The 57671-nt window shown below is 55.8% G+C and carries 54 protein-coding genes, 1 other RNA gene and 1 pseudogene (1 of these 56 running past the window's edge); 37 read left to right on the top strand and 19 right to left on the bottom strand.

The window, feature by feature from the left end; translation table 11 throughout:
* From hemG to F1379_RS04435, 10 genes are all read left to right on the top strand, one after another.
* A protein-coding gene (gene hemG / locus F1379_RS04480; RefSeq protein WP_150266810.1) for a protoporphyrinogen oxidase crosses the window boundary here: on the top strand, nt 1-130 show its 3' portion. The gene continues 1319 nt to the left of window position 1, outside the view; the window shows 130 of its 1449 coding nt (coding positions 1320-1449); the start codon falls outside the window, past its left edge; the stop codon is at nt 128-130.
* A gap of 715 nt (nt 131-845) precedes the next feature.
* A complete protein-coding gene (locus F1379_RS04475; RefSeq protein ID WP_150266808.1) occupies nt 846-2219 on the top strand; it encodes a CapA family protein in 1374 nt (457 codons plus the stop codon).
* Nucleotides 2220-2265: 46 nt separating this feature from the next.
* Complete coding sequence (locus tag F1379_RS04470; protein ID WP_150266806.1) at nt 2266-2997, top strand: glycerophosphodiester phosphodiesterase; 732 nt, start codon at nt 2266-2268, stop codon at nt 2995-2997.
* 55 nt (nt 2998-3052) lie between these two features.
* Nucleotides 3053-3676, top strand: coding sequence for a fumarylacetoacetate hydrolase family protein (locus F1379_RS04465; protein WP_150266803.1), 624 nt, complete (start codon nt 3053-3055; stop codon nt 3674-3676).
* A 15-nt stretch (nt 3677-3691) separates the two neighbouring features.
* Entirely contained in the window at nt 3692-4492 is an 801-nt protein-coding gene (locus F1379_RS04460) for a DUF92 domain-containing protein (RefSeq protein WP_150267368.1), read from the top strand.
* A gap of 80 nt (nt 4493-4572) precedes the next feature.
* Entirely contained in the window at nt 4573-5178 is a 606-nt protein-coding gene (locus tag F1379_RS04455) for a TetR/AcrR family transcriptional regulator (RefSeq protein WP_239004552.1), read from the top strand.
* A 57-nt stretch (nt 5179-5235) separates the two neighbouring features.
* Nucleotides 5236-7173 (top strand): ABC-F family ATP-binding cassette domain-containing protein, encoded by a 1938-nt coding sequence (locus tag F1379_RS04450; protein ID WP_150266799.1) that lies wholly within the window; start codon nt 5236-5238, stop codon nt 7171-7173.
* Between the two features lie 35 nt (nt 7174-7208).
* Complete coding sequence (locus F1379_RS04445; protein ID WP_150266797.1) at nt 7209-7694, top strand: tetratricopeptide repeat protein; 486 nt, start codon at nt 7209-7211, stop codon at nt 7692-7694.
* 231 nt (nt 7695-7925) lie between these two features.
* Complete coding sequence (locus tag F1379_RS04440) at nt 7926-8522, top strand: DL-endopeptidase inhibitor IseA family protein (protein ID WP_150266795.1); 597 nt, start codon at nt 7926-7928, stop codon at nt 8520-8522.
* 214 nt (nt 8523-8736) lie between these two features.
* Complete coding sequence (locus F1379_RS04435) at nt 8737-9678, top strand: stalk domain-containing protein (protein ID WP_162551073.1); 942 nt, start codon at nt 8737-8739, stop codon at nt 9676-9678.
* 72 nt (nt 9679-9750) lie between these two features.
* Here the strand turns inward: F1379_RS04435 and F1379_RS04430 are convergent, their stop codons facing one another.
* From F1379_RS04430 to F1379_RS04410, 6 genes are all read right to left on the bottom strand, one after another.
* A complete protein-coding gene (locus F1379_RS04430; protein WP_150266790.1) occupies nt 9751-10581 on the bottom strand; it encodes a hypothetical protein in 831 nt (276 codons plus the stop codon).
* Complete coding sequence (locus F1379_RS04425) at nt 10565-11608, bottom strand: M42 family metallopeptidase (RefSeq protein ID WP_150266788.1); 1044 nt, start codon at nt 11606-11608, stop codon at nt 10565-10567. Before F1379_RS04425 ends, F1379_RS04430 begins: the two co-directional genes overlap by 17 nt.
* 54 nt (nt 11609-11662) lie before the next feature.
* A complete protein-coding gene (locus F1379_RS04420; RefSeq protein ID WP_150266786.1) occupies nt 11663-11980 on the bottom strand; it encodes a LapA family protein in 318 nt (105 codons plus the stop codon).
* Nucleotides 11981-12064: 84 nt separating this feature from the next.
* Nucleotides 12065-13855, bottom strand: coding sequence for an oligoendopeptidase F (gene pepF / locus F1379_RS04415; protein WP_150266784.1), 1791 nt, complete (start codon nt 13853-13855; stop codon nt 12065-12067).
* Nucleotides 13856-14069: 214 nt separating this feature from the next.
* Complete coding sequence (locus tag F1379_RS29975) at nt 14070-14240, bottom strand: hypothetical protein (protein WP_203457034.1); 171 nt, start codon at nt 14238-14240, stop codon at nt 14070-14072.
* Between the two features lie 5 nt (nt 14241-14245).
* On the bottom strand, nt 14246-14479 hold the full coding sequence (locus tag F1379_RS04410) for a hypothetical protein (protein WP_150266781.1): 234 nt from the start codon (nt 14477-14479) through the stop codon (nt 14246-14248).
* Between the two features lie 171 nt (nt 14480-14650).
* On the opposite strand from F1379_RS04410, the gene F1379_RS04405 reads away from it, so the two are divergent.
* Nucleotides 14651-14848: a cold shock domain-containing protein gene (locus F1379_RS04405; protein ID WP_019911834.1), complete on the top strand. Its 198-nt coding sequence runs from the start codon at nt 14651-14653 to the stop codon at nt 14846-14848.
* A 182-nt stretch (nt 14849-15030) separates the two neighbouring features.
* On the opposite strand, the gene F1379_RS04400 is transcribed toward F1379_RS04405, so the two are convergent.
* Nucleotides 15031-16344 (bottom strand): MFS transporter, encoded by a 1314-nt coding sequence (locus F1379_RS04400; protein ID WP_150266779.1) that lies wholly within the window; start codon nt 16342-16344, stop codon nt 15031-15033.
* Nucleotides 16345-16557: 213 nt separating this feature from the next.
* On the opposite strand from F1379_RS04400, the gene F1379_RS04395 reads away from it, so the two are divergent.
* The 3 genes from F1379_RS04395 to ltrA all read left to right on the top strand — a co-directional run bounded on the left by F1379_RS04395 (nt 16558) and on the right by ltrA (nt 20569).
* Nucleotides 16558-17640 (top strand): tetraprenyl-beta-curcumene synthase family protein, encoded by a 1083-nt coding sequence (locus F1379_RS04395; RefSeq protein WP_203457033.1) that lies wholly within the window; start codon nt 16558-16560, stop codon nt 17638-17640.
* 65 nt (nt 17641-17705) lie between these two features.
* Nucleotides 17706-18677 carry a 6-phosphofructokinase gene (gene pfkA, locus F1379_RS04390; protein ID WP_150266777.1) on the top strand — a complete coding sequence of 324 codons (972 nt, stop codon included), beginning with the start codon at nt 17706-17708 and terminating at the stop codon, nt 18675-18677.
* Between the two features lie 494 nt (nt 18678-19171).
* Nucleotides 19172-20569 carry a group II intron reverse transcriptase/maturase gene (ltrA, locus tag F1379_RS04385; protein WP_150266775.1) on the top strand — a complete coding sequence of 466 codons (1398 nt, stop codon included), beginning with the start codon at nt 19172-19174 and terminating at the stop codon, nt 20567-20569.
* A gap of 107 nt (nt 20570-20676) precedes the next feature.
* Here ltrA and F1379_RS04380 read toward each other — a convergent pair whose 3' ends face one another.
* The 4 genes from F1379_RS04380 to F1379_RS04365 all read right to left on the bottom strand — a co-directional run bounded on the left by F1379_RS04380 (nt 20677) and on the right by F1379_RS04365 (nt 24830).
* Nucleotides 20677-22041, bottom strand: coding sequence for an MATE family efflux transporter (locus tag F1379_RS04380; RefSeq protein WP_150266773.1), 1365 nt, complete (start codon nt 22039-22041; stop codon nt 20677-20679).
* A gap of 126 nt (nt 22042-22167) precedes the next feature.
* On the bottom strand, nt 22168-23409 hold the full coding sequence (locus tag F1379_RS04375) for a putative glycoside hydrolase (RefSeq protein WP_239004551.1): 1242 nt from the start codon (nt 23407-23409) through the stop codon (nt 22168-22170).
* A 232-nt stretch (nt 23410-23641) separates the two neighbouring features.
* Nucleotides 23642-23836 carry a hypothetical protein gene (locus F1379_RS04370; protein WP_150266771.1) on the bottom strand — a complete coding sequence of 65 codons (195 nt, stop codon included), beginning with the start codon at nt 23834-23836 and terminating at the stop codon, nt 23642-23644.
* A gap of 166 nt (nt 23837-24002) precedes the next feature.
* Entirely contained in the window at nt 24003-24830 is an 828-nt protein-coding gene (locus F1379_RS04365) for a YitT family protein (RefSeq protein WP_150266769.1), read from the bottom strand.
* 316 nt (nt 24831-25146) lie between these two features.
* On the opposite strand from F1379_RS04365, the gene cshA reads away from it, so the two are divergent.
* Complete coding sequence (gene cshA, locus F1379_RS04360) at nt 25147-26787, top strand: degradosome RNA helicase CshA (protein WP_150266767.1); 1641 nt, start codon at nt 25147-25149, stop codon at nt 26785-26787.
* A gap of 86 nt (nt 26788-26873) precedes the next feature.
* Here cshA and F1379_RS04355 read toward each other — a convergent pair whose 3' ends face one another.
* The gene (locus F1379_RS04355; RefSeq protein ID WP_150266765.1) at nt 26874-26972 is read right to left on the bottom strand and encodes a dihydroorotate dehydrogenase; all 99 of its coding nucleotides are present in this window, start codon (nt 26970-26972) and stop codon (nt 26874-26876) included.
* A gap of 180 nt (nt 26973-27152) precedes the next feature.
* Here F1379_RS04355 and F1379_RS04350 point away from each other — a divergent pair.
* The 3 genes and pseudogenes from F1379_RS04350 to F1379_RS04340 all read left to right on the top strand — a co-directional run.
* Nucleotides 27153-27938, top strand: a pseudogene (locus F1379_RS04350) (YesL family protein); the annotation flags it as partial.
* Nucleotides 27939-28235: 297 nt separating this feature from the next.
* A non-coding RNA gene (ssrS, locus tag F1379_RS04345) (6S RNA) lies at nt 28236-28427 on the top strand.
* A 186-nt stretch (nt 28428-28613) separates the two neighbouring features.
* On the top strand, nt 28614-29003 hold the full coding sequence (locus tag F1379_RS04340) for a DUF1499 domain-containing protein (protein WP_150266761.1): 390 nt from the start codon (nt 28614-28616) through the stop codon (nt 29001-29003).
* A gap of 162 nt (nt 29004-29165) precedes the next feature.
* Here F1379_RS04340 and tpx read toward each other — a convergent pair whose 3' ends face one another.
* A complete protein-coding gene (gene tpx / locus F1379_RS04335) occupies nt 29166-29684 on the bottom strand; it encodes a thiol peroxidase (protein ID WP_150266759.1) in 519 nt (172 codons plus the stop codon).
* Between the two features lie 112 nt (nt 29685-29796).
* Between tpx and F1379_RS04330 the strand changes: the two genes are divergently transcribed.
* A complete protein-coding gene (locus F1379_RS04330) occupies nt 29797-30423 on the top strand; it encodes a rhomboid family intramembrane serine protease (protein WP_150266757.1) in 627 nt (208 codons plus the stop codon).
* A gap of 14 nt (nt 30424-30437) precedes the next feature.
* The gene (gene gltC / locus F1379_RS04325; RefSeq protein ID WP_150266754.1) at nt 30438-31352 is read left to right on the top strand and encodes a glutamate biosynthesis transcriptional regulator GltC; all 915 of its coding nucleotides are present in this window, start codon (nt 30438-30440) and stop codon (nt 31350-31352) included.
* 30 nt (nt 31353-31382) lie between these two features.
* Here gltC and F1379_RS04320 read toward each other — a convergent pair whose 3' ends face one another.
* The gene (locus tag F1379_RS04320) at nt 31383-32060 is read right to left on the bottom strand and encodes a zinc metallopeptidase (RefSeq protein ID WP_420850473.1); all 678 of its coding nucleotides are present in this window, start codon (nt 32058-32060) and stop codon (nt 31383-31385) included.
* A gap of 34 nt (nt 32061-32094) precedes the next feature.
* Entirely contained in the window at nt 32095-32526 is a 432-nt protein-coding gene (locus tag F1379_RS04315; RefSeq protein WP_150266752.1) for a MerR family transcriptional regulator, read from the bottom strand.
* Between the two features lie 539 nt (nt 32527-33065).
* On the opposite strand from F1379_RS04315, the gene F1379_RS04310 reads away from it, so the two are divergent.
* The 3 genes from F1379_RS04310 to F1379_RS04300 are packed head-to-tail and all read left to right on the top strand — an operon-like array spanning nt 33066 to nt 36313.
* Nucleotides 33066-34460 carry an ammonium transporter gene (locus tag F1379_RS04310; RefSeq protein WP_150266750.1) on the top strand — a complete coding sequence of 465 codons (1395 nt, stop codon included), beginning with the start codon at nt 33066-33068 and terminating at the stop codon, nt 34458-34460.
* Between the two features lie 33 nt (nt 34461-34493).
* Nucleotides 34494-35567 carry a DUF294 nucleotidyltransferase-like domain-containing protein gene (locus F1379_RS04305; RefSeq protein ID WP_239004572.1) on the top strand — a complete coding sequence of 358 codons (1074 nt, stop codon included), beginning with the start codon at nt 34494-34496 and terminating at the stop codon, nt 35565-35567.
* Nucleotides 35564-36313: an exonuclease domain-containing protein gene (locus F1379_RS04300; RefSeq protein WP_150266746.1), complete on the top strand. Its 750-nt coding sequence runs from the start codon at nt 35564-35566 to the stop codon at nt 36311-36313. Before F1379_RS04305 ends, F1379_RS04300 begins: the two co-directional genes overlap by 4 nt.
* Here the strand turns inward: F1379_RS04300 and F1379_RS04295 are convergent.
* Nucleotides 36295-36771, bottom strand: a complete 477-nt coding sequence (locus F1379_RS04295) for a M67 family metallopeptidase (protein WP_150266744.1) — start codon at nt 36769-36771, stop codon at nt 36295-36297. The two genes, F1379_RS04300 and F1379_RS04295, sit on opposite strands and share 19 nt — an antisense overlap.
* A 131-nt stretch (nt 36772-36902) precedes the next feature.
* Between F1379_RS04295 and F1379_RS04290 the strand changes: the two genes are divergently transcribed.
* A complete protein-coding gene (locus tag F1379_RS04290; RefSeq protein ID WP_239004549.1) occupies nt 36903-37454 on the top strand; it encodes a TlpA family protein disulfide reductase in 552 nt (183 codons plus the stop codon).
* Nucleotides 37455-37575: 121 nt separating this feature from the next.
* On the opposite strand, the gene cimA is transcribed toward F1379_RS04290, so the two are convergent.
* Nucleotides 37576-39195, bottom strand: a complete 1620-nt coding sequence (cimA, locus tag F1379_RS04285; protein ID WP_150266739.1) for a citramalate synthase — start codon at nt 39193-39195, stop codon at nt 37576-37578.
* A 172-nt stretch (nt 39196-39367) separates the two neighbouring features.
* On the opposite strand from cimA, the gene F1379_RS04280 reads away from it, so the two are divergent.
* From F1379_RS04280 to F1379_RS04270, 3 genes are all read left to right on the top strand, one after another.
* Nucleotides 39368-40660: a DNA polymerase IV gene (locus F1379_RS04280; RefSeq protein ID WP_275262121.1), complete on the top strand. Its 1293-nt coding sequence runs from the start codon at nt 39368-39370 to the stop codon at nt 40658-40660.
* Nucleotides 40661-40809: 149 nt separating this feature from the next.
* Nucleotides 40810-41052 carry a ferredoxin gene (locus F1379_RS04275; RefSeq protein WP_150266735.1) on the top strand — a complete coding sequence of 81 codons (243 nt, stop codon included), beginning with the start codon at nt 40810-40812 and terminating at the stop codon, nt 41050-41052.
* A gap of 159 nt (nt 41053-41211) precedes the next feature.
* Nucleotides 41212-42642 carry a L,D-transpeptidase gene (locus tag F1379_RS04270; protein ID WP_150266733.1) on the top strand — a complete coding sequence of 477 codons (1431 nt, stop codon included), beginning with the start codon at nt 41212-41214 and terminating at the stop codon, nt 42640-42642.
* Here the strand turns inward: F1379_RS04270 and F1379_RS30515 are convergent.
* The gene (locus F1379_RS30515) at nt 42639-42773 is read right to left on the bottom strand and encodes a hypothetical protein (protein WP_275262120.1); all 135 of its coding nucleotides are present in this window, start codon (nt 42771-42773) and stop codon (nt 42639-42641) included. The genes F1379_RS04270 and F1379_RS30515 overlap by 4 nt on opposite strands.
* A gap of 207 nt (nt 42774-42980) precedes the next feature.
* On the opposite strand from F1379_RS30515, the gene F1379_RS04265 reads away from it, so the two are divergent.
* The 6 genes from F1379_RS04265 to F1379_RS04240 all read left to right on the top strand — a co-directional run bounded on the left by F1379_RS04265 (nt 42981) and on the right by F1379_RS04240 (nt 48826).
* Nucleotides 42981-44075, top strand: coding sequence for a quinone-dependent dihydroorotate dehydrogenase (locus F1379_RS04265; protein WP_150266730.1), 1095 nt, complete (start codon nt 42981-42983; stop codon nt 44073-44075).
* Between the two features lie 28 nt (nt 44076-44103).
* Complete coding sequence (gene yjbM / locus F1379_RS04260) at nt 44104-44916, top strand: GTP diphosphokinase (RefSeq protein ID WP_150266728.1); 813 nt, start codon at nt 44104-44106, stop codon at nt 44914-44916.
* Nucleotides 44906-45358 (top strand): DUF309 domain-containing protein, encoded by a 453-nt coding sequence (locus F1379_RS04255; protein WP_150266726.1) that lies wholly within the window; start codon nt 44906-44908, stop codon nt 45356-45358. Before yjbM ends, F1379_RS04255 begins: the two co-directional genes overlap by 11 nt.
* Before the next feature lie 84 nt (nt 45359-45442).
* Entirely contained in the window at nt 45443-47095 is a 1653-nt protein-coding gene (locus F1379_RS04250) for an RsmB/NOP family class I SAM-dependent RNA methyltransferase (RefSeq protein ID WP_150266724.1), read from the top strand.
* A 4-nt stretch (nt 47096-47099) separates the two neighbouring features.
* Complete coding sequence (locus F1379_RS04245) at nt 47100-47864, top strand: pseudouridine synthase (RefSeq protein WP_150266721.1); 765 nt, start codon at nt 47100-47102, stop codon at nt 47862-47864.
* A gap of 164 nt (nt 47865-48028) precedes the next feature.
* The gene (locus F1379_RS04240; RefSeq protein ID WP_150266719.1) at nt 48029-48826 is read left to right on the top strand and encodes a Cof-type HAD-IIB family hydrolase; all 798 of its coding nucleotides are present in this window, start codon (nt 48029-48031) and stop codon (nt 48824-48826) included.
* Nucleotides 48827-49062: 236 nt separating this feature from the next.
* Here F1379_RS04240 and F1379_RS04235 read toward each other — a convergent pair whose 3' ends face one another.
* Entirely contained in the window at nt 49063-50448 is a 1386-nt protein-coding gene (locus tag F1379_RS04235) for an RsmB/NOP family class I SAM-dependent RNA methyltransferase (protein ID WP_150266717.1), read from the bottom strand.
* A gap of 216 nt (nt 50449-50664) precedes the next feature.
* On the opposite strand from F1379_RS04235, the gene F1379_RS04230 reads away from it, so the two are divergent.
* From F1379_RS04230 to F1379_RS04215, 4 genes are read left to right on the top strand one after another with little or no spacing between them, the layout of a single operon-like run.
* Nucleotides 50665-51801 carry a glycosyltransferase family 4 protein gene (locus tag F1379_RS04230; protein ID WP_150266715.1) on the top strand — a complete coding sequence of 379 codons (1137 nt, stop codon included), beginning with the start codon at nt 50665-50667 and terminating at the stop codon, nt 51799-51801.
* Between the two features lie 4 nt (nt 51802-51805).
* On the top strand, nt 51806-53263 hold the full coding sequence (locus tag F1379_RS04225) for a metallophosphoesterase family protein (RefSeq protein ID WP_150266712.1): 1458 nt from the start codon (nt 51806-51808) through the stop codon (nt 53261-53263).
* A complete protein-coding gene (locus tag F1379_RS04220; RefSeq protein ID WP_150266710.1) occupies nt 53260-56592 on the top strand; it encodes an AAA family ATPase in 3333 nt (1110 codons plus the stop codon). Before F1379_RS04225 ends, F1379_RS04220 begins: the two co-directional genes overlap by 4 nt.
* 21 nt (nt 56593-56613) lie before the next feature.
* The gene (locus F1379_RS04215; protein WP_150266708.1) at nt 56614-57252 is read left to right on the top strand and encodes a pyridoxamine 5'-phosphate oxidase family protein; all 639 of its coding nucleotides are present in this window, start codon (nt 56614-56616) and stop codon (nt 57250-57252) included.
* Nucleotides 57253-57671 lie beyond the last annotated feature (419 nt).

The raw sequence follows: 57671 nt of genomic DNA, 5'->3' as shown, positions 1-57671 counted from the left end.
GAAGCTGCCGGGCGTGTACGCCTTCGGGGCGGGTTATGACGGGATCGGTATGCCTGACTGCATCAAGCAGGCCAAGGAAACGGCTCAGCGCGCGGCGGAAGCGCTGAAGCAGCCGGCCCGCGGCCGGTAAATAATGAACTAGAGTATTGCCAAAGGGGCGATTTGTCGGATTCTCCGACAGTCGCCCTTTTTGGCTTGAACCGAGAGAAGGTTAGAAGCGTCTAAGTTTTTTCTCTGATCAGGCTGGAAGGACAGGGGCTTCAGTGAAGGATATAACCTCCCACCCAGGATTATTACAGCAAATGCGTGAATCCGCTGGAAGCCAGCTCCATATAGTTAGGATGAACGACAGACAGTCCCTGCTCCTGCACCCCAGTTGGAGAATTGCCACTTATTAAATTCAAGGAATTCCCAGCCCTTACTCGAAACTTAGATGGTACACAGCAGCAATTCGATACGGCCGAGGTGGTAGTTGGATTTCTGCCACTTAATTTTCGCGTATAAGGCTATTTACCGATGCTAATTGGATTTCCGCCATCTATTTTGACGAAAATTTGCTTCAGCAATCATTTTGGCTACTATTAAGTGGCGATTATCGAACTAGACTACCGCTAACCGGCATAAATGAGCCATTTAAGTTGCGAAAATCAAACAAGCTCATTGATCATTTCAAATCTGATGATGATATGCACGGACAACCCGGCCTTTACTCACACATTAGATGGTGCTTGGCTCCATATTTTGTTAAGGTTATGGTCCTTAAACCATCTCGCTCACGAATGTGGGGAGAAGCCAGTTATGCTATAATAGAAACACTTTAACGGCAAAGGAGACTGTTTGAACCCATGTATCCGCCGCGATCAAGCAACAGGCAAAGACGGCAAAGCAGCAACAAACGCAGACGCCGCACGGTCTGGGCATGGACAAATGTAAGCCTGCTTCTCATGATTTCCGCTCTACTTCTCTATTATTTTCTCGGTGATTCCGGCAAGAGTGTCTCCGCTCCGCCGCCGGAGACGGCGGAAGTGTCTGCGACGGCAACCGCTGATCCGCCGCCTTCGCCTACAGTTACTCCTTCACCGGCCACAGAGCCGCCGGTAAGCCCGTCGCCATCGGTTGAGCCGGAGAAGACGCCAGCTCCCGAAGTGACCGAAACCCCGCCGCCTTCCGCGGAAGGGACCGCAAAGCCGGAAGAGAGTGCGGGAACAGCCGCGGGCAACGCGTCAGATGACGGACAGGGAGTGTCGGGGCTGCCAGGTGGCGATCCTGGCGCGACCGTGACCCTTAATTTTGCCGGGGATGTAATCTTTGCCGGCAAGGCTGGCGAGCTGCTGCAGAAGCAGGGCTATGCGTATTCTTATTCTGCTCTGGACGGCATGTTCACCAAGGATGACCTTACGGTGGTTAATCTGGAGAACCCCATTACTAGCGGAGGTGTAGGGGCAGCCAATAAGCAGTTTGTGTTCAAGGGCGCGCCGGAAGCGCTGGATGCGCTCAAGGCAGCCGGTGTGGATGCTGTCAATCTGGCCAATAACCACACGCTTGACCAGGGAGAGCCAGGCCTGCTTGATACGTTCAAGCATTTGCAGGAGCGGGGCATCCCTTATGTCGGCGCCGGCAAGAACAGCAAGGAGGCATTTACAGCACAATATTTCGAACGCAAGGGCATCAGGATTGCGCTCCTTGGCTTTACGCGGGTTATTCCGGAGAGCAGTTGGGCTGCCGGGCCGGACAAGACAGGCGTTGCTGCGGTCTATGACAGCCAGCAAGGCCTGAAGGCTATCGCCGCTGCCAAACAGAAGGCCGATCTTGTTGTGGTGGTGGTCCATTGGGGCAAGGAGCGGGTGGAGCAATATGACGGGACCCAGCAGACGCTGGGCCGCAGCTTCATCGATGCCGGTGCCGATCTGGTGATCGGCGGACATCCGCATGTGCTTCAGGGCATTGAGCCCTACAAGGGTAAATGGATTGCCTACAGCACCGGTAATTTTATCTTTACAAGATCGACTGTGCCCGCCACTTGGGAGACGGCGGTCTTCCAGGCGGAGTGCACGGCTGGCGGCGAGTGCGGGCTGAAGCTGGCGCCGATGCATGCTGAGCTGGCCCGCCCGGTGCCGATGGACGAAGTCTCAGGGGCACTGCTGCTGCAGCGGGTGGAGGCTTTATCGGCCGGACTTGTCAAGATCGGCAATGACGGCACGGTCACACAGGCCCGTTAGCCTGTGTTTGCAACATGAAGTCCATTTTCTGCTGGAGGTGCTGAGGATGAAGAATATGTGTGTCGCCCACCGCGGCTTCTCCGGCAAAGCGCCGGAGAATACGATGGCTGCCGTGAAGATGGCGGTCGCGCTGCCTTATGTACGCTGGATGGAGATTGATGTGCAGCTAACCCGGGATGGCGTGCCTGTGGTTATTCATGACTTCACGCTGGACCGCACCACCAATGGACATGGTAAGGTTAAGGATATGGATTACGAGCATATCCGGCGCCTGGATGCAGGGGGCTGGAAAGGGCGGGCTTTCCGCGGAGAGAAGGTGCCTTCGCTGGAGGAGGTGCTGGACCTGGCCCACGGCCGGCTGCGGCTTAATATCGAGCTCAAGACCAGCGGGGCGATGTACCCGGGGCTGGAGCAGGCAGTGATTGATCTCGTCAATAAACGGGGAATGCGGGAGGAGGTCGTACTGACCTCGTTCGACCTCGGGGCGCTGCGCCGGATCAAGGAGCTTGAACCCCGCTTTCAAACCGGACTCATCTTTGATTCCCGTTCCGGCGATCTTCCGGGCAAGCTTAGTGAACTGGACTGTTCCTTTCTCTCCATCAGCTTTGCGCGCATCACTCCGGTGCTGGCGAAGCTGCTGGCCGAACGGGGCATCCGGATGATGGCCTGGACGGTGAACAAGACCAAGGAAATGCGCCGCCTCGCCGCGATGCATTCGGACATTATGATCTGTACGAACCGGCCGGATGTCTGGGCCGATACCTTTTTGAAGGCATGATCTGCGCTTAGATTAAGGATGTATATACCTGTGACGGAAAGAGAGCTGAAGTGTAATGTGCGCTGCTGTCAACAATATTTATTGTGTAGGACGCAACTATAAACTGCATGCCGAGGAACTCGGCAATCAGGTGCCGGTGGAGCCGCTGATCTTCCTGAAGCCCTCACACGCGGCGGTGCAGCTGGATAAGGCTGTTATTGAATTGCCGAAGCAATCCGGCTTAATCCATTATGAAGGCGAACTGGTGCTGCGCATCGCACGCGACTATGTTCCGGGGATCACCGTAGAGGAGCTGGTGGATACGATGGCGCTGGGCCTGGATTTCACACTGCGCGATATCCACAACGATCTGCAGAAGAAAGGGCTGCCCTGGACAGCGGCCAAAGGGTTCAAGAATGCGGCGCCGCTGACTCCGTACATCGCCTTCCCGGACCGGGAAGAGCTGGAGGCGACCGATTTCTCGGTCCGCAAGAACGGGGTAGAGGTGCAGCGCGGCAATATCAAGAATATGATTTTTCCCCTGCAGCGGATTGTCGATTTCATTGCCGAGCGCCATGGATTGGGTACGGGTGATATTATCTTTACCGGCACTCCGGCGGGTGTGGGACCGGTTGCCGCCGGCGATTCCTTTGAGCTGTACTGGGGCGAGCGGCTGATGGGCTCCTGCCTGATCGGGTAAACGATGATGCAGATTCTGCTCTGGATCGCCGGATTCTGCGGCGCCCTGCTGGTGGCCGGAGCGGCTTACCGCAAAGGCTCGCTCAGCTTCTCCGGCACACTGGCTGCAATTATCATGGGCACTATATATTTCGGTGCGGGCAATGCGTTCTGGTTCGGCATATTGCTGCTGTTCTTCATCAGCTCCAGCATGCTGTCCAGGCTTCACCATGAGAATAAGGCGGAGCTGGAGGCGACCTATGACAAAACAGGCCGGCGCGACGCCGGTCAGGTATTTGCCAACGGCGGACTTGGCATGCTGCTGGTCCTGCTGAACGCCATCAGTCCGTCCGTGCTCTGGGAGCTTGCCTTCATTGGCGTGATGGCAACGGTGACATCCGATACATGGGCCACGGAGATTGGCACCCTGGCTAAGAAGCCGCCCCGCTCGGTGCTGACCGGCAGGGTACTGCCGGCTGGTGCGTCCGGCGGCGTCTCCTGGCCGGGAACCCTGGCCGCCGCTGCAGGCGGCCTGATGATTGGTGCCGCAGCCGTAATCCTGCGTGTGCTCGCCGGAATGGAGGACCAGCCGGTGTTGCCGCTGCTCCTCGCCGGGCTCACCGGCGGACTGGCGGGAGCGTTCGCCGACTCGATTCTCGGGGCTACCGTGCAGCGTATGAACCGCTGCACGGTCTGCGGCCGCGAAGTGGAGGCGGCGCGGCATTGCAGCAAGGCCACCGTTCAGGCGCGCGGCTGGCGGCGGATGAATAATGACGCCGTGAACCTGCTCAGCTCGGTTATCGGCGGCATCGTAGCTCTAGGGCTTGGCCTGCTGTAGCAGCCAAGCCGGGGCAATCCGGGGCCCATATCCAGGGCCCCGGAATACAGAAGCAAATGACAGCAGGAGGTGCACCGGGTTTGAACAGCTTATCTGCAGAGCGCAAAGCCCATGCGATTCTTGACGCCGCCTACGAATTGTTCGGCGCAAGAGGCTTTTATGAGACGAAGATATCCCAGGTAGCCGAACAAGCTGGCATAGCCAAAGGCACCGTATATTTATATTTCAAGAATAAGGAAGAGCTGTTTATGGCCGTTACCCGCCGCGATTGCGAAGGCTTCATTGACGATCTGCGGATCAGGCTGCGGGCCTGCGAAACGACGGGACAGCAGCTGGTGGTGATCGCGGAGCATCATATACGGTACTATTATGAACGCAAACAGCATACCAACCTCTTTTTCCGCACCCCTCACAACAATGCCGAGCTGAAAGCGTACATGAGCCATTTCATGAAGACGTACATGCTGACGGTGCAGAATGTACTGTCCCAGGGCGGGGCCGAAGAGGCGGAGCTGCTGGCCCAGTCCTATATCGGAATGCTGGACCGGCTGAAGATGGACATTCTGTTTGATCCCGAATTCAGCGAAGCGGATGCGCAGGGACGGGCGGCGTTTGCCGCAGGGCTGTTCCTGGAAGGCGCGGCGCGGCGGTTTACGGCTGAGGTGGATAAGCGGCAGGCGGAATAGAGAGTGCGCAAGGGCGGTACAATACCGTGAATCTATACGGCAAGCGAGGAACCATTAATGAATATAATGACTGTGGAACATCTATCCAAGAGTTACGGGGAGAAAATATTGTTCCGGGACGCTTCCTTCGGGATGGATGATCGCGACAAGATCGGCGTCATCGGCGTGAACGGAACCGGCAAATCGACACTGCTGAAGATTATCGCCGGACTGGACACCGCCGATGAAGGACAGATTGCCATCGGCAATAACGTGCGGGTGCAGTATCTGGCGCAGAACCCGCCGTACGAACCGGAGCATACGGTTCTGCAGCAGGTCTTCGCCGGGGATGACCCGGCGCTTGCTGTCATGCGGGAGTATATGGAGGTGCTTGCCGGGCTGGAACGAAGCCCTGGAGATGCGGCGCTTGAGGCCCGTGTGGTTAAGCTGGGGCAGGAGATTGACGCGGCCGGGGCCTGGCAGCTGGAGAGCGAGGCCAAGACGGTGCTGACGAAGCTCGGCATCACCGATTTCAATGCCCGGATGGAGACGCTCTCGGGCGGCCAGCGCAAGCGGGTGGCTATGGCAGCTGCACTGATTACGCCGTCCGAGCTGCTTATCCTCGATGAGCCTACGAACCATATTGATACCGCCTCGGTCGGCTGGCTGGAGCAGTATTTACAGAAGCGGCGCGGTGCCCTGCTGATGGTGACACATGACCGGTACTTCCTGGAACGTGTCGCCGGCGTGATGCTGGAGCTGGACGGCGGGCGGCTGTTCCGCTATGAAGCCAATTATTCGCGCTTCCTGGAGCTGAAGGCCGAGCGGGAAGAGCGGGAGGCATCCGAGGAGCAGAAACGCAAGAATCTGCTCCGCACCGAGCTGGCCTGGATTCGCCGCGGCGCCAAAGCCCGGTCCACGAAGCAGAAGGCCCGGATTGACCGGTTCGAGAAGCTGAAGGACAGCATTGGCGGCACATCGGGCGGAGCGCTCGATATCTCGGTGGCTTCGACGCGGCTCGGCCGCAAGATCATCGAGATCCACGACCTCACCAAGTCGTGGGACGGACGGACCTTGATCAAGGACCTGAATTACATTGCCGTGCCCCAGGACAGAGTAGGGATCGTTGGACCAAACGGCAGCGGCAAATCGACGCTGCTGAATCTGATCGCAGGACAGCTTGCCCCGGACAGCGGGGAAGTAGAGCTGGGCGCTACCGTCAAGCTGGGGTATTTTACACAAGAGCATCAGGATATGGACGGCAGTATGCGGGTCATTGAGTACGTCAAGGAAGAAGCGGAGATTGTCCGCACGGCAGACGGCAGTGTCATTACGGCGGCGCAAATGCTGGAAAGGTTCCTGTTCCCGCCGGCGACGCAGTGGACGCCGATCGCCAAGCTGTCCGGCGGCGAGAAGCGCCGGCTCTACCTGCTGCGGGTGCTGATGGGAGCGCCGAATGTGCTGCTGCTGGACGAGCCGACCAATGATCTCGATATCGGCACGCTCGCGGTACTGGAGGACTATCTGGAAGAATTCCCGGGCGTGGTGTTCACTGTATCTCATGACCGGTATTTCCTGGACCGAACTGTAGATAAGCTGATTGCCTTCGAGGACGGGCAGATTCGCATTCATGTAGGCGATTATACCGAATACGAGGAATGGCTGGCCAAGAATGTTCCGGTGCAGAGTGTTGCCAAGGAGGAAGCGGCCGGTAAACGAAGCGCTGTTGCTGCGGCGGAGAATGCCGGAGCCGCAGCCGCCCCGTCCAGGGAGAAGCTGAAATTCACCTTCAAGGAACAGAAGGAATATGAGACTATCGACGAGCAGATCGAAAATGCCGAGGCGGATTTAGCCCGGATCAACACCGAGATGGAAGCGGCTTTTGCCGATTCGGTGCGGCTGCAGGAGCTTCTGTCACAGCAGCGTCAGGGCGAAGCCGAACTGGAGCGGCTGATGGAACGCTGGACCTACTTGAACGAGCTGGCCGAGCGAATTGCTGCCAGCGGCAAAGCTTAAACCGGCAGCGGTAGTAATGGGCAGGAGGTGAGACTGTGGCAACCGAGATCGAGACGGCCATAGCGCTGCGCGGCAGCGGAAGGGCGGAGGAAGCAAGAGAGCTTCTCCTGTCCCTGCTTGGCGGGGGAGCGGAAGATGCAATGCTGCAGTATCAGCTGGCATGGACCCATGATGTGCTTGGCCGCGAACGGGAAGCTGTCCCCTATTACGAACGGGCGCTTGCCTTGGGACTGGACGGCGAGGAGCGGGCGGGTGCACTGCTTGGACTTGGAAGCACGTACCGGGCTCTGGGGGAATATGAGCGGGCCGCAGCCGTGCTGCGTGAGGCGGTGGCGGAATATCCCGGTCGTCAGGAATTCCGTGCTTTTCTGGCGATGGCGCTGCATAATCTGGGCGAACATAGCGAGGCGATGGAATTGCTGCTGCAATTGGTGGCGCAGACCTCGGAGGATCCCGGCATTCGCTCCTACCATAAGGCTATTCTCTTCTATTCGGACAAACTGGATGAGGTGTGGGAATAGCCAGCGATTTGAGCACATCAGAGCATGTACAATATGCAAGATCATAATAGTATGAGAACCATATCAAGAAGGCCTGTGGACGATTCGATAATCGTTGCAGGCCTTTTTGGTATTGCAATCAAGGGGTCTATACAATTTCATGCCGGGAACAGACAAATATTCTTCATCTTCTGGTCAAGCACCGGGGCAGTTTTCTTCCACTGCAATACTTTATTATGAGGAGGAGATCTTATGCCAAGGATAGCACAGACTGCAGATGAGCTGCGGGAGTTTATCGCCGCCGCCGAAATGGCCTGGTTCGACGTGTTTGATTCCGCCGACGATGGCCAGGTCATCGAAGAGAATGGCGGTGAGTATTACCGGCTGCCGCTGAAATTCAGCACCAAAGCCAAAGTCATCGCTTACTTCCGCCGGTATTGGGGCGCCGACATGAGCAGCCGTATGTTCTGCAACCTGCAGACGGTTACCCGGAACAACAGGCTATATGTTATCGCCGGCGATACGGGTACGGTCCATTTCTTTCCGCTATCGGTTGCGGTAACCGGACAGACGGCGACGCGTATCCGCTTGACGGCCGTGCTCGCTTATGAAGAGAATACGCCGGAGGAGAGCATCCGTGTCCGGTATCTGATTGCCAAATCGGGCGAGAAGCTGACCATTCTAAACCGGGATCACAAGAATGAAGATGTCCGCTATCAGGATTGTGCCCAGGTCAGTGTGCGGAGCCGCAGGGGTATACGCCCTCTTTTACACAAGAAACGAATCCATAAACCGAAGCGCTCCGCCGCAGCCCGGACCGGGCGCAAGATGCGGACAGCGTATAAGTAATTTCCCGTTCGGCCTCCAGCCGTTTAAGTAGAGCATTCAGAGTCCCGCCACTAATCAAGCCGCATATGGGGTGTTCCGCAGCCGGTGAACGGTTGTCCGGGACACCCCTGATTTCGGATAAAGCGTAGATATTTTAAGCCAGCCCGGATCGCAACTATATAGCATACTAGGAGTAAATATATGGAAATGAAATAGAAGAAGGGGATGTTGGATTTTGAAAAAGTTCATACTCGGGCTGGTTTGCGGTCTGTTGCTCGCGAGTGCATCGGTGGCATTTGCCGGGGAGAGCATCAAGGCAGTGCTGTTTCCGGCAGCCATTGAAGTCAACGGGGCCTTGGCGGCGGCAGCAAATGGCGGGACGAAGATACTGAACGTTGACGGGAGTACTTATGTACCGCTGCGCTTTATTGGTGAAGAGCTTGGGGCTGTGGTCGGCTACGACGCAGAATTAAAGACTGTTTTCGTCCGGTATGGTGAGCTTCATCTGACTGATCCGGATTACGCCGGCATCTCCGCCGGCAACCTTGTATTGACCAAAGCAGGCAGCGACACGCTGGTCACCGGACAGCTGCAAATGGCCGGCGTAGGCAATACAGCGAATTCGGTTACTGCTACATTGAGTTTTTATGATGACAGGAACAGCTGCATCGGTAAAGCCGTGATTTCGGGGAAGGGCTTTGGCGTAGAGGCCCAATCCTTTAGCGCAACGGGAAAAGGTGACTTACGCGGGTATGCCTCCGCCATCCTGCATGTGGATGCTGTGAACGGCAAGGCGGTGCCACATCCGGTACCGGCAGTTTACAAGGACGCCAAGTATGGTTTTACCCTGCAGCTTCCGGAATATTGGAGTGGAAAGTACAAGGTGGAGTCCGCGATTAGTGAAGACTCGGGCATCGAAAATATATTCTTTACTACGCGGGGCGGTGGGATTGTCTTTAGCGTAGCGGTGTGGCCGCTGGAGGAATGGGAGAGCCAGGGGGACATCGTGAGGGAGAATGTACGGGCATGGGAGGTGGGCCGGAAGGGGGATAACGTATTTGCGGTCATGATGCCGGGAGATATGCAGTACGATCCGGGCAATGCGGAGGAAGCGGCCGAATATCTGAAGCTGGCTTCTTACGTGGATCTCATCCGAACTACCTTCACTTTCAAATAAGAAGCTTAAGCATTCCTTATACAAAAATAACGCCGGAGCGGGCTGCTGTAGCCCCGTCTCCGGCGTTTGAGTTTATTCTTCGCCCCTGAGGGCAATCATCTGCACAACGGGCCGGGAATCGCCCGGCAGCACTGCCTCATCGGCGTTCATCTGCGAGGAGCCGTCTCCGTCGAGGAAGATGCCCTCCAGGCCCTCTCCGGGAATGCTGCTAAGGATGGCGCTGCGGAATTCTTCCGCTGTACTCAGCGTATCTGTAACGATCAGCTGGAGCTGCCCTCCGGCATCATAGACCAGCCCGGAGCGCAGGCGCTTGTCGGCTGCGAAGGGCAGATGCTCCGCTTCCGCAGCCGCAGCCCACAGGTCCCCGCGCTGCAGATTCATGCTGATGCCGCCCTGGGCCCAGTAGCGGCTGCGGTCGGCGACGGCAATGTCGTCGCCGGAGGAGACCACCTGCACGGACAGCTTGTCCTCCGCGCCGTCCCAGACCAGCGTTCCCCGCGCATATTTCGCGTTGAACCAGCCCGAGCCGTACGCGCCGCGCGTGCCCGCGACCGGCGCGTCGTCCACAATCGCCACCGACAAGAGGTCGGTGCCGTAGAAGAAGCCGCCGTTGATGCCATAGGCGGCTATTCCCCGCAGCGGCGCGTTCACCGCGCGCAGCTCAATATCCTCCGGCTGCACGGTCATGATGTGCAGCCGCACCCCGCCGGGCGCTTCCGCCGATGCGTAGGCGTAGCGGTGCGGCAGGCCGGAGAAGGCCTCTCCGGCCTGCCGGTCGGGCCGCGCCAGCAGGTGGTATCCACCTGCGGCGGCAAGGACAGCGGCGAGCGCAGCCAGCAGCCCGAGGCTGCGCCGCCGGGAACGCCGGCCGCTTCGCCCGGCCGGCTTAATGGGCGCCGACATACGCGCCGAGCAGCTTGGCCGTGTTCAGCACGGCCGTCTTGTGCGTGCGCTCCATGGAATGGGAGGCGTGCACGCCCGGACCGATCAATGCGGCGCGGATATTGTTGCCGCCTTTCAGTGCGGCGGATGCGTCGGAGCCGTAATACGGATAAATATCTACTGCAAACGGAATCGCCAGCCCGTTGGCCAGCTCAATCAGGCGGCTGGTCATCGCGTAGTCATAAGGGCCGGAAGAATCCTTGGCGCAGATGGATACATCGGTTTCTTTGCAGCTGAGATCCTCACCCATCGCGCCCATGTCCACGGCAATCATTTCATCAATTTCTCCCGGAATCCAGCTTGCGCCGTGTCCGACTTCCTCATAATTTGAGATAAGTAGGACCAGATTATGCAGCGGCTTCCAGTTCTCCCGCTTCATGCTTTCGAGCAAGCCGAGCAGGGCCGCTACGCTGGCTTTGTCGTCCAGATGCCGTGACTTGATGAAGCCGCTGGGGGTAACCACTGCACGGGCGTCGAAGGATACGAAATCGCCCACGCCAATGCCCAGCTTAAGCACCTCGTCTTTGGTCGCGACGAGCTCGTCAATGCGGACTTCCATGTTCTCTTCGGAGCGTTTGAAATCGCGGGCATCGGAATACACATGCACCGACGGGTGACTGGAGAGAATGGTGCCCGTGTAGGTCAGGCCGGTCCGGGTATGAATGACGCAATATTCGTTCTCGATGCTGTTCATCGTGAAGCCGCCGACCGAGGTGAGACGCAGCTTGCCGTCCGGCTTAATCGAGCGGACCATCGCCCCGAGCGTGTCCACATGGGCGCTCAGCCCGATGGTGCGGGACGGGTCAAGGCCGGGAACCCGCAGGACCAGACCGCCTTTCTCGTTCCACTCAAATGGAATATTCAGCGCTGCCGCTTCTTCGGCCACAAGGCTCATCGCCTGGGCGGTGAAGCCGCTGGGACTCGGCGTGTTCAGCAGTTTGGTAAGGACGGACAGAATGTAATCTTCGCGTGGATGTATAGTTAACAATGGGATCTCCTCCTGACAATAAAATGGATAGTGATGATGCAGCTTAATTAATATTTACCCACGGGGCGCAGCTTCGGAAGAAAAAGGGTCGGCTTCAGGCAAAAATTCCGGCAGAGGCGCGCTGCTGCGCAGCTTGTCCAGCTCCGCCGTCAGCCCCTTAATTTGCTTCTGCAGCTTGTACTGGCGGAAGATGCCGTAGGTTCCGACAATGACGCCGCCGATGAGGGCGCAGCCCAGGATTACCAGGATCAGCGGGATGCTCACCTGGTCGAATCCGAAGTTGACCTGTACCGGATCGACATTGATTACGGCAAACAAGGCAATCAGCAGTGCGAAAATGAGGCCGAGAATCAGCGACCATTGCAATTTCATAACAATCTCCTCCTCAGGAACGTGTGACAATATAAATCCCTTGCCGCCAAGGGCAAGGGATCAATCAATACTAGACGGTCCTGCTTATCGGGTCAGCTCTTCCATCTGCGCAATGACGCTTTCGAACACGCTCATCGCTTCGCGGATCGGCTCCGGCGAAGACATATCGACACCGGCTTTGGCCAGAATGTTGATGGAATAATCGCTGCCGCCGCTCTTCAGGAAGCCAAGGTAACGATCGACCGCCGGCTTGCCTTCCTCCAGAATCTGTTTGGAGAAGCTGGTGGCCGCCGAGAAACCGGTCGCGTATTTGTATACATAGAAGCTGTTATAGAAATGCGGAATGCGCGCCCATTCCATTTCGATATCTTTATCTACGACCATATCCTTACCGTAATACTTCACGTTCAGATCGTAGTAAATCTTGGACAGGTCCTGCGGGGTCAGCGATTCGCCGTCCTCGGCGCGCTGGTGGATAATCTTCTCGAATTCGGCGAACATCGTCTGCCGGAACACAGTGGTACGGAACTGGTCGGCATAGTAGGTCAGCAGATACATTTTTTCCTTTGGATCGGTTGATTTCTTCAGGAGATAATCCATCAGCAGCGCTTCATTCGTCGTAGAAGCAACTTCTGCCAGGAAAATTGTATATTGGGCATCGCGGTAGCTGAGTGCATTGTCCGAATAATAGGAATGCAGAGCATGGCCCATCTCATGCGCCAGCGTAAACATGCTGTTCAGGTTGTCATTGTGGTTGAGCAGCACATACGGATGGGTGCCGTAGGAGCCCCAGCTGTAAGCGCCGGTCCGTTTATTCTGGTTCTCGTAAATATCGATCCAGCCGTTGTCATAGCCTTCCTGCAGCACGTTCAGGTAATCTTCGCCCAGCGGCTTCAGACCTTCTTTGGTAATCTGCTTGGCTTCTTCGAACGTAATATCCAGCTTATACTCATCCACAAGCGGCGCGAATAAATCGTACATATGTAGCTCATCGACCTTAAGCAGCTTCTGGCGCAGCTTCATATAGCGGTGCATCAGCGGCAGGCTCTCATGGACGGTGTCGATCAGATTGGTGTAGACTTCCTTCGGAATGTTGTCGCCATACAGCGACATTTCCAGCACCGACGGATACTTGCGGACACGCGAGTAAAATACGTTCTTGTTCACATTGGCGCTCAGTGTGGCTGCGATGGTGTTCTTCTGCTTGGCATATGTTTCGTAGACCGCTTTGAAGGCGTTCTGGCGGACCTCCCGGTCCGGGCTTTCCAGGAACTGAATATAACTGCCGTGTGTCAGCTCTACTTCCTTGCCTTCCTCATTGCGGATCTTGGGGAACTTGAGATCGGCATTATTGAGCATGCTGAAAATATTGGACGGCGCCTGGGAGATGTTGCCGACCTGTGCGAGCAGCGCCTCTTCCGTCTTGGAGAGGACATGCGCCTTCTCGCGCTTCATTTCGGTCAACGTGAAAGTGTAAGCGGAGAGTGCCGGATCGGCGATGAATTCGTCAAGCTTAGCATCCGGCAGCGCCAAAATCTCCGGTGTGACGAAAGAAACAGCTTCTCCGGCCTCGACACTGAGCTTCTTGGCCTTCTGGGTCAGCGCCTGATAGACCGGCTCGGCGGTGTCTTCATCCTGGCGCATATGCGCATAGACATAGAGACGTTCGGTGAGGAGCGACAGGCGGTCATCGAGCTCAAAGCAAGCCTTGAGCGCTTCAGGCGAATCCAGCTTGCCCTGGAAGTCCGCTGCTTTCTTGATCAGCTCCTTGACTTCGGAGTATTCCTTATCCCATACGTCCTGTGAGGCAAACATATCTTCCAGCTTCCAGCGGTGGTCAGCGGGTACTTCGCTTCTCTTCAATAATTGTTCCATGGATATCCTCCTTGAATGATGGGATGTAGTAGTCTTATGCTGTATGCCGGCGCCAAGGCCGGATGAAGGATCACCCGGCAGCAGACACAGCGCCAGCAGTAGCGGCAGAGACTTGGAAGAAAAGGGCATGACGGCAGCCTCCCGGATCATTAATGGTCAGCTTAGTATGCCCTGCCAAATCCTGATTATTAACGTTAGACCGAAACCGGAGAAGTTATGCCAGCAGACTGTAAATAATGAAGACAAAGGCTAATGCAATCATAATGACGGCGGACAGAGCCATGCCGCGCCGGAAGCGCGGCGGAAGCTTGTCCTTGCTCATCACGAGTACTGCTCCCAGGCAGAGCACAACGACGGCGTAGAGTGCGATATTATCGTTACCCATCCGCCTCAGACCTGTTTGAATGCTTCGATGATTTTGTGGTATTCCTCTTCATTATCCTTGTAGGCTTCTTTATTGAAGCGTCCGTGCACCCATGCCATCATGGCCGGACGGCTCATGAAGGTATGAGTGTCCTCGCCCCACTGGTCGGAGATTTCACGAAGGATGATGTAACGACCCTGCACCTCAACGGTCATCATGTTCCAATTGTCGGTTTTGTATATTTCATGCTTCTTGATCATAGTCATACCACCCTGGCGATTTTTGGCTTTTGGGTCAATGATAACGCACCCGGGAAGTGAAAAGCAAATAAATTCACGGCAAAAGGGAAATCATGGATTGCTTTGCAGAAAAAGATGGGGTATAATGTAAGCATACGCCATATATGGCGCTATTTTTAGGAGGTTGTTCATTTGAAAGGTACAGTAAAATGGTTTAATGCAGAAAAAGGTTATGGTTTCCTTCAAGTAGAAGGCGGCGAAGATGTATTCGTTCACTTCTCGGCAATCCAAGGCGACGGCTTCAAGACTTTGGACGAAGGCCAAGCGGTAGAGTTCGACATTACTGACGGCAACCGCGGTCCTCAAGCAGCTAACGTAGTTAAATTATAAGAAACGGTCCGGCACGATTGGCCGACCGCCATATATATTTGATATGTCAGGCACTTGCAAGAGTGACGAACACAGTAACTACGAACGTACAGTTTCTTCGGAAACTGTACGTTTTTTTGCGTTTGATGGTATTGCTACAAAAAGAACCCTGGCTGCCCGGGGGCGGCACAAGGTTCTCGTAATCATAACGCTGCTTCGTTCGGTGCGGCGAGCTCGGCGGCTGGAACTTGCCCGGCCGGCTCCGGCAATGGTACGCTATCTGTATCCCGTCTTTTATTCCTGCCTCCGGGCCGGAGTGAGATACCGCCGATATCCGCAAGATGTTTGGCCAGAAATCCAATAAATGCAAGCAAGGAACAGAGGGCTGCGGTTATATAGAAGACAACTCTTCCGGCGTCTTCATAAATCATGCCGCCGAAGGTCCCGCTCAAGAGGCCGGAAGCGCTGGACCAGACCACGGTAAAGATCGCCATGCCTGTCGCGCGGAGATGGTCGGGTATAATCCGTGTAATATAACGGACAGCCGTTACATAGAAGATGCCGAAGGAAATGCTATGCAGCGCCTGAATAAACACGACTGTGAGCGGTTCGTTCGAGAGAGACATGAACAGAAAACGCAGGCCATACATCAATGCGGCAAAAGCCAGCAGCGGCAGCTCCTTGAAGCGTTCCCCGTATTTGCTGAGCGCGAAGAACACGGGGATTTCGCTTAGTGCCGAGGCCAGCAGCGCCCAGCCGATAACCTCGTCGCCGGCCTGCATTTCCTTCAGGCTGATCGTCAGGAAGGCTTCGTTCATCCGGTGGCCAATGGCAAGCACGAAGACGCAGGCGAAGAACCAGAGCACCTCCTTTTGCAGCAGGATCTCTGTAATTCCTCCGCCCTTGGCTTTGGGAACGCTGTTTGCCGGCTTTGTCCGCTTGGGAGCAGGAGTGCGCGGCACATCCTTCAGTCCGATGCTCAGCAGCAGAGCAGTGACAATAATGATGATGCAGAGGGTGACGCTCCAGGAAGGAGTCAATGCTCTCAGCACATAACCGATTGTCAGAGCGAAGAAAGAGTAGCCGAGAGATCCGAAGACACGGATAGAAATGAAGCTGCGCTTGTGGCGCTCGGCAATTTTGATCGCCATAGTGTCCGAGAGCGGAAATATCGGGTAATAGAAGAAGTAGAAGAAGGATATGATAAGCATAACTTCCGAAAAGCTGCTGCTTCTGGAGAGCAGCAGGGACGAGACGAGCTGTCCGGCAAGCAGAATGGCCATGATCCGCTTGACGGTTCCCAGCCGGTCACTCATCATACTCCAGAACAGATTGGAGAGAATGGAGATGAGCGGACCTACCGCATACAGCATGCCGATTTGCGTGCTGCTGAAGCCGAGATGGCTGTAAAAAAGCGGAAAATAAGAGACCGCCAGCACACTTGTGCCGAAGACGGTGAACATAAAGGATCGCAGCCAGTTCTGGTCACTGTACTGGCCGCCGCGTCCTGATTCCATGAGTTGCACTCCCCCGATTATGAAATATGGATAGTATAGCATAATCCAAAGTCGTGATGTTTGTTAAATTTAAGATATTTTTTGGCGATTTAAAAATATTTCAGAATCTTTCATGCGTTTTCGCAAGTGATTTTATTGTTTGTAGAAACAAAGGGATGATATTATAATAAGTGATGATTTGGATAAGGAGACAACAATGTGGAGGCACAGTCATTGAGTGGATTGGAGCAAGGCCGTTATTTAAGCCCGCGCGGCCCCATCGGGCTGATGAACAGGGTCTATAAGTACGTGCTGCCGGAAGTGAGGGAATGTCTTGGCATGTGGCGCACCGAAGCGGAAGGGATACCCGATCCCGAGCTGCGGAGACAGGCGCTTGCCAGCATTGAAACCAAGCAATTTCACTGCGAGGGCGGAGGGATTTATGCCGCCGGGAATTTGTCGATGAGACATATACTGATTCCGCTAATTGTCGCCTATCAAACGATCAGCGATTATTTGGACAACCTGTGCGACCGCAGCACATCGCTTGATCCGGCCGACTTCCGGCTGCTGCATCAGTCGATGCTTGATGCGATCACCCCAGGCGCCGAACCGGTGAACTACTATGCGCTGCGCAGTGAGCAGAATGACGGCGGATATCTGCTGAAGCTGGTCCGCACATGCCAGGAAATGACGGCGCTTCTGCCGGGATATACCGCGGCTGCCGCGGAGATTCGCCAGTTGGCTGTGCTGTATACGGATCTGCAGGTGTATAAGCATATCCGCCCTGAGCTTCGGGAATCGGCCTTGCAGGAATGGTGGGCAGTGGAGGGAGGACGCGCTCCGCATTTGCACTGGAACGAATTTGCGGCTGCGACCGGCTCTACCCTGGGCATATTCATGCTCTTTCTGTCTGCCTGCGACCCCGTACTTACCGAATCGAAAGCGGCTTCGATCCGTGCGGCATACTTTCCGCATGTCTGCGGACTGCATATTATGCTGGATTATCTGATTGACCAGGATGAAGACCGTGCCGGGGGTGACCTCAATTTCTGCAATTATTATGACGATACGGATACCATGCTCAGCCGGATTGCTTCTATTGTGGAATGGGCCCGCGAGGATGTCAGGGGATTGCCCGAGACCTCCATGCACCGTATGGTTATCGAGGGCCTGCTGGCACTTTATTTATCCGATCCGAAAGTCAGCGAACAGCAGGAGGTTCGCTCGGTATCCAAAAGGCTGATGAGAAGAAGCCCGCTGACACGGCTGTTCTTCTTCGTGAACAGCCGGTGGATCCGCAAGCACATGTATTAGATGCTGCGGAGCAACATTCCGGATGGATTGCGGCTCCTGATGCAATTTAAGGAGGAACTTACAAGATGTCAAATGTAAAAAAAATCGCAGTACTGACCAGCGGAGGAGATTCGCAGGGCATGAACGCCGCTGTCCGCGCAGTTGTGCGCAGTGCGCTCTATTACGGCATTGAAGTTTTCGGCATTCAACGCGGCTATCAAGGGCTCCTGAACCGGGACATCTTCCCGATGGACCTGCGCAGTGTCGGCGACATTATCCAGCGCGGCGGTACGATTCTGCAATCCGCACGTTGTCTGGAATTCGTGAAGCCCGAAGGCCAGCAGAAGGGCGCGGATATTCTGAACGAATTGGGAATTGACGGCCTGGTAGTTATCGGCGGCGACGGTTCCTATAAAGGCGCCAATAAGCTGAGCAAGCTGGGAATCAACACAATGGCGCTGCCGGGAACGATTGACAATGACATCTCCTTTACTGACTACACCATCGGATTCGATACGGCTGTAGGCGTGGTAGTGGACGCGGTGAACAAGCTCCGCGATACAATGTCCTCCCATGAACGTTCTTCTATTGTAGAAGTTATGGGCCGTCACTGCGGAGATATCGCTCTGCACGCCGGATTGGCATCCGGTGCGGAGACGATTCTTGTACCGGAAATGCCGTACGATCTGAACGAAGTGGCAGACCGCATGAAAGACAACTTTACCAGAGGCAAACGCCACAGTATCGTTATCGTTGCTGAAGGCGTTGGCAAGGGCGAAGATGTGGCTCAAGCCCTGAAAGACCGGCATTCCTCTCTGGACGCCCGTGTAACGGTTCTGGGGCATATCCAGCGCGGCGGCACGCCGACTCCGGCTGACCGCAACCTGGCCAGCCGTCTGGGCGACTTTGCCGTGCGCAGTCTGATCGCCGGCGAATCCGATAAAGCTTGCGGCATTATTAAAGGTGAATTGACGCTTACCGATATTGATACCGTTGTGAATACGAAGAAGGATTTCGACACCGAATTGTATGAGCTGGCTTCCCGTCTTTCCCAATAAGACGAGACAGCCCATGACCCAAAAGAGGAACGGCCGTTTACGCGGCCGTTCCTCTTTTTGTGTGCGCCCGGCATGGGCGATAACTTGGCGGTGAAAGTCCGCTACAGGCTTGGCAGTAGGAACTGTTAGCTGAAGGCAAGGGTGTCCGCCGTGAGGCGGAATCTGAAGGAAGCCGGAGGCAAACCCTCGGTCTGACGAACAGAAATCACATAGAAGGCATGCTGGGACGGACGAGCTTGCACATCAAAGCAAAGTCCAATACTGCCCGAATCTCAGGGTGTAAATGTGGCAGATAGATGAGGGGAAGGTTATCGCTCTTACCCGGGGAGGTCTCACAGACGTCCGGTAGGAAAAAAAAAAAAAAATCCGAAAGACGGAGTAAAGCTTGCTGTGAGAAGTCAGCAGAGGCCATAGTATCGGGAAGTTTTTTTTTTTCGCGGGAAGGGCCGAACAATCGTAAGTCTTGAGTACAGACCGGAAGGAGAGTCGGCACGATGAAAGCAGAATACCGAAAGGGCTGCCCGCAAAGGGATAGTATGGAATGCGAAGAGTATGCGGGAGCGCGGAGTGCCGGCGTTCGGGAACGTAGAGAAAGAGGCGGTGCAACGGACCTGCTTGAGCAGATTCTGGACAGAGACAATCTGAATAAAGCCTACAAGCAGGTCAAACGCAACCATGGCGCGCCAGGAATCGACGGAATGACCGTCGAAGATGCGCTGCCCTGGCTGCAGGAACATAAGGACGAATTACTGCAAAGTATCCGGGAAGGCCGATACAAGCCTAGCCCGGTACGGCGCAAAGAAATTCCCAAACCAGATGGAAGCGGAGTGCGAAAGCTTGGCATCCCTACGGTCATTGACCGAGTGATTCAACAAGCAATCTCCCAGCAGCTACAGCCCTTGTTTGAGCCGCTTTTCGCAGACGGAAGCTACGGCTACCGCCCCGGGCGGAGTGCGCAGCAAGCCATCCGCAAGGTGAAAGATTACGCACAGCAAGGATATAGCCACGCCGTAGAAATCGACCTCTCCAAATACTTCGACACCCTGAACCATGAGTTGCTGATGAATCTGCTACGCAAGCAAATCCGGGATCACCGTGTAACCGACCTAATTAAGAAATATCTGAAGAGTGGGGTTATGGAGAACGGAATGCACTGCAAAACGGAGGAAGGTTCCCCGCAAGGAGGCCCCCTATCTCCACTACTGGCGAATGTTTACCTAAACGAGTTCGACCAGGAAATGAGCAGCCGTGGAGTGAACGTGATTCGGTATGCAGATGACATCGCGGTGCTAGCGAAAAGCAAACGGGCAGCCACGCGGCTCTTGGAATCCTGCCGGAAATACCTGGAGAACACGTTAAGACTCCAGATGAACACGCAGAAGAGTAAGGTCGTGAGCGTAGTGGCCCGAAAGCATTTCAAGTTTCTCGGCTTTGCCCTGGGCAAGAACAGGAATGGGATATATATTCGCGCCCATGGTCAAACTCTAGCCAAAGCAAAGAAGAAGTTGAAAGCACTGACGAGCCGTAGTCAGGGTAGGAATGTCAGGCAAGTGATGGAGAAGGTGAAAGTCTACATTCGCGGCTGGATCGGCTACTTCTACGTAGCCGATATAAAACGAATCCTGCAAAGCTGGAGCGAATGGCTGCGTAGAAGGCTGCGAATGTACATCTGGAAACAATGGAAGAAGCCGAAAACAAAGGTACAAAACCTGTGTAAACTGGGAATACCGGAGTGGCAAGCCTACCAATGGGGGAATACCCGCCTGGGCTACTGGCGAGTGGCTGGAAGTCCGGTGTTGTCCCGTTCCATAACAAACGAAAAGCTCGCACAGGCCGGGTATTATGACTTCCCGGCACAGTACGAGCAATTACGTAAGCACTCAAGCGGTTGAACCGCCGTATACCGAACGGTACGTACGGTGGTGTGAGAGGTCGGCTGCTCAGGTAATGAGCAGCCTCCTACTCGATTAGATAAGAAAGTTTAACATCCCGGACGAGCTTATTGCTGAGCCGCATACTCCATGGCAAACCGCCGCTGAACACGAACCAGCCGGACCAGCAGCAGAACGGCTCCGATCGCAAGCCCCGTAATCAGTCCGATCCAGTACCCGTAAGCCCCCATATCCGTATATGTGGCCAGCACGTAGCCGGTAGGAAGCCCGATGACCCAATAGGCGATAAAGCAAATAATAAAGGCCGGATTGACATCGCGGTATCCCCGGAGAACACCCTGGGTAGGGGTTGCTACAGCATCCGAGATTTGGAAGAAGATCGCATAAATCAGGAAATGCTGGATCAGAGCGATGACTTCGGGCTCGTCGGAATACAGTCCGGCGACCGAGTTCCCGGCGAACAGCAGCACGAGCGCTGTTGCCATCGAGAGGGTAACGGCCATGCCGATGCCTATGACACTGTACTGCCGGGCATCCTTCAGCCGGCCTGAGCCGTTCTCGAAGCCGACCAGAATCGTCAAGGTCATGCATATGCTCAGCGGAATCATATACAGGGTGGAAGCGAAGTTGATCGCAGCCTGGTGGGCGGCGATGGTAACCGTATCGAACCGGCTCATCAGCAGGGTTACGGCGGCAAACACCGCGGTTTCAAAAAAGATCGAGAATCCGATCGGCACGCCGATTTTGAGAAGCTCCTTCAGGCTCTTGGGCGAGAGCCAGACAAACTCGCGGAAGAGCCGCAGGCTGCGGAAGGGCTCGGCACGGAACACAATCAGTAGCGCGATGACGAATATGACCCAATAAGTGATGGCCGAAGCTACGCCGGCACCGACGCCGCCCAGCTCCGGGAAACCGAATTTGCCGTAGATCAACAAATAATTCAGACCTACATTGACGGGAAGGGCTATCAATGTAATCAGCATTGAAATACGGGTCTGGCCTAGTGCATCAATCGTGCTGCGGACTACCGTATACCCGAACAAAGGAAGGATACCGGCACCGATCGCACAAAGAAACTGGAAGGCAATGTCGCGCACTTGCGGCTCCAGGTTCATGAAATCGAGCACGGGGGACAGGACGAGGCTGCCGGCGCCGATAACGATGAGCGATATGATCAGCGACAGCCACAGTCCTTGCGTCACCTGGTAGGCAACTTTATCCTTGCTGCGGCTGCCCAGTAAATGGGAGACAATCGGTGTAATCCCCATCAGAATGCCGCTAAGCCCGGTCTGCACCGGACTCCAAAGACTGGTGCCGATAGCGACGCCGGCCAGGTCGGCTGTGCCGTGTTTGCCGGACATGTTGGTATCGAAGAAAGCAATCGCCGACAATGCGATTTGGGTGATCAAAATAGGGAATAAAATATGCAGGAATTGTGCGAATTTCTGTTTGTGCGTATACGTCTGTATCATAAACTTAAGCCTCGTTATCTTCATATTCTGGACAGGATGACATTGCGGCTGCTCAGGAAAGGACCCGGCCAAGACGCCGGGTCCTCTTAGAGAAGTCCAATATAATAAATCAGTGCAGTCTACCGGTTACTGTTCATAGTCTACGCCGGAAGTATAGCGGTTGTTGGCATTCCAGAGCAGGAACTCCTCAATATTCTCGTCCTTCAGGGCGCGGATCTGATCCTCGACCTGCTGCTTGCCGTATTTGATATAATGGCCGCTGCCCAGCCAGCTGGCGGTGAAATCCTGAATCCAGGGCCGGATTACCGGCTTGTAGCTGCCCAGCGGGTTCAGCTTCTTATGGGTATCGACCATGGAGCCTTTGATAGTGGCATAGGGGTCTTTGTCCGGGTCCTTCACGTCAAACCATCCTGTGGAATAATGGCTCGGATAGACCATGGGACTGATGACATCGACATTCTTGGAGATCTTGACGAAGTCCTGTCCGATGCCTTCGGCTGCCGGAACTGAAGCGGCGTAGCCAAAGATATCGACGGAGACGCGGACACCCAGCGGGCCGAGCTCGGCCTTGGCGTATTTCACGAAATCAGCAATGATTTCAACGCGCGGCCGATCGTTCTTGGTGTACTTCAGTGTATCGGCACGTTTCTCAAAGCCCTCAGGGAAGCGTACATAATCGAATTGGATCTCCTTGAAGCCCAGCTTGGCGGCTTCCTTGGCAATTTCGACATTGTATTTCCAAACCTCTTCATTGTAGGGATTGACGAAGCTGTCACCGCCTTTATTAGCCCATACGGAGCCGTCGGAATTGACAAAGGACATATCGGGATTCTTCTTGGCAAGAATCGTATCTTTAAATACAACTATCCGGGCGATCGGATAAACGTCATGCTCCTTGAGACGGGTCATCAGCTTATTAATATCTCCGATGAAGGGCTGCGGTTTGCCCAATTTCTGAAGCTCGGGATTGTCGGTCTTGTAGGTGATGTATCCGGCATCGTCTTTGATGTCGATGACCATTGAATTCAGCTCGGTCTTGTCGAGCAGCGCGAGCAGTTGTTCCATGCGTTCGCCGCCGGCACTGTAGGCTGTGACATAAATGCCTTTGACCTTGGGGGCATCAGGCTGCGGGTCGGTATGAATGATTTGAAAAGTGCTGTCGCCCGCTTCCGCTCCCGGTGATGGTGAAGGCTGCGCTGTGGCGCCCCCTCCTGCCTGCCCCGCAGTGCCGGTGTTTCCGCTTTGCTGCACGACGGCAGGGGGCTTTAGTGCAGATTCCAATACGGCGGTGACATTGGCTTCGTGACCCTGCTGCGGAACGCCGACGCTCCCGAGGGCCATGGTCAGTAATGCCCAGGTGATATTCATTTTGTGTTCTCTCCCCTTATGTACATTCCTTTAAAGTATAATGGAACGGACGCCGACAAAAAGAACAGACTGGTTACAATCATTATTAATTTTTGCCGGAATAATATACCGCTCTTGTTGTTTATAAACGGGATGCACGGATTCTAAACCGGCACAAAAAGTAAATGCCGCCAGGGGAGGCGTGAAGCCGGTCCTGGCGGCGGGTATGAGGATATGCGCTTGAAGCACCTTGCTATTGGAGATAAGCCGAATTCTGATGCTCACAGATGCTGTACTGGATGATATCCATGGCATCTGTCGGTTCCAGGATGCTGAGACCGTCACGCAGAACGATTACGGAGTTCAATTCGTCCTGCCGGAGGAACGGTATCATATCCGGGTACCACTTCATGACGATTGTTGACAGTTTTACCGTTTCCATTTCCATAAAAATCACCCTTTCCTTTTTCGAATGTGCTGAATTGGAATTCAGGTCCATCAGAAAACGAAGTGCCTTAGGAAAAAAGAGGGTAATGCACAATCTTCATGAAATTGTGAAAGGTCTTGCATAAGACTAATATATCATAATTTTAAGTAAAACGCATGGGTTCGAATCATCTTTTACGGAAGGAGCCCATCACGCCGACGGTTTCTACAATATTGACAAAGGCCTGCGGATCACTGTTCCGGATAATCCGTTTCAGCTCTGCCAATTCGTAGCGCGTGGTCACTGTCATTAGCATATCCCGTTCGATATGAGAATAAGCGCCTTCTGTCTTGATCTTTGTGACGCCTCGTTGAAGGGGAAGCAGCTGCTTGAGCAGCTCATCGGTACGGTTCGTCACAATATACACCGTTACCTTTAAATGGCTGACGTGAATCAGATCCACCACTTTTCCGGTAACATAGATGGAGACCATGGAAGCCAGCGCCAGGTTCCAGTTGTCGTCAAAATAGGCTGCAGCCAGAATGACGAGGCCGTTGAGGCCGACAAGCACGTTGCCGATCGGAAAATCACGGTAGCGCGTAATGATGGAGCCGATAATATCGAATCCGCCGGTCGAACCGCCTACGCGGAAGGATATTCCGCTGCCGAGCCCTACCAGCACTCCGCCGAAGACAGAAGCCAGCAGCATATCGGAAGCGACGGGCGTTTCGGGAATCAACGTCATCAGCCAGGTGGTCGCCGCAACGGAGAGCATGCTGAACACGATGAATCTGCGGCCCAGCTGAAACCAGCCGGCGACAAGCAGCGGGATATTGAAGAGCAGATAGAGCAGGCTGATGTTGAACGGTGTAAAATACCCCACGAGCATCGCAAGCCCCGATACCCCGCCGCTGAGGAGCCGGTGTGGAATCAGAAATAAGTTGAACCCGCTGGCGATCATCGCCGAGCCGATAATAATGGTCAGGTAATTACCGGTTAATTTTAGTCTTGACAAACATGCTCACCTCTGTGTTTATTTGTATGTAATGAAAGAAAGGAATACACTGGTATTCCTACTGGGGTTTGTGATATAATGTATAGGATATTCTTGAGTAGGACGTTACAATGGTATTTTTGCATTGCTTCGGAAGAGAAGCTACAATGCTCAGGCTACCCTAATGCCTGATCTTTTAGGACATCTTTTCGTCCCGATACGTGTAAACCATGCAGAGATTACGGCATGATTGGACAGCCTATAAATGTGTTTACCGCTACTTAAGAATACAGACAAGCATGTGGAATGTCCACTGTATAGAAGGAGCATGAATAATTTGAAAACATTCGCAGAATTCGGCTTAGAGCCAAAAGTGCTTCAAGCAATCACAGAACTGGGATTTGAGGAAGCCACTCCGATTCAGGAACAGGCAATTCCCATCGCGCTGACCGGCGCCGACATGATCGGCCAGGCTCAGACTGGTACCGGTAAAACGGCTGCCTTCGGTATTCCCCTTATCTCCAAGATTAGCCGTGACGACGAGAAGATTCTCGCGCTCGTTATGACGCCTACCCGCGAACTGGCGATCCAGGTTGCAGAAGAGATCGGCAAGCTGACCCGATTCAAGGGCCTGCGTTCGCTGGCCATCTACGGCGGGCAGGATATCGGCCGTCAGATCCGTGGTCTGAAGAAGAAACCGCAAATCATCATCGGGACTCCTGGACGTCTTCTTGACCACATTAACCGCAAGACGATCCGCCTGGACGACGTTCAGACCGTCGTGCTGGATGAAGCTGATGAAATGCTGGATATGGGCTTCATGGAAGACATCCAGTCCATCCTTAAACTGGTGCCTGAAGAGCGCCAGACCATGCTCTTCTCGGCAACAATGCCTCCGAACATTCAGCGCCTTGCGCAGCAGTTCCTGAAGAATCCGCAGCATGTATCCGTTATTCCTAAGCAAATCAGCGCTCCGCTGATTGACCAGGCTTACATTGAAGTTCCTGAGCGTCAGAAGTTCGAAGCGCTTAGCCGTCTCATTGATATGGAATCCCCTGAGCTGGCAATTGTCTTCGGCCGCACGAAGCGCCGGGTCGATGAGCTCTCCGAAGGTCTGCAGAAGCGCGGCTATTCCGCCGACGGCCTGCATGGAGACTTGTCCCAGAACCAGCGCGATGCCGTTATGCGTAAATTCCGCGACGGCAGCATCGACGTTCTGGTAGCAACCGACGTGGCTGCCCGTGGTCTGGACGTATCCGGCGTAACGCATGTTATCAACTTTGACCTCCCGCAGGATCCGGAAAGCTATGTACACCGTATCGGCCGTACCGGCCGTGCCGGCAAGCAGGGTTCGGCCTGGTCCTTCGTGACACCTCGTGAAATGGATCATCTGCACCTGATCGAACGTGTGACCCGCCACAAGATCGCCCGTAAGCCGTTGCCTACAATGGCTGAAGCTATTGAAGGCAAGCAACGGATTACAGCAGAACGCCTGCTAGCTATGGTTGAAGGCGGCGGTGAATTGAACGAATACAAAGGCATCGCAATTCAATTGCTGGAGCAATATGATTCCGTATCCCTGCTCTCCGCAGCCATGAAGCTGTTGACCGGTGAGAGCAAGGACGCACAGGTAGAACTGACACCGGAAGATCCAATCCGCGTGAAACGCCGCGGCGGCAAATACGATCTGCGTAGCGGACGGAAGCCAAACAGCGGATATCGCGGCGGCAGTGGCGGCGGCAGCGGCAGCGGCGGTTACAGCGGCGGCGGTGGTGGCGGCTATAAGGGCAACCGCGACGGCGGCGGCTACAAAGGCAACCGTGACAACAACAGCACCCGCGGCGGTTACAGCAGCGGCTATGGTGGCACATACGGCGGCGGCTACAAAGGCAACCGTGACAGTGACAGCAGCCGCAGCGGCGAACGTAAGCCGGCACCGCGCCCAAGCAGCAGACGCGATGATTTTGACAATAATTAACTGATATAAGAAAGACGAGGACCGTCAGCGGTCTCTCGTCTTTTTTTGTGCAGTGATATGAATGTGTATCATCCATGCTATTCTTATTAGCAGATGAAGGTGCGGGTAATGATGACAAGCAGGATGAACAGCACCAGAATTGTGCCTGTCGAAGTCCAAAGGCCGCAGCCTGCAGGTGTGGACATAGGGTCTACCTCCTTATAAGATTAATCGGAATCAGGGATACGATGTCAATATATGGACTAAAAATTGAGCTTGCTTAGACGTTTGACCCGGAATTGCCAGATTGGGCGCTGGAAAAGAGCGGGGTAAATAGGGTATAGTTAAGATACGCAGTATGCGCAAGACAGACAGGAGGAAGGGCATTGGAGTTTAAAGGAGCAATGGGCGGTTTATACCGTCTCACGGAGTGGATTTCGCGGATTGCCTTCAGCAATATTTTGTGGGCGATTTGTTCGGTTCCGTTTCTGTTCGCGGGACTCTTGAAGCTGATCATGCTGAGCTCGGAGACGGGCGGAGCCAACGAACAAATCACGCTGAACTGGGGACTTGGCATTTTGGCGCCGTTTACGGTATTCCCGGCTACGGCGGCATTGTTTACCGTGGTCCGCAAATGGGTCATGGGGAATACGGATGTCAGTACATTCCGCACTTTTTTTCAAGGCTACAAAGAAAATTATCTTAAGAGTATGTTTGGGGGGGCTATCTACACACTGTTGTTCGTAGTTATGTATGTTGATGTTACAGTATACATGACTCGAATGGCCAACTTTAAGGTTGTCGGTATCCTGATGCTGGTGCTGATGATTATTTTGCTGGTCTCAATGTTTAATTTCTTTTCCATCGTTGTACATTATCAGATGACTTTCAAGCAAGTGATGACCAATTCGATACTGTTGACCATCGCCCGTCCGTTCCGCGTGTTCTCAACACTGCTGGGTGCCGGTTTGCTTGCCTATATCGGTCTTAAATACACCGTGCTGTACGTAATCTGTATTCCGACGCTCGTTGCCATGCTGGCCTTCTTTAACTTCTATGCTACTTACAACAAGCTTCAACTGCAGGCAGAGAAGAAGAAGCTGGAGGAGCAAGAAGCCCTGGAAGCTGAGCAAGAAGAGGAAGAAGAAGAAGAAGAAGAAGAGGAATCTGATTACGAGCCAGAGCGTAGTTACGAAGAGAAACGTGATACCAAGCAAGAACGTAATTACGAAGCAGCCCGTGAGTCTGAAGCAGTCCGTAATCCTGAAGCAGTTAGTGATGCCGCAGAAACACGCGAGCAAGAAGAGACAGCTTTGCGGGAAACTACCGACAATACTCCGTCCAAACGGACAATCGATTAGGCGGTTTGAGTCGGTAAAGGATGTTTTACGCCACTTGAGGAAACTTCTGGCGATAAGATTAAAGCGCATACAGGTTTACTTTTTCGTCAAAACGCAATATAATAGTTATAAATCCTGCGATGTTCGTTATGGTTGCTCGTTGTTTTGAACCAATGATAATGTCTTGGGAGATCAACATGAAGCGCAGCTGAACAGCCCTGTCTATACGACTTGGGGAATTCAAAAACGTCTTCTGCGGTCACCCACCTGCTCTAGCAGGTTCAGAAGACACTGCAACCGGACGGCATAGGCGGGTTTTCTACTGTATTTGACAAGGTGCCTGTTTCGCTTTATTGCGGAAGATGGCGCCTTTTTTACTTGGAAATCACTGTTAATCCAGGACTAGAGGAAAGAGAACACCCGGAAAGTGACCGCTGCCCTTTTGTTCCTTGGATATCAATGTTAAACTAAAAGTACGAACTAGGGATTTGAAGAGGGGGAAGAAGTTTGTCGCTCAAAAGAACGTTGGTCGGGATATTTCGCAGTCATGACGGTACAAGCGACCGGGCCAAAGATCCGCTCCTGAAGACGCGTTATTATTCACTGCAGAAAGACAAGGCATGGGATGAGGTATCCTCGACGCTGAAAAAGATCCCGGGCTTCCGGGTATTGCATGAGGTGCAGTCCGTCGGCGAGATTACCCTGGAGAAGAAGACGGCCTTCGGCCGCACGCTGGACATTACGGTATCGGTGCTGAACACCTCTCCGGTGCGCTGCGGTGTGGATATGTATTCGGCCTCCCGCGGCTCGCTTGGTGACCTGGGTGCGAACTACCGGGTAATCCAGAAGCTGTATCAGGTTTTGGACAAGAAGCTGGGTAAATTTAAGACGGATTAATACGTATTTGTCGAGGCAAGCCTGTATGCGGTTTCTCCTGGAGATGCGGCTGTAGGCTGCAGCCGAGACTCAAGCTTCCGGAAACGCCAAAAAAAGCGGGAGAAGGCTGAACCTTCTGCCGCTTTTTACAATTTCAAAGGATGTTCTTGGAAGCGTGCCGTTCTACAGCAACGCCTTGAGCGCAGCGATTGCGGCGTCATAATCCGGATGATTGGTCATCTCCGTCAGATATTCCACATAGGTCAGCTTGTCTTCCTTGTCCACCACGAAGATGGAGCGCATGTCCAGGCGGAATTCTTTGATCAGCACGCCGTAGGCTTCGCCGAACGAGGTATTCTTGTGGTCGGACAGTGTAATGACACGGTCAATACCGGCTGCGCCGCACCAGCGGGCCTGGGCAAACGGCAGGTCTGTGCTGATGGTAAGAATGACGACATCATCGCCAAGCTCTGCAGCTTCACTGTTGAAGCGGCGGGTTTGCGCATCGCATACCCCGGTATCCAGAGAGGGGACAACACTGATCAGCTTGATTTTGCCGGCATAATCGCTAAGCGAGCTTTCTTCCAGCAGATTCTTGCTGACCGTAAAAGCGGGTGCGGTATCACCAGCCTTCAGCTCAGGTCCGATAAGAGTAAGTGGGCTTCCTTTAAAAGCGGCTACGCCTGTTCTTTCTTGCGCCATGTCTTGTTTCCTCCTTGGAATGGAAAATTGGATTCTTACTGCCAGAATAAATTATAATCTTTTTAGAGACGGGATGTCGAGCCGGTCCACAAATACATAAAGGATGGGTGCAATGATCTTTATACGTTACGAGAATTGGAAGAGCTATATCCGCTTTTATCCGGTAACTAGCCTGCTCATATTAGCCAATGTAGTCATGTTTATCATTCTGACTTTAAACGGCGGCTCAACGGATGTGTATACCCTGCTGAAGTATGGAGGGACTGTCAATATCTCGCCGTTTAAGGAAGAGCTGTGGCGGTACGCGGCGGCAATGTTCCTGCATAACGGATTTACACATCTGTTCTTTAATTGCTTCTCTCTGCTCATCTTTGCTCCACCGCTGGAGCGGTTGCTTGGCTGGTGGCGGTATGCGCTGCTGTATTTGGCAGGCGGATTTCTGGCCAATATGCTTGGTGTCGCGGTCAGCAGCCGCGGGGTAGTGGATGCCGGAACGATTTCCGTGGGGGCCTCTGGGGCAATCTACGCCGTTTACGGCGCTTATTTCTACATTGCGGTACTGCAGCGGGCGGTAATGGACGAAAGCTCGCGCAAGACGCTGTACGGGGTGCTGGTGATGGGGATCATTATGTCGATTGCCACACCAAGAGTGGACTGGGTAGCCCATTTCGGCGGCCTGGTGGCGGGGTTCTTTCTTTACGGGCTGATTATCCGCCTGCTTAGACCAAGACGACGATAGGAGAGAAGGCAGACATGGAGCTTAGACAGCTGCAATACTTTTTGAAAGTGGCTCAGCGGGAGCATGTCACCAAGGCAGCCGAAGAACTGCATGTGGCCCAGTCTGCGGTCAGCCGGCAGATTCATCAGCTGGAGCAGGAGCTCGGGGTGGACCTGTTTATGCAAAAAGGGCGGAATCTGCAGCTTACGCCTGTAGGTCAGTTATTCCGCAAGCGTGTGGAGGCGCTGCTGAAGGAACTGGACCGCTCGGTGGCGGAGGTTCATGAATTCCTTGATCCGGAACGGGGGGAGATCCGCATCGGATTCCCGCACAGCCTGGGTACGCATCTTATCCCTACGATAGTCGCCGAGTTCCGCAGGTATTATCCCAATGTCCGCTTCAGATTCAAGCAGGGGACTTATTCTTCTCTGATCAAGGATGTGCTTTCAGGCGAGGTTGATCTGGCATTTATATCGCCATTTCCGGAGAACGACGGCCAGGTGGCCGGCGACATTGTAATGACGGAGGACTTGTTTGCGATTCTTCCGCAGAACCATCCTTTGGCGAATGAAACCGAAATTCGCCTGGAGCAGCTCAAGGAGGAGAAGTTTGTGCTCTTCAGCCAAGGGTATTCCCTGCGGCCGATCGTCTGGCAGGCCTGCCTGGCGGCGGGCTTCAAGCCGCAGATTGCCTTTGAAGGCGGAGAGACGGACACCATCCGCGGTCTTGTTGCTGCCGGCATGGGAGTCAGCCTGCTGCCCGAAACGGCGCTGTACCAGACCAATCCGATGCAACCGGCCCAGGTGAGAGTCGTAGATCCGGCAGTAACACGGACTGTCGGCATCATTCACCGCAGCGACGGCAAGCTGCCGCTGGTGGCGCGGTCATTCCGCAACTTCCTGCTTACCTACTTCCGCGACAGACAAAGCAATACCCCGGTCGGCTCTTAGCCTTCCGGGGCATTCTTATATCTTGTTCAATTATTCGCGGTTGCCGAAGAACATCAGAATCAGACGGATCAGTTCAAGCAGCGAGACCAGAGCGGCAGCGACGTAAGTCAAGGCGGCCGCATTCAATACCTTGGCGACCCCGCGCTCTTCTTCATTGCGGATGAAGCCCATCTCGACCATGATCCGGCGGGCCCGGCTGCTGGCGTTGAACTCGACAGGCAGCGTAACTAGCTGGAATGCTACGGCAGCCGAGAAGAAGATGATACCGAGACCGACCAGATTCAGTGAGCTGAACAGGAACCCGGCCAGCAGCATGAACGGTGCGATACCGGAAGCGAAGTTGACGACCGGGAACATCTTGTGGCGCAGCGTAAGCATCGGATAGAGTTCCTTGTGCTGGATGGCGTGGCCAATTTCGTGGCAGGCCACCGAAACGGCGGCGATGGAGCTTTCATAATATACGGGCTCCGACAGGCGCACGACCCGGTGTACGGGGTCGTAATGGTCGGTGAGAGTACCACGGACAGGTTCAATCGGCACATCATGCAGTCCGTTGGCGTCGAGCATGCGCCGGGCCGCTTCATAACCGGTCAATCCATTCATGTTCGCTACCTTGGCCCATTTATTAAAGTTGCCTTTAACCCGAAATTGGGCCCATACAGACAAGATAAAGGCGAGAATCAGTAATACGTACATTAATGGCATCATTTATGCATTCCTCCACTATGGTGTTAGTTCAATCTTACATGGTGGGCCCTTGTGTCAACAGAACCCGGATAGCCTCCATGCAGGCGACGCCTTGGGGGATTAATGCCGCAAGCGCACGTCTGGCTTGCCCCGGCTTCAGTCCGCTGATAACCGGCTCCAGCGCCTTAACTTCGCGCTCCAGCCGCTGCATTTGCAGCTCCAGCTCGGCCAATTTGTCGGAGACATCAGTTTCTGGAGCTGCAGAGCTCCACTTGCTGAGCATAGCTTTAATCTCTTCAAGGCTATATTTCTCTTGCTTCAAATGATTAATACGTTCCAGAACGGCCAGAGTTTCATGGTTGTACAGGCGATAATTCTTCATACTCCGCTTCTCGGGTGCGATCAGACCGAGCTTCGTATAATAGTCGATGGTCCGTTCGCTGAGGTCCGCTGCTTTGGCCAGCTCACCGATGCGGTATAAGGTCATATCCCCATTTGTTCTCACCTCACTAATGCATGCAACCCGTAATTAAGGGCTGCGAAATGCAGGTATAATTCCTTGTCTCTATGATATCAAACCTAAAAGCATACAGTCAAACGTTACACTTACTAAAAGTATATGCAGAAAAATTGAAATCATACCGGAGTTTTTCTTAGAGCAGCTTACGAGCTAAATGTGACATGAACACGTCATGTATGAGTGGGTTATCCCTAAAAAACTTGTCAAGAAAAACCGGGTAAAGAAAACATGATTTATTGTTAGCGCAAATATGATTACATAAATATATAAATAAGAGGTAACGGCATTTGCTTGTGGAGATATGAGCTGCAGATAAATGCGAAATACCATGATTTTACTGTTTACTTGTGAGGTTACGCACAATTATTGAGCGTTTCAAGCGCTTACAGAAATAATTTAAGCATTGCATAAAAATACTCTTGTCAAGTTCCCTGACTTACGCTTATAATGACATCAAGAGTTTCACGACTTGTAAGGAAATATAACATTAGGGGAGTGGGGTAAAGATGAGAAAAAAGATGTTAATGATGTTTCTGGCCATGATCACACTGATGATCTATCCGGTCAGCGCGTTCGCCGCTGAAGGGCCGACGACTCCGGATTTGCAGATCGGACTTAATACGGCATTTACCTTCCTGGCCTTCATTCTGGTATTCTTTATGCAAGCGGGCTTTGCACTGCTTGAAGCCGGTTCGGTCCGGATGAAGAACGCCGGTCACGTAGCCGGTAAGACGGTATTGACACTTGCGATTGCCTGCCTTTGTTTCTGGGCTGTAGGTTTTGGCCTTGGCTTCGGCAACGGCAACGGATTTATCGGCACTGAGGGCTTCTTATACGGCGGTGAAGGGGATGCATCGTTCTTCGAATCTCTGGCATTCTCCGATGTAACCCTTAACGTTAAATTCCTGTTCCAGATGGCTTTTGCCGCAGTATCTCTGGCGATTGTATCCGGCGGTATGGCAGAACGCGCCAAACTGAGCGTCTACATTATCTTCGGCATCCTGTTCTCCGTAATTATTTATCCTGTTGTAGCCCACTGGGTATGGGGCGGCGGCTGGCTGGCTGAAATGGGTATGCAGGATTATGCAGGTTCCACAGTAGTCCATCTGACCGGTGCAACAGCGGCAGTCGTTGCAACGATTCTGCTCAAGCCGCGTCTGGGTAAATTCAATAAAGAAGGCAAACCGGTTATCATTCCTGGTCATAACCAAGTTCTTACGGTACTCGGCGTTATTATTCTCTGGTTCGGCTGGTTCGGCTTCAACCCGGGCAGCGCATTGTCCCCTATGGGCGGATTCTTCGGCCACGTTGCACTGACAACGAATCTGGCTGCAGTAGCAGGCGGTCTGGCTGCCCTGATTGCTTCCTGGCTGTACTTTGGCAAATCCGATATTCCTGCAATGCTTAATGGTGTGCTGGCTGCACTGGTTGCCATTACCGGCGCTTGTGCATTCGTAGAGCCTTGGGCGGCGATCGTTATCGGTCTGGTAGCCGGCGCGTTCACATTCATGACTTCGCAATGGCTGGAAAAAGCAGGTCTGGACGATCCAATCTATGCTTTCTCCGTACATGGTATTGCCGGTATGTGGGGTGCGGTATCCACCGGTTTGTTCGCTACGCCGGAACTGATTGAAGAAGGTGCGCTTGTCGGCAAAGCCGGTTTGTTCTACGGCGGCGGCTTCCATCAGTTGGGCGTGCAGGTTCTCGGCGTAGTTGGCACATTCATCTTCGTAGCGGTATTGTCCTTCGTCATTCTGTACGTGATCAAGCTGGTTAACGGCCTGCGTGTAACAGAAGAAGAGGAATTGATGGGTCTGGATATCAGCGAACATGGTACTTACGGCTATCCTGAGCAAATGAAGCTGATCTCCGAATCGGAAGGCAAATCCCTCAATAAATAACCTACTGGCAGGGAGGCGGACCGTGTGGCACCGATGGAGTCGACAGACAGAGAATTAGAGCAGGTGTATACGTCCATCCTGACGGCCGGTTCGCCGCAGGAGCTGAAGGAAAGGCGGATTGCCTGTCAATCCGGGCTCCTGCAACAGCTTAATGTGATCCCAATCGAGGAATGGACACTGCGGGTAAACAAGATGCATGATCTTGTCGCCCGGCAGGCGGTCACTCTCAGTGAGGCGCAGATGAAGGAGGCGGGCTACGGCCCGCCTCCCTGCGCCTATTCCTTTATTGTGTTCGGCAGCGCAGGCCGCGAAGAGGCTACGTTGTGGAGTGACCAGGATAACGGTCTGATTGTGGAAGGCGAGCCGGACGGCAGCAAGCGAAGTTATTTCCGTACCTTCGGCGGCATACTTTCAGACATTCTGGAGGTTGCCGGATATGAGAAGTGCGAAGGCAAAGTGATGTCATCCGAACCCCTGTGGAACAAGACTCTGTCCGAGTGGCAGGAGCAGCTCGCGGGCTGGAGGGGACAACTGGAATGGGAGCCCGTCCGTTATCTGATTATTGCCTCCGATATGCGCCATGTGGCCGGCAGCGCCGATTTGTCTGCAAGGTGGCAGGAGAGCTTTCATGCCGGTTATGCGGGCAATGAGAAACTGGCTGCAGCCGTATTGCGCAACACTGTGCGCCATAAAGCGACGCTTAATTTGCTCGGGCAGGTGCTGACTGAGCGATTCGGGGATTATGCCGGCGGCTTTGATGTGAAATACGGCGTTTATATCCCTCTGGTGAACTTTGTAAGGCATTTATCGCTGGCACATGGGGTTAGGGCCAGCTCGACCCTGAAAAGGCTGGATCAGTTGCAGAAGCTTGGACGCTATGAGCATCTGGATGCTGTGCGGCAGGCATTTCTAACCGCTTTACGGATGCGGGTCAATACTCCTTATGAGGACAAGGACGGTCTCCTCTCCAGCAGCGATTACATGGGGGAGAAGGAACTCAAGAATAAGCAGCTCTTCGCGGAGCTGCGGGAAAGTTTACTGCTTGTCAGACGCCTGCACAGGGCTCTGCAGCGTCAGCTCCGTTCAGCGGAAAGGAGACAGTCATGAAGGAGCCCAATAAAGGCGGGGGATTCTGGAACAGCTTGCGGCAGGGCGGAATGCCCTCGGCACTTGCCTCGATCCGGGGCGGGGAGACGGCACAACAGACAGCGCAGCAGATGGCTTTTATCCGTTCGCTGATGCGCGAGAAACGGCGTCCCGAAGTACTGCATACTCCGCTTACAGAGCTGGAGACGGTTATCTTTGATCTGGAGACGACCGGGTTCTCTCATCAGCATGGCGATGAAATTATGTCCATTGGTGCGGTCCGTGTAGTCGGCCATGAGATCCGGGAGGAGGAATGCTTCTATACACTGGTAAATTGCCAGACGGCTATTCCGGAGACCATCACGAGGCTGACGGGAATCTCTCAGGAGATGACCGCCAAGGCGCCGCCCTTGATTGACGGATTGCACAATTTCATGACCTTTGTGGGGCAGCGCGTGCTTGTCGCCCACGGAAGCTCACATGACAAGGCTTTTCTGAACGCGGCGCTGTGGAAGACCTCCAAGGTGCAGCTGACCCACCGGGTGCTGGATACGATGATGCTGGCCCGCTGGCTGGAGCCCAGCCGCGGGAATTATACATTAGACGAGCTGCTGGCTGTTCATGGCATCCCGATCAAAGGGCGGCATCATGCGCTGGAGGATTCCAGGATGACGGCTCATTTGTGGGTCTCTTATCTGCGGGAGATTGCCGACAAGAAAAAGGTGGATACGCTGGGCGACTTATACGCTTATTTAAGCAGAACGTAGAGCGGGGCTTGCGTTAATATGCGGGTAGATCTGTTGCCCGGCTCGCTGCTGCTTTCGATCAGAAAGGCATTCAGGCTAAGGCCGCCGGTACCGGCGGCTGCAGGAGAGCCGATCAGGTAGGCGCGGAATTCCGGGCCGAGAGCCGGTAAACCTGCGAGATCCGCTTTGGACGGCCAAGGCTCAGTGTGCGGATGCGAGTGGAACAGACCGATCAACCGGGGCTGACTATACAGGGCATGCACCCATTCCCGGGGTTCAGGCGTGAATGCGTGCAGCGGGTCAGGCGCTACGTTGCTCATGGGCACATAGTGGTCGATAAGCATGCCGCCCGCTGCGGCAGCACCCAGCAGGATTCCGCAGGCTTCCTGCGGATGACAGGTTAGCAGATGCTTCCCCAGCATCTGCTGCACGGAGGATTTCAGCCAGATGGCTTGAGGTTTTCCCTGGTCTGCTGTCATTTGTACCCCTCTCTCTTCATGGGATTTCGTCTTCGGACGGAATCCTCTTTTTTTTGTGCTGCGGTTTGAAATAAGCAGATAGGAGACAGAATACAAGTAAACCACTCCACAAGTAAAGGAACATGGCTCCTATGACTGCTGTTAACAGATGCAATCGAATCATAAGTGTCCTGCTGATCACGCTGGCTGTACTGGCCCCGCTGGAGCCGGCGCAAGCTGCGCCTGCACCGGTAAGCCATGCTTCGGCAGCGGCAGGAGCAGGGCCGGGAAGGCTGGCCCCGGCCTTCACACTGCAGGACGCCGGCGGGACCAGCCGGCAGGTTGGAGGACCACGGGAGAAAGCGCTGCTGCTGAACTTTTGGGCATCATGGTGCGGTCCTTGCCAGCTGGAGGCGCCGGATTTAAACAGGCTGGCTGTGAAGTATAAAGACGTTCTCGATGTCTACGGTGTCAATGTCACCAGCCAGGATGTCAAGCAGAACGCCGAGCGGTTTGTCCGGAAATACATGCTGAGCTTTCCAGTGCTGTATGATTTGAAGGGGCAGGTATTTGCCAGGTATAACGGGCAGGTGTTTCCGACGAATGTGCTGGTTGCCAAAGACGGGGTGATCTCGGAGGTTATTCTCGGAGTACTTCCTCCAGAAGAACTGGAGCGTAAGATTGCCGCTTTAACCTCGCGATAACTCATTGTCAGGCATTGGACATATCGAACCTGCCATGCTTGTTGATATAAAGCCCCCCTGCATACGGGTTGTTCCCGCAGCAGGGGGGCTTATGGTTGAATCTGTTGTTTGTACAATACGCTTAATGATTGACCAGACCGCGCGGTTCATTGCTGATGTGGCCCGATGCTTCCCGGGAGATTTGCCCCAGCAGCGCATACCGCATACTGTCGACCAGCGCTTCCCAGCTGGCTTCAATGACGTTGCTGGAGACGCCTACCGTACTCCAGGTGTTATGCAGGTCTTTGGATTCAATCAATACCCGGACCTTGGCCGCCGTCTGATCTTTCTCATCCAGGACGCGTACCTTGTAATCGGAAAGATGCATCTCGTTCAGCCGCGGGAAGTAAGGTACAAGCGCTTTGCGCAGCGCATTGTCCAGCGCGTTGACCGGACCGTTGCCCTCGGCGGCGGTGTAAAGACTCTCGCCGCTGACCTTCAGTTTCACGAAGGCTTCGGACATAACCGGGTGTCCTGCGGTCTTTTCGACCAGCATTTTAAACGATTCGAAGGTGAATAGCTCGTTCATCTCTCCGGTGGCTTCGCGCAGCAGCAGCTCCAGTGAAGCATCCGCGCCTTCGAATTGGTAACCCTGATGCTCCAGATCCTTGATGCGGTCAATAACCTTGCGTGCTTGTTCACTGCTTGGGTCAAGGCTTAAGCCCATATCCTGGGCCTTGGACAGCACATTGCTCTGGCCGGCCAGCTCGGAGACCAGTACCCGCTGCTTGTTCCCGACCAGTTCGGGTGCAATATGCTCATAGGTCCGGGAGTCACGGAGAATGGCGGAGACATGGATTCCGCCTTTGTGGGCGAAGGCGGCACTGCCGACATAAGGCTGGTTCACCGGCATATTGACATTAGCCACTTCGCTGACGAAACGGGCCGTGTTGGTCAATTGCGGCAGTGAATCCCCCGGAATGCAGTGATATCCCATCTTGAGCTGCAGGGTGGGAATGATCGAGCACAGGTTGGCATTGCCGCAGCGCTCGCCGTAGCCATTGATGGTCCCCTGTACCTGGCGGACACCGGCTCCGATGGCGCTGAGTGCATTGGCCACTGCCAGCTCGCAGTCATTATGGGTATGGATACCCAGTGCGGCTGTTGGGAGCTGGGCGGAAATCGCGGTGACGATCTCCTGCACCTCATGCGGAAGCGTACCGCCGTTCGTATCGCACATGACCAGCCAGTCGGCACCGGCTTCGCCGGCTCTGGCCAGCACGGCCGCAGCGTATTCCGGATTATGCTTATAACCGTCAAAGAAATGCTCGGCATCGAAGATGACTTCCAGACCCTGCTGCTTCAAATAGGCGATGGAGTCGCCGATCATCGCCAGGTTCTCCTCCAGTGTGGTCTGCAGTGCGGTATGCACATGAAAGTCCCATGATTTGCCGACCAGCGTAGCGGCAGGCACACCAGCATCAATCATGCGGCGGAGGTTCTCGTCATGCTCGGCGGAGGAATTCTTGCGCCGGGTGCTTCCGAATGCGGTGATTTTGGCATTCAGATGCAGCTCTTTGACTCTTTTGAAAAATTCGATGTCTTTGCTGTTGCTGCCCGGGATACCGCCTTCAATATAGTGAACACCCAGATCATCTAATTTCTTGGCTATCTTCAGCTTGTCATCCGCCGACAGACTGATCCCCTCACCTTGGGTGCCGTCGCGTAGAGTGGTGTCGAAGATGGAGATGGACTTATTCATGAGTGTCCTCCTATTCGTGTGGTGACCAAATTGAATTTTTATATTATAGCATTTTTACGCGGGAATGTAACAAAGAACTTTTCTGATGCGTCCCGCTAATATTGACCTTGCCGGCGGGGAGAGGTATGCTGATTTTACCGATCAAACCCTGACAGAGAAGAAGGTAGATCTTGTGCACAGCGTGGATCAGTATTATCCGACGAGCGGCAGGGTTATTTTGCATGTGGATATGAATGCTTTCTATTGTTCCGTGCATGAGGCGGAGGACCCGGAGCGCTACAGGGGCAAGCCCACGGCGGTGGCCGGAAGCGTGGAGCAGCGGCGCGGAATCATTGTGACCTGTTCCTATGCGGCGCGTAGGGTGGGGATTTCCACGGGCATGCAGGTACAGAAGGCACTGCGGATCTGTCCTTCGCTTATTGTGATCCAGCCCAATTTTCACCTGTACCGGAAATACTCCAGGGCTTTCATGGAGATTGCGTACAGTTATACGCCGCTGCTTGAAGCGGTATCCATAGATGAATGTTATCTCGACATTACAGGATCACGGCAGTTCGGTACACCCCTGGAGATCGCAGAGGCCATTCAGCGGCGTATCCGCGAGGAGCTCGGCCTGCCCTGCTCCATCGGAATTGCGCCCAACAAGCTGCTGGCGAAGATGGCGTCCGATCTCAAGAAGCCGAACGGCATCTCTGTGCTGCGGCTGCGTGATGTACCGGAGGTGCTCTGGAGCAAGCCGTGCAACGAGATGTTCGGCATCGGCGGCAAGACGGCAGAGAAGCTGCGAAAGCTGGGCATCTACAGCATTGGTCAGCTGGCTGCTGCGGATGAACAGATGCTGGTGGAGCATTTCGGGGTCATGGGCTACTGGCTGAAGCGCGCCGGGAACGGCATCGACCATGGCGAAGTAAATCCGGAGCGGGAGCAGAGCAAGTCGATCGGGCATACGACCACACTGCCCCGTGATGTCGTGGGCCTGGCTGAAGCGCGTCCCATTCTGCTGAATCTCAGTGACCAGGTCGCGCGCCGGCTGCGCAAGCAGGGCCTCGTTGCTTCCGGTGTGCAGCTGACCATCCGAACACCGGATATGAAGACGATCACCCGCTCGCGGCAGCTGGATACGCCGACAGAAAGCGCGGATGATATTTACAAGACCGCCTGTGAGCAGTTCAGCCGGCACTGGAATCAGGAGAAGCCGGTGCGTCTGCTTGGCGTAACGCTGCATGGATTGACACCCAAGGACGAATCGGCCATCCAGCTGGATCTCTTCGAATATGAAAGCCAGCCCAAAAAGGAGTCGCTGACCAAGGCGATGGACATGCTGCGCAACAAATTCGGCGAGAATGCGGTGCTTACCGCTGGTATGCTGTCCGACAGCCATTCGGCCCGCCTGCGCAACCATAAGGAGCGCGGCACCTCGCTGCAGAAGGACAATCTGCATAAGCTGGAGACGGATCGGGAGTGAAGCCATATGTCTCCACAGGCGATTGGGTGCTTTTTAATATATGAGGCGAAATGGTTAACCTGTTGAAATTACATTCTATTTATATTAATATGATACAATCAACAGTCCGTTTAGGGGGACTGTATTGTTTAACGGGAGGCAGAGATAAAATGGCTAAGTACACCTGGGTCGAGAAAGATACCTGCATTGCTTGCGGTGCATGTGGCGCTACGGCCCCTGATATTTATGATTACGATGATGAAGGCTTGGCGGAAGTAATTTACGAGAACGACGGCAACCGCGGTGTAACCGTGATTCCGGATGATTTATTCGACGATTTGCAGGATGCCTGCGACGGATGTCCGACCGATTCGATCAAAATTGCGGATGCGCCTTTTAATAAAGAAGGCTAATTGCCGGAAGCTTCAGTTCTGTGCAGATGATAGGGGGAAGACTCCCTATATGTATAAAGACATTTCCTACGCCGGAAGTAATTTCGGCAGAGGGATGTCTTTTTTTGCGCCTCTATCCGATATAGAAAGAAAAAGAATTGTGGCCCCCGGAGGAGACTCATGAACAATACGCAGCATCTCAAGGCTTATGTGCAAATGCATCCGGACAACAAAATGGCATGGTACTTGCTGGGCAAGGAATATGATAAGAACGGTCAGCAGGGCAAAGCCAACTATTGCTATAACCAGGCGGGAGAGGTGTATGAAGCCTTCGAACGCAGCAAGGTTCCGGCCGAAATGCTCCGCGAATATGAAGCGGGGCTGCTTGATAGCGCACGGGAGCGGCATGCGGGCAAGCTGCGGAAGCGGCGGCTGTGGGTAGCGGTTATGCTGCTGCTGCTCATGTTTCTGCCGCTTGCTGATGCGCCGGGCGTGCCGGCTGTGCCATCCCTGCCCGAAGAGCTATTGTCCTTCAATGCAGACAATCTGCTTAAGAAGCTGGCGGGGCCGGATCCGGCTCCTGCAGGCGAAGAGCTGGCGGAGGAGGCTGCGCCGGGGCTGAAGTTCACGGCGCTTGCCGCAGACGCTTCGGGCCAAGCTATGGCCGCCCTGATGAAGCCGGGCACGGCTTCCGCCACGGTGATGCTGGGCATGCAGCGGGCCGGCAAGTGGCTGCTGTGGAAGGAGCAGCTGCCGCTTGCCGCCGCTGTGGTGAACGATGGCAGCGGCAGAACCGTGGTCCAGTCCTACGACAAGGCGGCCTGCAATTGTGAGGTGCCGGGTGCAGAAGACCTGCAGCGGCAGGCCGGGCAATGGCAGGAGCGGGAAGAGCAGCTGGCGGTGCTGTGGAGCGCCATGCGTACTTACAAGAGCAGCAAGGGAACGCTGCCGGATTCGCTGAAGCAATTGACGGCGCCGTTCCCCGGCAATATGCTCGGCGGAACGACACCGCTGATGGAGGAAGCGTTCGCGCCGCTGCGCAGAGCGGCTGCGGTCAGCGGCATGGCAGCCGCAGCAGACCCTGCTGCAGCACCTGCGCCGCAGGCTTCGGCTGCTCCGCCTGCAGAAGGGAAGGGACAGAGCGGCGGGGCGCAGGTTCCTTTTTTCAATGCTCCGCTTACTATTATTGTAGACAAACAAAATCACCGTCTGGCTTTAACCAGCGGCTCAATTATTCTGCGTAATTATGAAGTAGGCTTGGGAGGAGAACGCACGCCGGAGGGGTCATTTGTCATCACCGACAAGGTCGTGAACCCGAACGGACATGACAACGGCGAATTCGGCAGCCGCGGCATGCAGCTCTCGGACACGGACTATGCCATTCATGGCACGAATGAGGAAGACAGCATCGGCAAGGATGAATCGCTGGGCTGCATACGGATGAGTCGCGCGGACGTGGAAGAGCTGTTCGCCATGGCCCCCAAGGGGACGAAGGTAGTCATTGCGAAAGGGGGCTTGCCCGATGAGCTGCTGCTGCCGGAGAAGCGGTTTACTGCGCAGACTGCGCCCGGTCAGACTAACCCCCACAAGGTCTATCACTGGCTCAATTAGGTTGTAACAATAAAAAGGACCACAAAAAGGGCGATGAGCAAGACCAGGCTTCCACTGATCCACAGGATAGCTTTGCGGTTGACTTCTTCTTTTTTCTGCTGGATGGTAGGCGGTTTGCGTTTTTGGGACATAATTGTCATCCTTCTTTCTTTATCGGTGATTACCCTTACATTGTAATGGGTTTGCCGCAAAATTACTATACCGCCCCCTCCATGACCTGTGCTTGGCCGGGTAAAAAACTTTTCTTTTCCTCCGGAAACGGATAAAATTAAGTTGAAACTACACAGACACGGGGAAATGGTGGTCAACACGGGTTATCCCTTGAAGGAGCGAGAGCGGTGCTGTATCGACATCTTGGCAAACCGATTTTTTTTAAAATGGACCCGGAGAAGGCGCATCACTTCGTAATCGGCGGACTGAGCAAGGCGGCTTTCGTGCCCGGCGGCAGCGCGGGTATGCGGCTTATGTACGGCGTTCCGGAGACACCCGATCTGGCGGTCGACCTGTTCGGTCTTCACTTTCCCAGCCCGGTGGGGCTGGCCGCCGGCCTGGATAAGAACGGCGAAGCGGTGGGAGGCTTCTCCTCCATCGGCTTCGGGTTCATGGAAGTGGGCACAGTGACGCCTGAGGGACAGCCCGGCAACGATAGCCCGCGGCTGTTCCGCCTGGTGCCGGACGAAGCGCTGATTAACCGGATGGGCTTCAATAATGAGGGCGCCGAAGCGATGGCTGGACGCCTTGCGGCTCTGAAGAGGCGGCGGATTCCGGTGGCGGTCAATATCGGCAAGAATAAAGTGACGCCGAACGAGCTTGCCCATGAGGATTACCGCAAATGTATCCGGACGCTGTATCCGTACGGCGATTTTTTTGTGGTGAATATCAGCTCGCCGAATACGCCGGACCTGCGGAGCCTGCAGCATGGCAGCGAACTGACCCGGCTGCTGGCGGAGGTCAAGGCCGAAATGGATATCCAGCGCAAGAGCAGCGGAGCCGCCAAAAGCCTGCTCGTGAAGATCGCTCCCGATGTGAGCGACGCCGAGCTTGAATACATGGTACATACACTGACGGAAGCGGGTGTGGACGGTGTGATTGCTACCAATACCACACTCAGCCGGGAAGGGCTGACCAGTGAGAAGGCGGGCGAGGCCGGCGGGCTCAGCGGCAAACCGCTGCGTGACCGGTCTACGGAGGTCATCCGCCGGATTTACAGCCAGACCGGGGGCAAGCTGCCGATTATCGGCTCGGGCGGGATTTTTACAAGCCAGGACGCTTACGACAAGATACGGGCGGGCGCCAGCCTGGTCGAGATTTATACAGCTCTCATCTATGAAGGGCCGGAAATTAACCGCCGGCTGCATGCCGGACTGCGAAATCTGCTGCGGCGCGACGGTTACCGGAATATCCTGGAAGCGGTGGGCGCAGATCATCACTGAAGGATGAATGGACAGGAGGACAAAGGCGATGGACGGCAGAGACTGGGGAACTTTTTTGCTTCCTTATGAACAGACAGTGGAAGAACTGAAGGTTAAATTTAAAACGATGCGCGGTGAGCTGAAGAAGAGAGAAGAGTATACGCCAATCGAGTTCGTGACCGGCCGCGTGAAGCGGCTGTCCAGCATCTTGGAAAAAGCCACACGCCTGAACGTCAAGATGGAGGACCTGGAAACAGGCATTGAGGATATCGCCGGCATCCGCATTATGTGCCAGTTCGTGGAGGACATCCGCAGAGTGGCGGAATACATCCGTGCCCGCAAGGATCTTGAGGTGCTGTACGAGAAGGATTATATCACCAATTATAAGGAAAGCGGCTACCGCAGCTTCCATATGATCATTAAGTATCCGGTGCAGACTGCCCTTGGTCAAAAGATCGTGCTGGCCGAAATTCAAATCCGCACGCTGGCGATGAATTTCTGGGCGACGATCGAGCATTCGCTGAATTATAAATACCGTGAGAGCCTGCCCGACGAAATGCGGCAGCGGCTCAAGACGGCAGCCGAAGCCGCCGCGATCCTCGACAGCGAGATGTCGAGCATCCGCGACGAGATTCTCGACGCACAGAAGACGTTCGAAGATAATTCGAATACGACTACCCAGGTGCTGCATGCCATTCATCAGCTGTATTTCTACCACCTGGTCAACGAGGCGATTGAAAGCCAGCAGAAATTCAACGAAATCTGGCAGGCCCACGATATGGAAGCGATGAAAGAGCTGCTGGACCATGTGCGGGGAATGATCTCTAAGGCCAAGAAGGACAATATCCCGGATGGGCTATGAACCGCTCTATCTGGCTTACCTGGTGTATTTCAACCGGGACCGCGATTATTTCGAATGCCACGAGGTGCTTGAGGAATTATGGCTGGCCAAAGAGCGCGACCCGTTATATAAAGCACTTCTTCAAGTGGCGGTGGGGCTCTATCACTTCCGCAACGGCAATGTCCGCGGCGGAACCCTGATGCTTGGCGGTGCCCACCGGGTCCTCCGGGGGTATCCGGACCGTACGCTCGGCATTGATCTCGGCAGGCTGGTGCAGGAGACCGGAGATTATGCCCGGCGGCTGGAACGTTATGCGGAAGAGCCGTTCGCTTATTATGATCTGACCATTGATATTGTCGATCCCGAGCTGGCCCGGAAGGTGGAAGCGGCCGCACGGCATATTGAGCGGAATGAGCATCAGCAGCGCGGCCCACGGCCGCCGCAGCCTAAGCGGCATCAATAGGTTCACTTATTCAGGGACACCCATGCCGGGTGTTCCTGAAATTATTCATGGCCCCAACACGGGGACAAGCAGGAGGACGGCAGCATGGCGGTGCAATTGCCCAGTGCTTTTAAGATGAAAATGCAGGAAATGTTAGGATCGGAATATGAGGCGTTCGCTGAGACATATCAGGCTACGCCATACAGCGGGGTCCGGGTCAATCCCTTGAAAATATCGCCGGAGCGTTTCCGGGAGGTCGCTCCGTTCGCGCGGGAGCCGATCCCGTGGTGTCCCGGCGGCTTCTATACCGCAGAAGGGGACCGGCCCGGCAAGCATCCTTACTATCACGCCGGGCTGTATTATATCCAGGAGCCGAGTGCCATGGCTCCGGTGGAATTGCTGGGTGTCCAGCCGGGCGACCGCGTGCTGGATTTATGCGCCGCGCCGGGCGGCAAATCGACGCAGATCGCCGGCAAGCTGCAGGGCCAAGGCATGCTGGTCAGCAATGACCTGCATCCGGAGCGCACCAAGGCGCTCGCCAAGAACCTGGAGCTGTACGGTGTGCGGAGTGGGATTGTGCTGAATGAAAGTCCGGAGCGGATTGCCGAAGCCTTTCCCGGCTTCTTCGACCGCATCCTGATCGACGCGCCGTGCTCCGGCGAAGGGATGTTCCGCAAGGACGAGGATATGGTCAAGCAGTGGGGGCCGGAAACGCCGCTGAAATATGCCGCAATGCAGCGCGAGATTCTCGCGAGCGCAGCCAAGGCGCTGAAGCCGGGCGGAACGATGGTCTATTCGACCTGCACCTTTGCGGTCGAGGAGAACGAAGGGATGATCGGCGAGTTCCTGGCCGGACATCCGGAGTTCAAGCCGGTCCCGGTGGGAGGAACCGGCGCCTTCGCCCCCGGGCTGGGCAATCTGCCCGAAGCGGCTCGTCTCTGGCCGCACAAGGTCAAGGGCGAGGGCCATTTCATGGCTGTGCTGCGCCATGGCGGATTGAATAAAGCGGATGAGGACGAGGTGCGGGACTCAGAAGCAGCCCAAGCTGCGGCGGACAAGCCGCTGCGTATTACAGAGCGGACGCCGGGCGGAGCGACTGGAAGCAGCCGGGGCGGCGTAATCCGGGCAGAGGCCGAACGTGACGGCAAGAGACTGCCGGGCCGGGATGACAGCGGCAAGCGGGGATTTGACCGCTCTGCCGCCAGCCGGGGCGGCAAAGCGCCTTGGGCCGGAGCGGAAGCCGGGCATAAAGGCAAGGGCGGCCGCGCCGGCAGCCAGGCCACCGGTTCAGGTGGCCGCCGGCAAGCCGCGGATGCGGGTGAGCTGCTCTCCGCTTGGAGCGATTTTGCCCGGGAGCAGCTGGGCTGGATGCCGTCAGGCTATCCTGTGCTGTTCGGCGAGCATCTGTACCTCTCGCCGCTGCCCCAGGAAGCGCTGGCCGGACTGAAAGCCGTCCGCCCGGGCTGGTACATGGGCCAGCTGCGGAACGGCCGGTTCATTCCCGGCCATCCGCTGGCCACGGCACTGCGGCAGGATGAGAGCCGCCGCAGCCTGTCCCTGTCCTCTGCAGGCGGTGAAGCGGTCTCCTATCTGAAAGGGGAGACCTTGTCCATCCCGGCGGAGCGGCTGATGCTGCAGGAAGGGAACGGACCCAAAGGCTATGTGCTGGTCTGCATCGACGGCTTCAGCGCCGGCTGGGGCAAATGGCAGGACGGAATACTGAAGAATGAATATCCGGCTGGATGGAGGTGGAGTTAAGGCAATGGCATCGACAGAGAATAGCGGCAAAAAACTGCGGATCGATAAGGTTCTGTCCCATATAGGCATCGGCTCGCGCAGCGATATCCGCAAGCTGGCCAAGCAGGGGCTGGTCAGTGTCAACGGGAAAGTGGTCAAAGACAGCGGCGCCCATGTGGACCCCTACCGTGATCAGCTGGAGGTCAACGGTGAGCCGGTGGTGTACCGTGAATATATCTATCTGATGATGAACAAGCCGGCGGGCGTGCTGTCCGCCACCGAAGATAAACGGGACCGGACGGTGCTGGATCTGCTCCGGCCGGAGCAGGCGCATTTTGAGCCTTTTCCGGTAGGCAGACTGGATAAAGACACGGTGGGCCTGCTGCTGCTTACGAATGACGGACAGTTGGCCCATGAGCTGCTGTCGCCGCGCAAGCATGTACCGAAGACGTATGAGGCAACGGTGGAGGGCGAGGTGGACGCGGATGATGTGGCCGCATTCGCCGCCGGCGTGGAGCTGGATGACGGCTACGTTACACAGCCCGCAGAGCTGACCATTCTCAGCCGAGAACGCGGAAGCAAGACGATTTCCTATATTTCCCTGACCATAACCGAGGGGAAATTTCATCAGGTGAAGCGGATGTTCCAGGCGGTCGGCAAAAAGGTTGTTTTTCTCAAACGTGTGTCCATGGGCACCCTGCAGCTGGATGAAAGCTTGCCGCTAGGCGCTTGCCGTGAGCTGACGGAGGAAGAGCTGAAGCTGCTCACTCCGCAGAGCGGGGAAGCTTGAAGCGGCGAACCACGAGGTTGAAGCTGTGCAGAAGCAGGCGTCATTTTATATCCGGATGATCTGAATAACGATGCCGGTTGATAAGTCTGGTGTATGATGGGCAGGAGTACGTAGCGTGTTGTGCGATAGAGAGAAGAGTAAGACAGAGATAAGGATGGTGGAGCATGAAATACAAGCTGATTGCGCTGGATGTGGACGGAACGCTGCTGGATGATGACCACCGGCTAAGTGCCGAGAATAAGGAAGCGATCGCAGAGGTAACCCGGCAAGGCGGGCGGATCGTTCTGTGTACCGGGCGCAGCCCGCAAAATTCGCTGCCTTTTATGGAAGAGCTGGGTCTCGGCGGTTATGTTCTGGGCCATAACGGTGCAGCGACAGTGCGTGTAGAAGACCGCGAGGTGCTGCATCAATACGGGATGGATGCACGCGGACTTAACCCGTATATCGATTATTGCCGCGAGCGCGGGATACACTTTGATATCAATACAGCGTTTGACATGTATGTGGACAATGTGGAGAACCTGACGAAGGAAGCGCTCTATATGTATGAGCATTTCCGGATCATGCCTGCCTCGCTCCCGGCCTGGGAGGATTTCCGCGAACCGGTGGTGAAGTTTACGGTCTTCACGAAATCGGACATACTGGATGAGGCTGCGCGGGAATGGGGAACTTGGACCCAGCAGTATAATATTCTCCGCAGCGGTGAATTTTTCATTGATTTCATGCATCCGGAGGCTTCCAAAGGCAATGCTCTGAAGAATCTGGCCGCCAAGCTCGGAATCGAACGTGAGGAAGTACTGGCTGTCGGCAATTATTACAATGATATTTCCATGCTTACCTATGCCGGACTAGGCATCGCGATGGATAACTCACCGCTTGAAGTGAAGGCGGCGGCAAATGCGGTGACTGGAACGAACAATGAGCACGGGGTGCGTGACGCTTTGATCAAATATTGTTTGTAATGGTATAGGTAATTGTAATCGCATAGGCAATAAAGCAAAAGGCATAAGGCAGCTCTCCGGGAGCCAGCTTTATGCCTTTTGCTTATATTTTGGGACTGTGCGGAAGTTGTAACTTCCCCATGTAAAAGTAGCTGAAAGTGTAAGCAGCTGTAACTGGAGCAAAAACTGAATTGGCAACGGGTGATTAACAAATGATGTTGACCAACAGGTACTGGACAGCTGACGCTGGCTGGCGGCTACATTTCGCTCACATAGCCTTTTTGGATACGCAGGCCCTTGGGCAGATGGTTCTTCAGTTGGCCGGAGCTGGCTTTGCCCCAGCCAAGCGGCAGGCCGTCTACGCTCACTATGGTCCATCCGTGAAGCTCGGCGGGGACGGGCAGGCTCTCGCCGCGGAGCCAGGCTGCAAGTTCCGGGCTGTCTGCCGCAAGGTCGAAGGAACGCGCCGCCTGACCCGGCTGAAGGGCCATGGCCAGGGCATGGGCCGGCTCAATGCGGTTCTTCTTCAGATGGGCTACATGCAGGCCGGCGCGGGGCACCTTCAGGCCGTCGAGCAGGCCAAGCTGCAGCCTGTCCCGGAACGCTTCCGGCAGCAGATACAGCGATTCGCCGAACAATACGGGCACGCCCCCGGCCTGATAGCCGGGCAGCTCAGCTGCAGCCCAAGCACTGAACTGCTTAAGGGCGTCGCGTGCAGCGGCGGTAATCCCCGGCCCGTTCTTCCCTTTCCCGCTGCGGTTAACGCGGCTTCGGGCCGGCTCCTCCTGCGCTGCCTTGTGCAGCAGTGCCACAAAATGACCCTCTCCCTTGGCCAGGTGCGGCCACAGGCGTTTTTGCTCCACCAATTCCATATCGGGATAGGCGTCCAGGAAACGGAATATCGTCTCCTCGTTCTCCTGCCGGTTAAAGGTGCAGGTCGAATAGACCATCCGGCCGCCGGGCTTCAGCATCAGGTAAGCATCCTGCAGTATGTCCCATTGTCTGGCCGCACACATCTCCACATGCGCAGGTGACCATTCCTCCATCGCCGCCGGGTCCTTGCGGAACATGCCTTCGCCGGAGCAGGGAGCGTCGAGCATGATCCGGTCGAAGACCTCAGGGAAACGGCGGGACAATTCGCCCGGCGCAGCGCTGACGACCAGCGCATGGGCAATGCCGAGTCGCTCCACATTCTCTGCGAGGATCTTGGCCCGCTCGGGATGGATTTCATTTGAGACGAGGAGTCCTTGCCCCTGCATCAATGAAGCGATATGGGTCGTTTTGCCCCCGGGGGCGGCAGCAAGGTCCAGCACCGTCTCACCGGGCTGCGGCGCCAGCAGTTCGGCTGCGGACATTGCCGAAGGCTCCTGAATATAATATAGTCCGGCGGCATGGTAGGGATGGCGGCCGGGCCGGGCCGGCTCCTCATAATAATAGCCCGAGGGGCACCAGGGTATCGGCTTCAGCGCAAATTGCGGGATGGCCTGTTCCATGGCCTGGCGGCCGGGAACGCTTTTTAACAGGTTATAACGCAATCCTTGTGTGCGCGGGGAATCATAGCTCTCCAGAAAAGCCTCGGCCTCCGGACCGAGCAGCTCTCTAATGGCTTCAATATAAGCGGCGGGCAGCCGTTGTTCTGTCATTACTCATTCTCCTCCGGTGTTGTTCGCATGATACGCGGGTGCCGCTGCCTGTCTTTTTCAAGGGCACAACCGTTCTTATATGGTTGCTGTTTCAGGTGGTTACCGATAAAATCAAAGTATGGGACCTCAGCGTACCTGTTCATGTACATATTTACAACTATATCATAATTGCCGGGTCTCACCGTAATCAGGGCAATTGTAAAGGGGACGTACCTTATGAATTTGCTGCAAGCGCTATTCTTTCCTCCGGAGCAACCCGGCGGGGTATCCTCCATGATTCCGTATCTGCAGGAACGCTTCCGTTCCAGCCGCTGGGAGATGGATTTGTTCTGGCTGCCTAAGCGGATCCGCGGCAAGGGACGGGAAGAGATCGTGTTCCAAACCTTTGACTGGACACAGTACGGTGAAAGCCCGGTTGTGCAAAAATATATCCAGACCTACAGGGATTATATCTGGTGGACGAAGCTGCGGATGAGCAAAAATTATGATCTGATCCATGCTCATCATCCGATAGCCGGACTTGCCATGAAGAGAATTTATCCGGACATTCCGCTGATCCAGACGCTGCACTCCAGCTACGAACGCGAGCTGATCCTCAATGGCATGATCGAGGAGGGAGGCCTGGAGCACCGCTTCCTGGTCTCGATTTACCGCGAGCTTGAGCTGGTCAGTGACCGGCTGATGACGGTGTCGCAGGCGTTTGCCGGATATATGGGACAATATATTGACCAACCCGGAGAGATCGGGGTCATTCCGAACGGTTTTGATGAAAAAAGATTTAAGCCTGTCCCGCACGACAACAGCATCCCGCAGCTGGTCACCGTAACCCGGCTGGTTCCGGCCAAGGGGCTGGATACGCTGCTTAAAGCCTGTGCGGAGCTGAAGAGCCGTGGCCACGAATATGTACTGCATATTATTGGAGACGGACCGTCCCGGGGGGCGCTGGAGTCCCTGGCGCAGGGGCTTGGCATCTATAATGAGACGATTTTTTACGGGTATACGCTGCATCCGGAAGAATTCATGCCTTTCTTCGACATCTTCGTCCTGCCGTCGCGGGCGGAAGCCTTCGGCTCCGTGTTCGCCGAAGCTGCGCTAAGCTGTCTGGCTCTGGTCGGCACCAATGTCGGCGGGATTCCCGAACAGATCGAGGACGGCGTCAACGGGCTCCTGGTCAATCCCGATGACGAGCTGGCGTTGGCCGATGCGCTGGAGAAGGTCATCAGCGATCCGGGCTACCGCTATGAGCTGTCCCGCTCTGCCTGGGACAAGGCGAAAAGCCAGTATTCTCTGACCCGCGTAGCCAATGAGCTGAAGAAGACCTATTTGCAGTATCAGCCAGGGACGAAAGGGTGAGCGGATGGAAGCCTTTCGGTTCTTGCATGCTGCGGATTTGCACCTGGACAGCCGGTTCGCCGGGTTGTCCGCTCTTCCGCAGCCAATACGCTCCTGCCTGAGGGAGTCTACCTTTGCCGCCCTCGGGCGGCTCGTTCGTGTAGCGGTAGAGCAGGAAGTGGATTTCGTCGTCATCAGTGGAGATGTCTATGACGTCTCGGACGCTTCACTGCAGGGACAGCTCCGCTTCCAGGAGGCGCTGCAGGAGCTGTCAGGCCGCGGCATTGCCGTATATATCATTCACGGCAATCATGACCCGCTGGACGGACCACGGCTAAGTACGGAACCGCCGCCCCTGGTGACGGTCTTCGGCGGACTGCGGCCAGAACAGGCGGTCGCCCGCCGCCGCAAAGACGGCAAGGAGGTGGCGGTCATTGCCGGCATTTCCTATCCCACAGCCAAAGTGACGGAGAATACCGCGCTGCAATACAGCCGTATGCCAGGCAGCAACCTGTTTCATATCGGCATGCTGCACGGCAATGTGGACGGGGATTTGCAGCATGAGACTTATTCGCCGTGTACACGGAAGGATCTGCTTGACCGGGGATTCGACTACTGGGCCCTTGGACATATACATAAAAGGCAAATTCTGCAGGAGCGCCCGCCGATTGTCTATCCGGGCAATATTCAGAGCCGCAGTGTGAAGGAGACGGGACCCAAGGGCTGCTACATCGTCGATGTGGACGCAGGAGGCGTACCCGTTCTGCAGTTTCATGAGCTGGACGCCGTCCGCTGGGAGATCCGCGAGCTGTCCATTGAGAGCCTGGAGGGCGAAGCTCAGTGGACAGCGGCTGTTGAGCAGGCGGTAGAAGCGCTTCGCCTGGAGCTGCCCGGCATGATGTCGGTGGTCCGGTTCCGCATTACCGGACGCGGACCTGTGCACCGCAGCCTTGCCCAGAAAGGGGCAGCCGAAGATCTGCTGGCTGAGCTGCGGCGGCGGGAGGCGCTGCGCGCGGAACGCGGAGAATATGCCGGTCTGGTCTGGATCGAAAGCTTCGCTATTGAGTCGGGGCTGCCCGTTGACCGGGAACGTCTGCTTGCTGAAGACAGCTTTCTCGGGGAAATGCTGCGCCACTCCGGCAGCTTGCAGGAATCCCCGGAAGCGCTGGAGGAGCTGGTCGCCGGTGCGCTCAAGCCGCTGCTGGAGCAGCAGGAGCTGCGCCGGCTGCTGTCCACCGCCGGCAGCGAAGAGAAGCTTGACTGGCTGCGCAGCGCGGTGGAGCTTTCCATTACGCTGCTGAGCGGCGACGAAGAGCTTGCATCCCGCGCCGAGGGGGTGCCGCTGCCAGTCGGGGAGCAGAATATCCCCGGACTGGGACAAGCTCGGGAGGAGACGGCCGCAGGCCTGGAGCATGGCCGGAATGATGCGGACGGGGATCATGATTCAAGCAAGGGCAGACAGGAGCGTGGAAGTGCAACATGAAGATACAGCAGCTGAAGATCGGCGGATTCGGGCGTCTGCGTAACCGCGAACTGGAGCTTGGCGATGGGGTGACCGTGCTGTACGGCCGTAATGAGGCCGGGAAGAGCACCACACTGCAGTTCATGCGGGCGATGCTGTTCGGCATTCCCGGCAGAGCCAATCCGGAAAGCCGCTATGAGCCCATGCAGGGCGGTATTCACGGCGGCACGCTCAGTGCACTGGACGATTCAGGTGTACTGTGGAGCATCCGCCGGTATACTTCCGGTGCCGAACAGGGCCGGGGCGAGAAGCTGGCGATTACAGCGAGCCATCCGGACGGGCGCATAGAGGAGCTGCAGCAGAACGACCTTGAACGGCGTTTGCTCGGCGGGATGTCCAGACAGATGTTCCATCAGCTGTTTGCCATTTCGCTGGACGAGCTGCAGGAGCTGGGCGCCCTGCAATCGGAGGAGATGAGCAGCTATTTGTTCCATGCCGGCATGGGCGGCGGCGGCGAGATTATGCGCGCCGAGAAACGGCTGGTCCAGGAAGCCGACAAGCTGTACAAACCGCGCGGCAAGGTGCAGGAGGCAGCCAAGGTGCTGCAGTCCATTGAGAAGCTGGAGCGTGAAGTCGCCGAAAGCCGTTCCTATCTGCCGAGATATAACGCGAACCTGGCCGCGCTTGAGCAGACGGAGCTCGATCTGGCGCGCGCGGAAGAAGCGCGCGGCAGGGCCGAAGCACAGCGCATCAAGCTGCGCAAGGCGCTGGATATCCGCGGGCTGTGGCTGAAGTGGCGCGATGCCCGGCTGGAGCTGGCCGAGCTGCCGCTGATTGAAGCGTTCCCGGAGCATGCGGCGGACCGCTGGCAGGTGCTGGAGAGCAGTGTCAGCACTGCCCAGTCGGCTGTTTTTCGCCTGAAGCGCCAGGAAGGCCAGCTCACCGATGAAATCGGCCGCAACCCTCCGGATGCGCTATTGGAAGCACAGGGGCCGCTGCTGGAGCAGCTTGACCGCCGGCGCTCCGTCTATGAAGACCGCAAGGCGGAGCTGCAGCGGCTGGAAGCCGAGCTGGCCGCCTTGCAGGATCACCTGCAGCGGGAGCTGCGCAGCATCGACGCCGGCTGGGGCCGCGCCGAGCTGGCCGCCTTCACCGCCGGTGCGGCGGACCGCGAAGCTGCCCGCCGCTATGCCTCCGCCTTCTCCGCCTATGACCGGCGGATGGAGGCGCGGGAGGCGGAGCGCCAGCAGCTCCGCACCCGTCTGGTCGCCGCAGCCGCTGCGCTGCAGGCGGCGGAGCGCGCGCTGGCCCGCGAGGCGGCCGGCGGCGATGCCTTCGCGGGCCTCGCTCCGCGCAGCCCTCGGGAGACGCTGCAGCTCTGGGACGAGCTGCAGCAGGCCGCCGAGCGCTGGCGCGAAGCGCAGCTCGGCGGGGAGGAGCGCCGCGGCGGGAGCGTCAGCCGCGGCTCCGGCCGCCGCGCCGCTCTGCTGCGGCGCGGGCTTGCGGCGGGCGCAGCGCTGACGCTGCTGCTGCCGGCCGCTTTGTGGCTGACCGATGCGCCGCCGGTCAGCTTCTGGTCCGCGCTCGGCCTGCTGGCCGCCGCGGACCTGGCCCTATGGGCCGGCCTGCGCGCAGCGGGCCGGCCGGAAGGTGCCCCGCCGCAGCCTGGCGGGGCGGACCCGGCCGCAGCCGAGATGCTGCGGCTGCGGGGGCTCTTGCTCTCCGGGGCGGAGCCGGAGAGCGCTTTGGCCCGGCCGGGACGCAGGCCGGGCGGGGACAACAGCCCCGATGCCCAGGGGCTGGAGGCGGGCATGCGCGAGCTGCGCCGGCTGATGGAGGGCTGGAAGGGGTGGCGGCAGCGCATCGACCAGCTCGGCGCTGAACGGGATGCCTGCCGGCTGGAGGTGGACAAGGTCTCTGGACAGGAGCGGGCCTTGGCCGAAGAGCTGGAGCGCGCCGAGGCGGAGTTTATGGAGCTGGACGGGGCTTACGGGCGCTGGCTGGCAGAGCGCCGGCTGCCGGAGGGCTTGTCGCCTGAAGGCTTGCCGGACATCTTCGCCCGGGTGGAGCAGGGCAATGAGCTGCTGCGCCAGGAGAACAAGCTGTTGGCCCGCTTGCGGGTGCTGACGGAGGAATGCGCAGCTTATGAGGATGAAGTGTACAGACTGCGCAGTGAGGCAGAGACAGCTTGGGAAGCGGGCAGCAGGAATCCGGAAAGCGGCATTCCGAACATGAATGAAGCTGCGAATGGTGTTATAGAGAGTACAGAAATACAAAGCGGTATAGACGCCGGGATGGGTTATGTTGCCATGGAACAGCAGCAGACCGGACCGGCAGAACTACGGCAGCGGGAAACGCGCGATTTGTCGTTACTGGGCTGGCTGGAGCTGCGGATACGGTCCTGGGACAGTCTGAAGAATGAGCTGCTGCGCCGTGACAGTTATCTGGAGCGGATGCGGGAGATCCGGGAAGAGCTGGTGCAGCAGGAGCGGGAACTGGACGAATTGCATATACGGCGCGCGGCCCTGCTGCGCGAAGGCGGTGCCGGTGACGGCGAAGATCTGCTGCGCCGCGCTGCGGCAGCCCACCGGCGCGAGGAGCTGAGCCGTTCCGTCCGCCAGTGGGAACTGGCGATGTTCGGCGGCTGGGAGAGCGGCGGCAGGGAGGAGCTGCTGGAGCTGCTGGAGCAGCGGGATGCCGAAGCGCTGGCCCAGCAGCTGGCGGCTGCCGATGCCGAGGCAGCCGGACTTGAAGAAGAGCGGACTGCGCTGCTTCAGCAGCGGGGCAAGCTGATGCAGGAACGCGAGTACCTGAAAGAACGCTGTATGAAGGATAATGTGCTGCAGCAACTGGAGGAACAGCGTGCAGCTCTGCGCGGCATCGCTGCCCAGTATGCGGTACATGCGCTGGCCGCCGAGCTGATCGGCAGAACCCGCAGAATCTACGAACAGGAGAAACAGCCGGAAGTACTCCGGCTGGCGTCCGCTTATTTCAGCAAGCTGACGGGCGGAGAATACCGCCGCATCGTCATGACCTTTGGCCACAAAGAACTGAAGGCGGAGCACCGTGAAACAGGGCTGCTCGACAGTACCTTGCTCAGCCGCGGTACGGCGGAACAGTTGTATTTGGCTATCCGTCTGGCGCTCGCCGAAACGATGAGCCGGCAGGTCCGCTTACCGCTGCTGTTCGACGACCTGTTCGTCAACTTTGACGACGGCCGCCTGGGGGCGGCGCTGGAGCTGATTGGAGAGCTGGGGCTGCGGCGGCAGATCGTGATGATGACCTGCCACAGACATGTGGCTGAAGCTGCAGCCCGGATCATTCCGGCGGCAGTGCATCTGCGGGTGTGACCTAAGGAAGGGGGAGTATGTATGATAAAACCTATTGACCGCAGCCGTTTCATCGGCAGTGAAGAGGAGCTGCGCAGCATTATCGGTGAGCCGGGCACGCTGGTTCTAAATAAAGTAATTGCCCGGCTGGACGAACCCTGCCGGAATTTCATTGCCCAGTCTCCGCTCGTAATTCTGTCCACAGCGGATAGCGCAGGTCAATGCGATGTATCCCCGCGCGGGGATCATCCCGGATTTGTACAGGTTATCAATGAGGAGTATCTGGTTATCCCCGAGCGGCGGGGTAACAAACGAATAGATTCCCTGCGCAACATTGTATCTAATCCGCAGATCGGGCTGCTGTTTCTGATTCCCGGACTTAAGGAGACCCTGCGGATCAACGGCCGGGCATACATCACCAGTGATCAGGAGCTTTTGGCGGGGATGGCGGTCCAGGGGCAGAATCCTGCCGTCGGGATTGTCGTTCAGATGGAGGAAGGGTTTCTCCATTGCGGCAAGGCGATGCTGCGGTCCCGTTTATGGGAGCCGGGCACGTGGCCGGCGAAGGAACAGCTTCCTTCTGCCGCTCAAATGCTGGCGCAGCATGCCCGGGCCGAAGGGATGACGCCCGACGACATCGCCGCAAGGCTCGATGAAGGCTACAAGCATCGGCTGTACTAGTACCTTGACCGCATCAAATTGCAGCTATTCACCATCTATTTGTGTGTAAGGCTGGGAACGTCCACGCCTACATCCGTTTCCCGTGAACAGGCCGACAAACAACACAGTCCGGCTAAACAATCCTATTGTAGACGAAAAATCGACCATAATGGGCTACCGTGAAGGTAAATAGGGCAGACGTAGGCGAAAAATCGACCATAATGGGCTAGCGTGAAGGTAAATAGGGCAGACGTAGGCGAAAAATCGACCATAATGGACTACGTTGAAGGTAAACAGAGCAAATGAACGTAGACGAAAAACCGACCACAATGTCTTGCCTTTGAGGATGGCGTAAAATAAGTTGTGTACCAAGATTTGGGGCCTAGTCAGGCAACAAAAAAGTAGGGTATTCTCGGGATTGTCGAAGTCCACCAAGAAAG

It is taken from the genome of Paenibacillus tepidiphilus, assembly GCF_008635795.1.
Taxonomy (GTDB): Bacteria; Bacillota; Bacilli; order Paenibacillales; family Paenibacillaceae; genus Paenibacillus_AQ; species Paenibacillus_AQ tepidiphilus.
Note: the sequence above shows the minus strand (reverse complement) of the source record. Positions and strands in the feature narration are given on the sequence as shown.

Excerpts from the sequence above, each read along its gene's own strand:
- F1379_RS04220 (WP_150266710.1), top strand. The coding sequence starts at position 53,260 with ATGAAGATACAGCAGCTGAAGATCGGCGGATTCGGGCGTCTGCGTAAC.
- yjbM (WP_150266728.1), top strand. The coding sequence starts at position 44,104 with ATGGACGGCAGAGACTGGGGAACTTTTTTGCTTCCTTATGAACAGACA.
- F1379_RS04230 (WP_150266715.1), top strand. The coding sequence starts at position 50,665 with ATGAATTTGCTGCAAGCGCTATTCTTTCCTCCGGAGCAACCCGGCGGG.
- tpx (WP_150266759.1), bottom strand. The coding sequence starts at position 29,684 with ATGGCGCAAGAAAGAACAGGCGTAGCCGCTTTTAAAGGAAGCCCACTT.
- F1379_RS04275 (WP_150266735.1), top strand. The coding sequence starts at position 40,810 with ATGGCTAAGTACACCTGGGTCGAGAAAGATACCTGCATTGCTTGCGGT.
- ltrA (WP_150266775.1), top strand. The coding sequence starts at position 19,172 with ATGAAAGCAGAATACCGAAAGGGCTGCCCGCAAAGGGATAGTATGGAA.
- F1379_RS04355 (WP_150266765.1), bottom strand. The coding sequence starts at position 26,972 with ATGTCCACACCTGCAGGCTGCGGCCTTTGGACTTCGACAGGCACAATT.
- F1379_RS04330 (WP_150266757.1), top strand. The coding sequence starts at position 29,797 with ATGATCTTTATACGTTACGAGAATTGGAAGAGCTATATCCGCTTTTAT.
- F1379_RS04290 (WP_239004549.1), top strand. The coding sequence starts at position 36,903 with ATGACTGCTGTTAACAGATGCAATCGAATCATAAGTGTCCTGCTGATC.
- cimA (WP_150266739.1), bottom strand. The coding sequence starts at position 39,195 with ATGAATAAGTCCATCTCCATCTTCGACACCACTCTACGCGACGGCACC.
- F1379_RS04225 (WP_150266712.1), top strand. The coding sequence starts at position 51,806 with ATGGAAGCCTTTCGGTTCTTGCATGCTGCGGATTTGCACCTGGACAGC.
- F1379_RS04255 (WP_150266726.1), top strand. The coding sequence starts at position 44,906 with ATGGGCTATGAACCGCTCTATCTGGCTTACCTGGTGTATTTCAACCGG.
- F1379_RS30515 (WP_275262120.1), bottom strand. The coding sequence starts at position 42,773 with ATGTCCCAAAAACGCAAACCGCCTACCATCCAGCAGAAAAAAGAAGAA.
- pfkA (WP_150266777.1), top strand. The coding sequence starts at position 17,706 with ATGTCAAATGTAAAAAAAATCGCAGTACTGACCAGCGGAGGAGATTCG.
- F1379_RS04370 (WP_150266771.1), bottom strand. The coding sequence starts at position 23,836 with ATGGAAATGGAAACGGTAAAACTGTCAACAATCGTCATGAAGTGGTAC.
- F1379_RS04380 (WP_150266773.1), bottom strand. The coding sequence starts at position 22,041 with ATGATACAGACGTATACGCACAAACAGAAATTCGCACAATTCCTGCAT.
- F1379_RS04400 (WP_150266779.1), bottom strand. The coding sequence starts at position 16,344 with ATGGAATCAGGACGCGGCGGCCAGTACAGTGACCAGAACTGGCTGCGA.
- gltC (WP_150266754.1), top strand. The coding sequence starts at position 30,438 with ATGGAGCTTAGACAGCTGCAATACTTTTTGAAAGTGGCTCAGCGGGAG.
- F1379_RS04240 (WP_150266719.1), top strand. The coding sequence starts at position 48,029 with ATGAAATACAAGCTGATTGCGCTGGATGTGGACGGAACGCTGCTGGAT.
- F1379_RS04475 (WP_150266808.1), top strand. The coding sequence starts at position 846 with ATGTATCCGCCGCGATCAAGCAACAGGCAAAGACGGCAAAGCAGCAAC.
- pepF (WP_150266784.1), bottom strand. The coding sequence starts at position 13,855 with ATGGAACAATTATTGAAGAGAAGCGAAGTACCCGCTGACCACCGCTGG.
- F1379_RS04300 (WP_150266746.1), top strand. The coding sequence starts at position 35,564 with ATGAAGGAGCCCAATAAAGGCGGGGGATTCTGGAACAGCTTGCGGCAG.
- F1379_RS04310 (WP_150266750.1), top strand. The coding sequence starts at position 33,066 with ATGAGAAAAAAGATGTTAATGATGTTTCTGGCCATGATCACACTGATG.
- F1379_RS04375 (WP_239004551.1), bottom strand. The coding sequence starts at position 23,409 with ATGAATATCACCTGGGCATTACTGACCATGGCCCTCGGGAGCGTCGGC.
- F1379_RS04420 (WP_150266786.1), bottom strand. The coding sequence starts at position 11,980 with ATGAAATTGCAATGGTCGCTGATTCTCGGCCTCATTTTCGCACTGCTG.
- F1379_RS04410 (WP_150266781.1), bottom strand. The coding sequence starts at position 14,479 with ATGATCAAGAAGCATGAAATATACAAAACCGACAATTGGAACATGATG.
- F1379_RS04270 (WP_150266733.1), top strand. The coding sequence starts at position 41,212 with ATGAACAATACGCAGCATCTCAAGGCTTATGTGCAAATGCATCCGGAC.
- F1379_RS04250 (WP_150266724.1), top strand. The coding sequence starts at position 45,443 with ATGGCGGTGCAATTGCCCAGTGCTTTTAAGATGAAAATGCAGGAAATG.
- F1379_RS04440 (WP_150266795.1), top strand. The coding sequence starts at position 7,926 with ATGCCAAGGATAGCACAGACTGCAGATGAGCTGCGGGAGTTTATCGCC.
- F1379_RS04465 (WP_150266803.1), top strand. The coding sequence starts at position 3,053 with ATGTGCGCTGCTGTCAACAATATTTATTGTGTAGGACGCAACTATAAA.
- F1379_RS04245 (WP_150266721.1), top strand. The coding sequence starts at position 47,100 with ATGGCATCGACAGAGAATAGCGGCAAAAAACTGCGGATCGATAAGGTT.
- F1379_RS04320 (WP_420850473.1), bottom strand. The coding sequence starts at position 32,060 with ATGATGCCATTAATGTACGTATTACTGATTCTCGCCTTTATCTTGTCT.
- F1379_RS04295 (WP_150266744.1), bottom strand. The coding sequence starts at position 36,771 with ATGACAGCAGACCAGGGAAAACCTCAAGCCATCTGGCTGAAATCCTCC.
- F1379_RS04235 (WP_150266717.1), bottom strand. The coding sequence starts at position 50,448 with ATGACAGAACAACGGCTGCCCGCCGCTTATATTGAAGCCATTAGAGAG.
- F1379_RS04450 (WP_150266799.1), top strand. The coding sequence starts at position 5,236 with ATGAATATAATGACTGTGGAACATCTATCCAAGAGTTACGGGGAGAAA.
- F1379_RS04430 (WP_150266790.1), bottom strand. The coding sequence starts at position 10,581 with ATGTCGGCGCCCATTAAGCCGGCCGGGCGAAGCGGCCGGCGTTCCCGG.
- F1379_RS29975 (WP_203457034.1), bottom strand. The coding sequence starts at position 14,240 with ATGGGTAACGATAATATCGCACTCTACGCCGTCGTTGTGCTCTGCCTG.
- F1379_RS04470 (WP_150266806.1), top strand. The coding sequence starts at position 2,266 with ATGAAGAATATGTGTGTCGCCCACCGCGGCTTCTCCGGCAAAGCGCCG.
- F1379_RS04305 (WP_239004572.1), top strand. The coding sequence starts at position 34,494 with ATGGAGTCGACAGACAGAGAATTAGAGCAGGTGTATACGTCCATCCTG.
- F1379_RS04315 (WP_150266752.1), bottom strand. The coding sequence starts at position 32,526 with ATGACCTTATACCGCATCGGTGAGCTGGCCAAAGCAGCGGACCTCAGC.
- F1379_RS04215 (WP_150266708.1), top strand. The coding sequence starts at position 56,614 with ATGATAAAACCTATTGACCGCAGCCGTTTCATCGGCAGTGAAGAGGAG.